The following is a 53,962-nucleotide window of genomic DNA, read 5'->3' as shown; positions in this document are numbered from 1 at the left end:
CCCCGACGACCCCCGCTCCCTCGTCGACTGGTCCGCGCTGGCCAGCCTGCGCGGCACGCTCGTCCTCCTGATGGCCGTCGAGAAGATCGGCGCCATCGCCGCCGCCCTCATACGCCACGGCCGGGGCGCGGACACCCCCGTCGCCGTCATCCAGGAGGGCACCACCGCCGCCCAGCGCCGCGTCGACGCGACCCTGGCCACGGTGGCCGACACGGTCGCCGCCGAGGGCGTACGTCCCCCCGCGGTCATCGTCATCGGCGACGTGGTCGCCGTCGGCTCCCGCTGACGTAACCACCGGTAACTTCCTCACGTCGCCGCATTGGCACGGCATCCAGGACAAGGCAGTATCACTCAAGTGGCTGATCTCATCACCGTCGATGATCCCGACGACCCGCGGCTGCGCGACTACACGGGTCTGACCGATGTGGAGCTACGACGCAAGCGCGAGCCCGCCGAAGGGCTGTTCATCGCCGAGGGCGAGAAGGTGATCCGGCGGGCCCGCCTCGCCGGTTACGAGATGCGCTCGATGCTGCTGTCGTCCAAGTGGGTCGACGTCATGCGCGACGTCATCGAGGACGTCCCCGCCCCCGTCTACGCGGTCAGCCCCGAACTGGCCGAACGCGTCACGGGCTACCACGTCCACCGCGGCGCCCTCGCCTCCATGCAGCGCAAACCGCTGCCCGAGGCCGAGGAACTCCTCGCGGGCGCCCGACGCGTCGTGATCATGGAGTCCGTCAACGACCACACCAACATCGGCGCCATCTTCCGCAGCGCCGCCGCCCTCGGCATGGACGCCGTCCTCCTCTCCCCGGACTGCGCCGACCCCCTCTACCGCCGCTCCGTCAAGGTCTCCATGGGCGCCGTCTTCTCCGTTCCGTACGCCCGCCTGGAAACCTGGCCGCGCGGCCTCGAAGCGGTCCGGCACGCGGGCTTCAAGATCCTCGCCCTCACTCCCGACGAAAAGGCCACCTCCCTCGACGACGCGGCCCCTCACCGTCTCGACCGCGTCGCCCTGATGCTCGGCGCCGAGGGCGACGGCCTCTCCACCCAGGCCCTGATGGCCGCGGACGAATGGGTCCGCATCCCCATGGCCCACGGCGTCGACTCCCTCAACGTGGGCGCGGCCGCGGCCGTAGCCTTCTACGCGGTCACCACGGGCCGCCCCGAGGCGTAGCGCCGGGGCCACCGGCAGGTAGCCGTCCTGCGGAGGGAGGCAACGCGGCCGCCCCCGGAGGCCCACCGGTCTCCTCTCCCCAACCCCACCCCTCCCCGAAACCGGGGACACCCCGGCCCTCGGCCTGACGGGCGGAGCCACCAGCCGCTAGTCGGCGGGAGGGGGAGGGGCGCCGTTGGGCGGGCCGGGTTCTCGGGGGCCGGTGCTGTCAGCCGGTGGTCGTTAGTCGGCGGGGGTGACGCCGGGTGGGCCGGTTCGAATCGAGGCCGGAGCCACCAGCCGGTACCGCTGGTCGGCGGGTAGGGCCGGGGCGGGCCCAGCCTCGTCCGGTAGTGCGCCGCCGGGTGGGCCGGGTTTGAACGGGGGCTGGGGCCGTCAGCCGGTAGCCGCTGGTCGGGGATAGGGCCGGGGGCGGACCCACCCACCTTGCCCGTACTGCGCCGCTCGGCGGGCTGGGTTGATTCGGGGCCCCGCACCCGGCACCCACCACCCGCACCCGCAGCCGGGTCAGAGCCCGCTCTCGGGGCCTGCCTCCGGCGCCCCCGGCGCCGTAGGCGCCGTCGGTACGCCCAGCCCGCGCGACGGCCCCTGGCAGCCCTGGGCCGCCGCGATGCCCAGCGCCACCAGCAGCGTCACCACAACGAAGACCGTCAGCCGCTGACGCATCAGCCGGAGACGGTCCGTGGTGGCCGGGCGGCGGCCGTTCGGGGAGGTGCGGACCGTACGAGCCGGAGGCCGCTGGCCCTGACCCTGGCCCTGACCCTGGCCGCGGCGCGGCGCCGGGGGCCGCGACGCCGGGGTGTTGCGCCCCGCCGTACGCGCCGCCCCCGCACCGGACGCCCCCGCACCAGGCGCCCCCGACCGCGGCGCGGACGCCCGGGGCGCCGCCGCGCCCCGGGGCGGCGTACCCGCACCCGGTCGGCGCTCCGTGTGCTGGTCCGCGTACGCGTCGGCCCGGCGCCCCACCGGCCGCCCGTCCGAACTATGCCCGTGCGGCCCAGGCGCCCCATGGGCCTCCCGCGCCGCGATCTCCTTGAGCCGCAGCGAGAGCTGCAGCGTCGTCGGCCGGTCCTCCGGGTCCTTCGCGAGGCACGCGTGCAGCAGCGGAGCCAGCGCGTCCGGCACCCCGAGCAGCTGCGGCTCCTCGTGCACCACGCGGTACAGCATCACCTCGGAACTCCCGTGCCCGAACGGCGAATCCGCCGTAGAGGCGTACGCGAGCGTCGCGCCCAGCGCGAAGACGTCGGTCGCCGGGGTGACGGCCGCACCCCGCACCTGCTCGGGTGCGAGGAAGCCGGGGGAGCCGACGGCCGTGCCGACGTGGGTCAGCGTGCTGGCCCCGGTGGCCCAGGCGATGCCGAAGTCGATGATGCGGGGGCCCTTGGGGGAGAGCAGGATGTTCGACGGCTTGAGGTCACGGTGGACGACCCCCGCCTCGTGCACCGCCAACAGCCCCTCGGCCAGCGCGGACCCGACGGACGCGACGTGCGCGGCCGGCAGCGGGCCCTCTTCGTTGACCTTGTCGTGCAGGGAGGGACCGGGCACGTACTGGGTGGCGAACCACGGCCGGTCGGCCTCCAGGTCCGCGGCCACCAGCCGCGCCGTACAGCCGCCGCGGATCCGCCGCGCGGCGGACACCTCGCGGGCGAACCGCGACCGGAACTCCCGGTCCTCCGCCAGATCCGGCCGGATGACCTTGAGCGCCACCCGCTGTCCGCGCCGGTCGGACCCCAGGTAGACGACCCCCATACCGCCCGCACCGAGCCGCCGGTGAAGCCGGAAGGAGCCGACGACACGCGGGTCCTCGCGCCGGAGCCGCATCATCGCCATGTCCGTCCCCTACCTCCGGTGGGGAGCCCTTCCCTCACCCCTTGGTGGGGAGCCCCATCCGCTGCCGTCTGCTGCCGGTCCACTGCCGTCCGTCTGACGTGCACAGCTTACGGATTGACGGCCCCGCGCGCTGAGAGGCCGCGCATGCGTCGGCCTACGGATTGTCAGTGGTGCCTGGGATCCTGGAGAAGTGGGCCGGAATCGTGGCAATCCGTGCTCCGGTCCGCACGTGCGTGACCTCAAAAGACCGTCTCAGAAGGGGGATTGAGACCGTGAAGGGTGATCGTGTGGAGATAGTGGTGGACGCGGGCGACACGACGCGGACGTACGAAGTGGTGGCCGGGAGAGCGGGGCGGCGGGTCGAGACGGCGGTGCGGCGCGGGGTGGTGGAAGTGAGCGAAGTCACCCGAAACGGGTCCGTGGTGCGGACGGCCCGATTCATGGCGAACCGGGTCCTGGCCCTGGTGGAGCAGCCGGTTCCGCGCGGCGCGGACGGGGACCGCGAGTAGTCCCGGGGGAGCCCGCTCCACCCCCGGAAGGATGCGCTCCGGTGGACCCCTCCGGGAAGACCCCAAGTCCTGGGCGATTTTCTCCACCCAGGGGAGTACGAGGCCCGGTCCGGCGTCATCCTCCGGGAGGCCCGGCAATCGGTACGAGGGCATGACGCCGGGTACCGGGGCGCGCGCCTAATGTTGAGGTCAAGCGGCGGGCGCAGCACTCGTCCCCCGAGGTCAGACGCTCGCCGCTGCAGATGTGACGGAGGAAGGACGATGGCGGACACGGTGGGACGTACGGTCGTCAGGGCACGCGGGCACCGCGCCCTTGACGCGTTCGGCAGCCCGCAGACCGGCACCCGCCATCCGCTGGTCGCGGCGGCCATGGTGCTGCCGTTGGCCGTCCTGCTGAGCATCGCGTTCGGCGGCTGGGAAGCCGTCGTCACACAGGCGTCGTCCGTGGCGGGAATGCTGGGGCGCTGAGCGCCCCAGGTCCGGGAGAGCGGCCCGGGCCGGGGACTTCCTGGCCATCAACCCCGTGGGGACGGGGGTGCGGCGGACGGCACGAAGCCCGGACAGCTGGGCACCTGTTGCGGTGAAACATCCGTAACAGTGGCGGGCCCCGGACCTGCGTAAACAGGTCTGGGGATGGCGGTCAGGGCATCGAACGGGCCCCGTTCGACATCGCTGGGGAGCGATGGCGAGCGGGGCCCGGTGCGTTCCGCGGGCAAGGGAAGACCCCGGCCGCCCCCCGGGGGATTAGGGGCGACCGGGGTCGATATGGGGCTCTACCGGGTGCGTGCGGACACCGCGCCCATGAGGGCGCGCCCGTTCGCGATAGAGCGACTGATAAACGCCTCGGTACCATCCGGGCCCGCTCCGAACGGCACGGGGTCGAGGCAGAGGGTCATGCATGCCAGCTGGCCGCGGGCGACCAGCTCACGCCACCGCGCCGACGGGGACGGCACCCGGAAGAAGTAGGACGGGTGGCCGTAGTCGAGGGCCGTCACGCGCCCGCCGATCAGCAGGCGGGGGCCGATGTGGGGTACCCGGTCGGACGCCGGCGACAGCCGCATGGAATCCGCCATGCCTAACAGACCGCGCTCGACACTCTCGGTGGTCTCCCCCGGGTGCCGCGGGCCCGGATGCCCGATCAGCATGAACGGCACCGGCGCGTCGGAATCCCTCATCGGGTCTACCCACGACGACACGAGCAGGCGCGCCACGAATCCGGGGCCGGGTATCGGACGGATTTCGGTCATGTCCATTTCAGTTCCGCCCATACGATCTTTCCGAACGGCCGGTCGTCCACGCCCCACGAGGCCGCCAGCGCATCGACGATGAACAGGCCGCGCCCGCGTTGCCGTTCCTCGGACTCCGGTTTGAACTGCGGCCGACGGCGGCGGGTGTCGTGTACCTCGACCCGCGCCCGGTCGAGCGATACCTCGACGACGACGGCGACGCTGTCGCCCGGCTCGCCTCCGTATCGGAGCGCGTTGGTAACTAACTCGGAGACGATCAACTGCACGTCGCCGACGTGGTCGGCCGCGAGGTCTGGAGCGCTGCGCTGGATCACCTCGAGGGCGTAGTCGCGCGCATGTCCAGCGGTCTCCGGATCTCGGGAGAACAGCACGGCGGGCGGGGGGCCGGACGGAGCAGAAGAGCAGGGTGGATCGGGCGGGCGTTGTTGCATGGTCACCATGCAAATCCCCTCGTGAGGGCGCATATCGGCGTACGAAATACGTCACGCCAGTAGCGGCACGATTACTTTTCGTCGCACCAGAGTGCTCCTGATCACACGTCATGTGCAACCCTCGTACGGGTGGAATGAGAATTTGCATATGCCGTCGCGAGATCGCGGCAGACAGGAGGTTTGCGACGTGACATGGTCGGAGCGCACGCGGCAGACTGTCGACCAACACCACGAAGCGGAGGGGTACTACGTGAGCGCACCAACGGTCCGCCGGCGCAGGCTCGGCGCCAAGTTGCGCGCGCTTCGGGTTGCCCTCGACCTCACACTCGACGACGTCGCCGAGAAGTCATCTGGCCGCATCACGGTAGCCAAGTTGAGTCGGCTCGAGACTGCCCGCAGCGCGGCCAAGGCACCTGATGTCGAGATGCTGCTCGACCTGTACGGAGCGGATGACACGGAGCTACGAGCGGCCTTGCTCGCCCTTACGCGCGAGGGCTCGCGGCGCGGCTGGTGGCAGTCGTACCGAGGTGTGCTGTCGCCGGTCTATGAGGACTTGATCAGCCTGGAGGCTGAGGCAACGGACGTGCGTACGTGGCAGATGGGCGTCATCCCTGGGCTGCTCCAAACCGGGGAGTACGCCCGGGAGCTCATGACGAGTATCGACATGTCGGCCGCGGTCGAGGGGAAGCTCGATGCGCTGGTCGAGGTGCGCCTCGCCCGGCAAGCTGTGCTCACCTCGCGGGAACAACCGGTCGCCCTATCGGCCATCGTCGGTGAGGGAGCGCTACGCACGCGTTGCATTGGCGAAGGTGTGATGTACGGCCAGCTGTCCAGATTGCTGACGCTGAGCCGACGGTCGAACGTCAGTATTCAGGTGTTGCCGACGGATGCCCCGCTCCACGCTGGGCAGTTGGGAGCGTTCTCGGTACTCGGTTTCGAGGGACATGCAGACCTCGATGTCGTCCACACGGAAAGCCTGACCTCGGCCCTGTATGTCGAGGATCGGGAACAGGTGGGCGTCTACCGGGACGCGTTCGAACGGTTGCGTGCGGTCGCGCTTCCGGTCGATGCGTCCGCAGATCGCATCGCAGAGATAAGGGATCATGGATGACCAGGATTGATGACGCGTCGACCTTGCCGGTTGCCTGGTGGAAGTCGAGCGCGTCGGGCACTCAGTCGGACTGTGTCGAGGTGGGCATCGTCGACAGTGAGTCGGTCGCGGTGCGAGACAGCAAGCGGCCGGCGGGGCCTGCCCTGCTGGTGAGCCGTGAGCAGATGACGGCATTCGTGTCTGCGGTCCGCGAGGGCCGATTCGACGCGTAGGTGCACGGGAGCAGCTGAGCGGCCCGCCCCCGCGGGATTCGGGGGCGGGCCGTCCGCTGTGCCGGCGCGGTCGAGCCTACGGCCGGACTGTGCCCAACGCACACAACGCCCCCCACAACGGCCCATGAGGCCGCGTGGGGGGCGTAGTGCTACCTGGTGGCGAGCTGCCATGCGGACAGGATGAAGCCGCACAGGGCGACCAGTGCGGCGACAGATGGGAGCGGCCAGCGTGCGCGCTCGAGGGCGGCGAGGCGGTCCTCGGTGCGCTTCTGGCGGTCGGTCTCGCCGCGTTCGAGGGTGTCGAGGCGGCCGTCGGCGCTGTCGAGTCGGCGGGCGTGCTCCTTGAGCGCTTCGTCGCTGTGATCGTGCCGCTGCACCAGTAGGGCGAGGGCGCCGTCGGTGCGGGTGAAGCCCACCTCGATACTGCGGCGGATGCGCTCGAGCTCGAGCGTGACGGCGGCCGGGTCAGACGGCGAGGGGCCGGTCGTCACTGCCTACTGCCTCCCGCATCCGGCGCGGTACGGAGCCACGCGGGCAGGATGCGTTGCACGGTGGGCGAGGCCATGGCGCGCGTGACGGCGGCGGCGACGGCGAGCACGACGCCATAGCCGGCGGCCGTCGAGGGCACGCCGAGCGTGGGCAGCAGGATCGGGAGCGCGGCGGCGAGGCCGACGATGGTCTGTACGACGGTGCGCGCGGTGCGGCGGTTCTTGTCGGTCACGGCGGGGTGTCCGTTCGTTCGGGGGGTGATGCCCGCCGCGGCGCGGTGCCGGGGCGGGCCGGTCGAGGGGTGGCTACTCGGTCACCTTGAATCCGTGGCGGTGGGCGAGGACGTCGAGGCTCGCGCGGCCGGGGATGCCATCGGCGGCGGCTCCGACGTAGCCGCAACGGCGCTGCCATCGGGAGTAGGCGGTCACGGACGCGCTGCCGAAATGGCCGTCGACATACCGCCGCTCGAGCAGACCCTCGGCGGCGAGGGCGTCCTCGACGACGCGGGCGCCCGCGTACGACACAGGGGTGCCGGCCTTGGCGGGGTCCCTCTTGGCGGCGGCGATCAGCTTGGACAGGTCGACCGTCTTCGGCTTGCCCGGGGCCGGCGCGGTGCCGCCGGTGAGCTTCTTCGCTCGGCGCAGGATCTCGGGAAGCTGCCGGATGATGCGGGAACCGGGGCACGACGGATGGTCGCCCCATGCGGCGCCGCCCATGGCGTGGTAGCCGAGTCCGCGCCCGCTGGGGGACTTGGCGAGCTGGAGCGGTACGCCGTGCTTCTGGTGGGCCCATGCGAGTACCTGCGCGTTGCGGTCGAGCTGGTCGTCGGTGAGCTCGTCGCCGCCCTCGCCCTCGTTCTCGACGGAGAGCCAGCGGCGGTTGCCGTCGGCCTGGGCCCACGCCCGGTCGGCGGTGTCGACCCACTGCACCAGTCGGCCGCCCTTGCCGGTCCCGAAGTGGGATGACGCCCGAGCCTTGGGGTTGCGGAACCAACTGTCCGTACCGCTGAGCGTGCCGGCCATGATGTGCACGACGACACCGTGCACGGCCTCTTGCCCGCCGTTGGTGAAGTTGGTCGGGATGGGGTGCCACTCGGCGCCGGGCATGCGTGCCACTGGGGGTCTCCAGACATGAGAAAACGCCCGCGGCGCGGTGCCGGGGCGTGCGGTGTGAGGGCGGGGTAGCTGAGGTCAGCTGAGGTCGGTTGCGAGGGTCTGCGGGGACGGCGAGGCGTCGTTCATGCCGGTACCGCCCGTGAACTGGGAGCCCCGGAAATCATTCCCGTAGCGCGCAATGAAGCTGCATGCATTCGAGATTGACAGGCCGTGAATGGCTTCGTTCCCCGATCCGTTCGGGCGCGTTTTATTTCCGGTCAGGTGAACGCTTGATGCGTTCGTGCTGACGCGGATTCCGTACCACGTTGCGTTCGTCGCGCGCCCAGGACCCTTGATGTAATTGTTTTTAATCTGTAGGTCGCTGCCATCCTGAATCAGAATTCCGTTATTGCCGGCGTACATGATGTTGTTCGCGTTCAGGCTGGTGTGCGTACAGGTGACGGCGGTAATTCCGTGGGCACCGGGTGTGTAGATTTGATTCGTGCCCACGTTGCCGTTCGTGCAGTTCTCCAGTGATATGGCCGTGCCATCCACGTTGGAGATGGCGTTTCCGGTGACGCTGTACCGCTCGACGTACTGCAACCGGATGCCGTTCTGAGCGCTGGCCGAAGTGTCGATCGCATTGCCGGATATGGCCAGGTTGAGAATCTGCCCAGTGCTCTCACCTAGCGCGACGATTGGCTCGTCGTACCCGCCACCGAACCGGAATGTGTTTCCCGTGATGGCGAAATTCTTGATGGACTGGCTCGCCGACGTCTGCGTGCCGTTCGGGTCTTTCGTATCCTCAGTGTCGGAGCTGATGACCGATCGAATGCGCACGCCGGACCCGCAAGAGGAAAATGTATTTCCGCTCACGGTGGTGTCTTCCCAGTTGTAGGCGCTCACGCCGTACTGTAGGACGCTCTCGAAAGTGTTCCCGACGATGCGAATGCGTCGGTGAAACTTGCTGATCGTCGCACTGTGGGAGCCGATTCCCCGTGGCCACGCCGTGGTGCCGACCGTGCCCGAGGCGCCGAAATAGCACCCCTCAATGAGGATATCCTCGGTCGGCGTGTGGTCGTATGGGCCAAATCCGCCAAAAACTCCGACCGATTTTGCCAAGTCGAGCTGAATCGCTTCGGAAAAGTCGCGCGCCCCCGGGTCGATGTACCCGCGGAATTTGCAGTTCTGGATGATGCCGCGTTTGGTCGAGTTCAATTCGACCGCATGGAAGCCCGGAAGGTCCCTGACTTCGAGATCCCGAATGGTGATGTCCGAAGTGTGCCCGATGCTGATGCACATCGCCGAGCCGGTCAATCCGGCGACCGTGCCGCGCATATTCCAGAGGCCACCCTCGATGAGAATGTTCGATTCTCCTCCGTAGCCGCTGAAATTCTGCGCGGCATCGCCGTTGAGAATCATGGTCTCTGCCGCGTTCCGCTGGAATTCAGCCCCAGGCAGCAGGGTCAATCGCGTGTTCCGGTAGATGCGCAGCGGTAGCGTTGAGAGCAGGTATTTCCCGGGCGGGACTATCACCCAGCCGCCGCCCGCGGTGCGCGCCTGGTTCAACGCGTCCTGAATCGCCGGAGCGTCGTTGGTGACGCCGTCGCCGGTCGCGCCGTACGCGCTCACCGTGACGGATTCTGCGAGCCTTTCCAGCATGTATTGCAGTCGGCCGGCGGTGACGGCCATTCCCGGGTGCCACTGCTGCACGGGGGTGGACAAGGGGACCTCCTACAAAGCGGCGATAGCGGGGTGGGGGAGGCTCACGGCGGTGCCCGCCGGGTGCGCCTTGGTGATGCCGTTGACGGCCCTGGTGACGGTGAGGACCTGCGGCGAGGTGGTGCCGGTGACGGCGGTAACGGTGACCTGCTCGCCGCCGAGAACGGCCTCGACGGGCGCGAAGTCGGGGCCCGTCGGCCACGGCGGGCCGCTGGTCACCTCGACGGGCAACGCGGTGTCGGCCGGGCCTACCGCCGCGGCGAGCTCGCTCCCGTCGGTGTCCGCCACGGGCAGCGGGCCCGCGTCGGCCGGGGGCACGACGATGGCGAGGTCATCGATGTACGCCGCATCCTCGCCGGAGGCGGTCGAGTTGTCCTTCACGTACCGGAAGGTGACCGCGCCGGCGCCGGTGACGTCGAGGGTGTACGGCGTCCATCCGACCGCGCCCTGTGCGCGGAGCAGCTGCACACCATCGCGAAGCACGAGCAGCCGGTCGCCCTCGAATCCGGCCCCGGCGCCCTCGCTGCTGACGCGGTACCAGAACGACAGCGAGGTTGCCCCGGGCGGGACCGCCACGACCGCGTCACTGGTCTGGTTGTTGCTCACCGCGCCGGACCGCAACGACCACGTTCCCTCGTGCGCCTGTGTGCTGGTACGGGTCCACGGCAGGGTGCCGCCGCCCGCGATGCTCAGGGCATACGCGGTGTCCTCGAAGTCCTCACGAATCACCGCGCCGTCGCCGCCCGCCACCGCGACGTTCCACGGGCGCGCCGGCGAGCACTGGAACGTGATGTCCCACTTGTACGGTTGGAACACCTCCGTATACCCCTGCACCATCAGGTCGAGCGTCGATGGCGGGAGCCACGGCGGGGGGTTGGCGATGGTGATGCGGCTCCCCTCGACGACGGCTGCTGCATCCTCGAGAAGATGCGGCGCATCGGCGACGTTGACGTGCACACTCGGGTACCGGATCTCATCCTGCGTTCCCTGCCACAGGCGCCAATACGCGATGGGCTCGGCCTGTGTGTCGTCCGCGAGGGACAGGTCGACCGACTCGTCGTACGTCCCGACACCGTACGGCGGGGGCTGTACGGACAGCGGGCCGGACTCCGCCACCGCGCGCGCCGAGCTGCCACCGATCCGGTTGACCGTGACGTCGTTACGTACGCCCGAATCGTCGTCGAGGGGGTCAAGGGGCGGCGCCAACCCGGGAGCGGCGTAATCCAGCTGGAGCGCCGGCGGCTGGCTGTAGAGGCCAGCTCGCACGCGGTACCGCAGTGTGAGCCGGTCGCGTGCCTCGCCCAGTATTCCGCCGTCGGTGTCGGCTGCCTGCTGCAACAGGTCAAGCAGCGCGGCCGGCCGCTGCGCGCCCATGGTCGGGGTGTCCCGTGCGGCGCCACTGATGACGACCGGCACGGCCTCTTCCTGACACAGGCGCCGGACGCGGCCCGACGCGCTCTCACTCCGGAATCCGTGATCGGCATAGTTGTAGATCGGGGAGTCGAGCACGCTCATCACGGACAGGTGGCCCATATACAGGGTGAGCTGGTCCAGCGCCGCCCCGGGGGCGAAGGAGAGTGCAGTGACGTGCCCGGCGCTCACGCCGGCGACGGTGTTGGATAGGCCGCGCGCGTCGCTGCCGATGGTGACCCAGTCCAGGTGAAAGGTGGTCGATCCGCCGACTGTTTCGGCACGGATTTGCAGCCGGTTCCACGTGGTGAGGAAGTCAGTTGCGAGCACGCTGAGCAGCTGCGTTGGCGCCGCTTGCCCGCTCACGCCGTAGAGCCGGACGGCGAGGGGCGTCACGACGACCTGCATGCGGCTGTACGTGCCGCCGGCGGTGGAAATCTCCATCAGCGTGAACGTGGTGGCGGGCATCTTGTCGAGCTGGTAAACGCACTCGATCCGCCACGCCCCGTTAGGGCCTGCTGGCACCTGTCCGCCGAGCGTCGTGGCCGGCCCGATCTTCGGCAGCGGGGACGATCCGGCGAGGGTGTCGGTGGCGGCGAATTCCACACCGCTGACGATCAACGGCTGTACGCCCGGAATCGGGCTATACGCCTGAGTCGCGTCTCTGGATTCCTCCATCGGCCAGTAGGCCAAGAGATTGGGCTCAGAAGTGATGCGGCGGCGCAGCGTGGACGCCAGGGGTTTCACACCCTGCCCGAGACGGCGAGTGATCCCGGACGCCTCCAGCGGCACCCACACGTCTTGACCGGCCACGCCCCAACGGGACGGCCAAGACGAGACCTCGCCGACGAACCGGGTCAGCCTGTCACTGATCACGGCCGACCCCTGCAACGCCCACGTACAGCCGGCAGCATCCGTGAACGACCGCGCCCCGGGCGACTGAGAGGTGAAGTCGGGCGAGGCCACGACGGCACCATTGATGCCGTTGCGGACCTCGCACCGGTAGCCGGCGCCGGTGAACGGGACGTATGCCGGGGTGGTGGTGGGATCGGGCAGGCCGACACCGAGCGGCGCCGTACCCGAGAAGATGCTCGTGCCCCCGGCCTGTGTGATCGGGCTACCGATCTGTACCCACGGCCCGCCCAGCGACCGCGCCCAGTAGAACGTGACGGAGCAGCCGCCCGCCCCGTCGTCGACGTCCAGCACCGCGCGCACCGCGGCCCGGTCCGGCAGCGTCGGCAGCGTCACCGTGGCGGATCGGGTGGTGACGCCATCAGGCGCCCAGTCCAACAGCAGTTGCCCACCCAGCACGCGCAACGCGAATGAGCGCTGATTGGCCGCGCCGTCCCACTTCCCAAGTAGGACTTGAGCGAGGTCGGATGCGGTCCAGTCGAGCTCAGCCTCGCAGCGCAGGTCGAGGTCTCCCGTGATGTCCAGCGCCGGAGCGTCCGGGGTGGAGGCGTAACCGGTGGTCGAGCCGTCCAACACCAGCCGCGGCGTGGCACCACCCACGCTGACCCGTATCGGAGTGTTCCGGCCGATCAGTCCGAAATAGGGGCTCATCGGATTCTTCGGCGTGTATTGGCCGTCCCGATTGTTCAGGCCGAGCTGGCAATGGGCCGGATCGCTCCGCGCTCCCTCATCCGCCCGGCCCCGACTTATGGTCACCTGGGGTCGCGTGGTGTACGTGTCGGCAGTGACATCCGTCCAGGTACCGCCGGCCTGGATCTCCACGCGAAGATCAGGGAATACCATCAGCCACCTCCGAATGCGAGCTGCACATTTCCGCGGCCTTTCACGCGCACGGTCTTACGAATCCAGCGGGTGAGGTCGTCGCCGCCGTCGCCGGCGTCGATTTCGATACGCACAACCGCGGGCTGTTGCGGCGCAGTTGTTCCCGCCGGCGCGCCGGCCGCGCCCGCGCGCGGCGCGGTGAGAGCAGCTGTGCCGCCCTGGCCTACCGTCAGTGCCGGAGCGGAACCGGTGAGCGCGTCGTGTCCGGCCTGCGCCACCTGCGCCATAGCGGCCGTCACGGCGCCCTGCTGCTGAGTGATTCCCTGGGCGAATCCGTTGATCAGTGCGCGGCCGGAATAGGTGGTGTAGCCGCGCCCCGAGAATGGCCCCTCTTTGGCGGGAGAAAACGGGAACAGATTCCGGACCTTGGAAACCAATCCGGCGGCTTTGTTGTAGAGGTCGCCGGCGCGGCTGGTGATGCCGTTGATGAATCCGCCGACAAGCGATCGACCGGAGGCGTAGAGCTTGCTCCCCAGATCGCCGAGTGCTGCCCTTGCGCGGCCGGGCAAGCCACGAATCCAGCTGATCGCGCTGGATATCTTCGAGCTAATCGCGGACACCAGGCGCCCGCCCGCGGTCGCCGCTGTGTTCCCGAGTATGCCGGCCAGTGAGGAGAGCGCCCCGCCCGCGCGGCCGGGGAATCCTCTCAACCAGTTCAGCAGCCCGTTCCACTTCGTAACGGCCGAGTTCTTCGCGGCTCCGAACCATCCGGAGATCAGGCCCGGGAGCGTGCCGAACCATCCGACCGCGGCCATGATGCCGTCAACCGCGCCTGAGATCGTGGACTTCACCGCGCCCCACACCGCCATGACGACGTTGCGGAATGTCTCGGACTTCTGCCACGCGATGACGATGACCGCGATAAGGCCGACGATGGCGCCGATGACCAGGACGATCGGGTTTGCCGCCATCACAGCGTTGAATACGGCTTGGGCCGCGGTCCAAATGCCCATGGCTGCTGCGATACCGAGGATGACACCGGCCAATGGGCCGATCCACGAGATGTGTTGCTGTACGAATCCGCCGAACTGCATGAGCATCGGCATCACGTAGTTGCCGAGAACTCCGACCAGCTTTTCCTGTGCGGCCCGCTTGAACTGCTCCATCCGCGTAGCCGCATTGTCACGAAGGGAGTCGCCCATACGGTCCGCGGCGCCCTTGACTTGACCAAGGGCGTCTTTCGCCTTGGACGGGTCGAGCGCGAGCAACGCTTTCTGCATGTCCTCGCTCTTGGTGCCGAAGAGCGCCGTTGCAGCCGCGGCCCGGTCGGCCGGGTCCTTGATACCGCGCAGCCCGTCGAGAACCTGCTGTAGAGCGTCGCGGGCGCCCTTCCCGCCGCCGGCGATCTTCGCTTGAATATCGCTCGCCGACATGCCCATCGACTTCAGGGCGTCGGTGGCGCCATCGCCCATTTCCGTCATCAGCAAGGTGCCCTCTTTGAGGGAGTCCGCAACGACATCCGTATCGCGCGCGCCCGCTTTCATTCCCTGGGACAGCAGCCCCGTTGCGGTCTGCGCGTCGAGTCCGAGCTGTTGGAACTGGACCGAATACTCATTGAACGTATCGGCGAGGTCATCGGCGCGCGGACCCATTACCTGTAGACCGCGCGTCATGATGTCCAGCGCGGTTTGAGCGTTCGGCGCCAGACCGGTTTTCATGATCTGGCCGACGGCATTTGCGGCCTGCCCGAGGTCGAGCTCGAACGTTCCCGCGAGGTCGCTTACCTTCGTCGCGATGGACTGAATCTGTGCGTTCGTCGCGTCCGGCGGCACAAGACCAGCGCTCATGGTCGCCCGGATCGCGTCGGCCGCGCCTTGGAAATCCTCGGTGACGGCTCCCGCGTACATCTGCCCGGCAATGTGCCCGTACTGCTTGGCCACGGCCGGTGTTGCACCGAGCTGCGCGCCGAGCCGGCCGGTGATCTGCCCCTGCTCGAGGGCCGTTCCGATACCGGCCATCAGCACGCCACCGACCATGGCGCCCGCGCCCGCCGCGGCGAGCTTGAGACGGCCCATCATGCCCGTGGCCTCCTGCTCGGCATCGGCGGCGCCCTCGCGGGTGCCGTCGCCGAGCGCGTCGCCGAGTGCGGCGCCGGACTCCCGTCCGGCCCGTGCGAATCGGCCGTAGAGGTCGCGCAGCCGGCCGTCTGAGCCGCGGGTGATGCCCTGGCCGAGCGCGTCGCCGGCGGCCTTCCCGACCCGGTCGCCGACGGCCGTCATGTCGCCCTGCAACTGAGTCATGGCCTGCCCGGCCCGGGCGACACCGCGGTCTACCTCGCGAACGTCCAGACTCACGTAACCGGTCAGCTCACCGATGGTGAGGCTCATCGCGCACCTCCCTTGGGGGCCTTGGGGTCGGGGGGCGCGAAATGCCGGGCGAGGCGGCTATCAGCGCTGAGCAGGCCGAGAATGCGCAGCCGGAGCCACCGCCACGTTCGGGCCTGGAGGATGCCAGGGGCGCCGGCATCCACGCCGTACACCTCGTGTAGATCGCATTCGATCAGCGGCCACTGTTCGAGCAGGGCGGCCCATGTCAGGTCGTCCCGCCCTTGCGGGCGCTCCCGGTAGCCTTGCGGCCTCTCGTACCACTCGTAGAGCCCCGTTGCCTCGTCGAGCTCGCCGCACCCGATCCACTCTTCTTGGCTCGGCGAGTCTCCCGGTTCGGGGCCCATTGAGAAGGGTCGCCGGCCGTCCCCCAATACCGCTCAGCGGTCTCGGGGCCGGAGACGATCCAGAACATCGCGGTCAAACCCGCGTGCCGCATCTTGGACCAGGTGATGCCGTCGGCCTGCATCTCGTCGTAGACCGGCCCGAGACACATCCGCAGCAAGTCGCGCTCGTCGTCGTCGTCCAACAGGGTCGTGTCGACGGCCTCGCCGCCGGACACCAGCCGGGCGGCGAGGCTGGTGATCTGCTGCACCCGCAGACCGTCAGCAGCGGACGGCGAGGGGATCACATACGCCTTACTCCCGAAAGGGAGCGTCAAGGAGTCATCGAACAGCTCGTCGAGAGCCTGGAACTTGGCGCCCATATCAGGCCGTCGCAAGCGGGTTGGCGATCTGCGTCAACGGGCCGTTGCCCGTGAACGTGGCCTCGACCTGCTCCAAGTTGTTTTTCGGCCCGCCGGACGGCTTCCACTCCACCAGGGCCGTTCCCTCGTACGCCTCCGGCCCGCCGTCACGGTCCATCCAACGGATCTTGACCTCACTGTCGGCGCCCCACCCGAACGCGGTGGCCCGTACGCGCTCGTGCACGGCGTTGTACGCCTTGCTGTCCGCGGACTTCTTGCGGTTGAACGTCGCGGTCACGGTCCAGCCCTGGCCCGTCTTCGTGTTGCCGTCCCACCCTTCATCGTCATACGTGCTGCTGTCCTCGAGGTTGGGCGGGGCCTCCCAGCTGAAATCGGTGATCGCGGGGTGCAGCTGCCAATCGGGCGTGGTGGCGCCGGACGTGGCCATGTCGACCTCGAGTCGCCACCTGCGGGCGAGGGCGGTCACGGGCGTGGGTGTGCTCATGGCGGGTTCTCCCTATGTCTCGATCAGGTGCGGCGCGGTGCGGATCGTCCGCATGTAGTAGTTGGCGGTGATCTCCTGGCGGTCGGCGGTGTCGGGGCCGATCCATGCCTGTGACTGGCGCCAGATGACTCCGGCGTGCACACCGGATAGGTCGGTGTGCACGCGCATGTTCAGCAGGTCGTACACGGCGTCGGCGCGGTCGAGGGCGGCCCGCGGGTCGGCGCCGGCGCGGTACCGGACCTGTACGGCCTCGGTGACGTCTTCGGTACCGCTGGCGTCGTCGACGGCGTACGGCGTCAGAGCGATGACGTTGTCGGGCCGGTCGGGGACGGCGCCGATGATGATTGCCACCTCATCGGCCGCGTACAGACCGTCGGGCCGGTACACGGCGATACCGGCGTCGGCGATCAGCCGGGCGAGGCCGTCGAGCAGGTTCGAGGTGTGGCTCATCGCAGCGCCCTCCGGACCTGTGCGGCGATGATCTCTTGCACCGTGTCGGCCTCGGTGTTGAACGGCTGCTCGAGGTACTTGGCGGTGCGGCCGGCGTCGTGCCGTAGCGTCATGTCCTCGTGTTGGCGGACCGCGTACAACGTGTCGTAGCTGACGGCGGCCGTGAGCTCGTCCTCGTCGACGGTCGCCACGCCTGATCGCTCGAGGGTGGCCTCTTCGATCGGCACCAGCCGGCGCGACTCGGCGAGGATGTGCTCGGCGCCGATGCGTAGGCCGCGGGCGGCGGCCTCACGGACGGCGGCGCTGACGGCCTGGCCGTTCCATTGCAGACGGGCGCGCTGTGTCACTCGGCCTGCACCTCCAGATGATCGGGGGTTGCCAGTCCTCCGCCGTCGCGGGGTAGGGCGGCGATCACGGTGGTGGTCCGGCCGTCCGGCAGGGTGAGGCGTGATCCGGGCGGCGCGGTGGTGCCGGGCGGGCAATACGCGGTCGTGCTGCTGACGGTGTCGGCGCCGTCTGGGGCCCGCACCATGCGCGTCTGTTGGTCGAGCAGGCAGCGCACGGTGACGGGCGGCCCGTACACGGGCCCGTACGCGCCGGCGCCCTGGTACGGCTCCACGGTGATCCGGTGGCGCAGCAGCCATCCGGGCAGTGCGGTCACCAGATCACCCCCGGCAGCAGACCGGCCCGGGTGAGTGCGCGCTCGGCCCGCGGGGCGAGGTCGACGTCGCCGGCGGTCGCCGGCCCGGACTGACGGCCGGACAGAGAAACGGCGCCGATAGAGACGCTGTCCCATCTGCCAGCCGCCCCGGTGCCGTCGTCGCCGGCGGCCTGCTGGTACTCGACCTGTGCGCACGTGGCGTCGGCGAGTGCCTGCACGACGTCGGGATCGGTCGGCATGCCCGCGGCGTCCGTGGCGTACACGGCGGTGCGTAGCGCGTCCTCGACGTCCTCGGACGCGCGGGCGAGCAGCCGGTCGGCGTCCGGCGGGGCCGGGTCGCCGGTCCACGCCGTGAGCTCGTCAGGGGTGGCGTAGATCCGGCGCATCCGGTCATCCCCCCTTGCTGGTCTTGCTCCGGGATGACGAACGCCCCGCGGGCTTGGTGGCCTGCGGGGCGTCCGGCGCGGTGTCCGACGTTCTGTCGGACGGCGGCGAGCTGGTCGACTCGGTGTCGGTCTGCTCGCCGTGGTAGCGGCGCAGCATCATGCGGCGGCCCTCCCTTCGGGGCGTTAGGACGTGGCGAGGGTGCCGACAAGTACGCCCTTGTCGTCGAGGCGCTTCACGGCGTAGTGCACGTTCGTGGTGATCACGGTGGTGCGCTTGAGGATGTCGCGGTCGGTCTCGACGATGGGCCGGCGCTTGTAGAGGGCGCCAAGGGAGCCGTTCTTGAGAAGCAGGAACTTCCCCGCGGCGATTCGGTTCGTGACGAACACGGGTACGCCCGCGATGACACCGACCTGACCGGTACGCACGGCAGTGTCGGCGCCCAGCTTGGATGCGTCGATGAACTGCGGGTCGAGGGCGGCCTCGGCGTGCTGCGCGCTGTTCAGGTACATGCCGGCGAACTCGGACGGCTCCCACTCGTCGCCGAACTTCGCGAGGGCGGGAACGACCGCGTCAGCCCATGTGAACTTGGTCTTCCCCGCGGCCGTGGTGAAGGTGTACGGCGTGCCGCCACCCTGCGCGGTCTCGTCGGCCATGGCCTGAGCGATCAGGGCGGCGTCGACCTTCCGGGCGGCGAGAATGCCGAACTGCCGCTGCGCTTCGTCGCGCGGGTCGCCGAGTCCGGTCAACAGGGCCTTGTCGGTGATCTCGACGGCCTTACCGGCCTCCTTGATGGTGGCCTCACTGGAGCGCTGCCCCATCACGGTGGTGCTCATGGCGGTGCCCTCGGTGAGGTCGTCGAGGTCGCCGAGCATGTCCCACTTCGGGAAGTTGATCGTGTCGCCGGGCTGGCCAACGAGGGTGTCGTCGGTCGTGACGGCACCGGAGGTGAGCACGCGCACGGCACCGGTGAACCGGGCCTGTGCGAGGTCGGCCCAGACCTCGGGAACGATCAGATTTGCGGCGGTGGTGTCGGGCACGGGGGCCCCTCCTTACGGGGATGCCGGCGCGGCGGCCGGGCGGTCTTGGTGGATGCCCGGCGCGAGGGCCGGGCGTCATGCTCCGGCGAGGCGCCGGTAGGTGTCGGGGTCGGACTGCATGAGCTCGACCCGCTGCGCGTAGTTCATGGCGGCGAACTGCGCGGCGGTCGGTGCGCTGCTGGGCGGGCCGGTGAACTCGCTACCGCTGCGGGCCGGTCCGGCCGGCGCGGTCTGGGCGGCGAGCTTGGGGTTAGCCGTGACGGCGGCCTCAACGGCGGACTTCACGGCGGCCGTGTCGGTCGGGTCGAGGCCGGCGATGGAAGCGGCGAACTGGCGGGAGTCGAGCAGGGCGTCGGGGTCGCCCCCGGCCTCCCGCGCGGTGCGGTACACGGCGAGCTCGACCGCGGTTGCCTTGGCCTTGGACTGCTCGGCCTCGAGCTGCTGCGTCAGCTGCTCGGGGGTGGCCTGCTGGCCGGCGCGGCTCGGGTCGAGGATGCCGAGCAGCTGCTGTGTCAGCTCCTGGCGGGCGTCGTCGGCCGCGCGCTGCTTGGCCGTGACGCGGTTCTTTCCGGCCTCGGCCCGCGCGGCGGCGAGCTCCTGCTCGAGGCGGGCGATGGTCGCGGCGGGGTCCTGCCCGCCGTCGTCATTCCCCGCGGCCGGCTGGCCGGTCGGCGGCGCGGTGGGCTTCGGCGCGGTACCGGCGGGGTCCTGCCCGCCCTGCCCGCCCGGTGCGCCCTGTCCGCCCTCGCCGGTGCCCTGCTGTCCGCCCTGGTTGCCGTTGTCGTCGCTCATGGGTCGCCCTCCTGGGGCTGGTCGGCCCGCTCCTGGCGGGCGTTCGGGCATGCAAAAGGGGCCCGCTCCTGGCGGGCCCCGGGGTGGTGCTGTCGGTGGCGGGTGCTACGTGTCGCCGTTCTCGCTGGTGCGCGGGAGCGGGCGGGCGCGCGTGTATCCCTTGATCCACGCGGTACGCAGCGTGGACGTGCGCGGGTAGGGGCAGGTGGTCGGCTCGTCGCCGCGGCGTCCAGCCTCGGCGCCTTCCGTCATCGCTCGGGTGATGTCCTCGCGCGTCCCCACGCTGCCCCCTCTACCTCTTGGCCTGCTGGTCGGCTTCGTTCTTACGGGCACCGGCGGCCCAGCGCTGACGCTGACCGGTGGCCTTTTCGATGAACTCGGCCTGAGTCAGGCGGCCGTGCCGTGCCCACCACTCTTTCAGCTCGTCGGACGCGCGCGCATAGGCAATGCGTGCGGGGCCTGAGAACAGGCTGAGCGGGTGGTGTCCGGCGGCGGTGGCCTGCTGGTTGAGCAGGTAGCCGCGGCATTCCTCCTCGGCCTGCATGTACTGGCGATAGACGTACTCGTCGTACAGCTCGCGCGCTTCCCGGCGGGTGAGCCGCGGGCCTTCGTCCTCCTCGGCCGGCGGCGGGGCGTCGTCGAGGGCGCGCTCGGCGGTCGTCGCGTTCCACACGTCGTCGGCGTCGTCGGCGTGCGCTCCCCACCCGTCGGGGTCGGGGGCAGGGTCCATCGCTTCGGCCAGCGCGTTCCGGTCGGCGAGCAGGTCCTCGACGGCGTCGCCGGTGTCGGCCGGCTCCGGGAGGTCGACGGCGTCGCGGCGGTCCATCTCGCCGGCGATCCGGGCGAGCTCGTCGGCACGGGCGTACTCCATGCACCATGCGAGCTCGTCCTCGGACATGCCGGCGAGGTCGTCCGTCAGCTGCCCGCCGGGGAAGAATTGGGCGAGCAGGTCGCGCCGGTTCGCCTCGGCGGCGAGGTCGGCGAGCGTGTCCGGATCGGCGCCCTTGGCACGGGCGGCGAGGTCATGGTCGGACAGTCCCACCAGATCCCGCCGCACCTGCGGTAGCCGTGTGGCGAGGTCGCGGCGGTCCATCTCCGCCATGATGCGCAGCGCGTCGCCCTCGTCGAGGTGGACGAATGCGCGGGCGAGCTCGGTGTCGCTGAACGGCGTGAGATCGTCGCCGATGGTGCCGCCGGGCCGGATGCGGGCGAGCAGCTGCTCGACGTCGCGCCGGTCGGCCTCGGCCTCGACGCGGGCGCGCCCGCGGGCGTCGAGGGTGCCCGAACGCATGGCGGCGGCGAGCTGGTCGTCGCTCATCTCGCCCGGGGTGAGCTGGTCGCCGGATCGGATGCGGGCGGCCTCGATGTGCTCCGGCGCGGTAGCGCTCCGCGGTTCGGGGAGGTTGCTCGCCCCGGGCTGCTCGCGGTGGCGCAACCGTCGCAAGTCGGGGTGCGCGGCGAGGTGGTCACGCATTGCGCCCTGCCACTGCCGGACCTTGGCGGCCTCGGCCCGCTTGCCCTCCGGGGTGGTGGCGCCGGCCTCGCGTCGCTTGTACTTGCGGATGTGGCGTTCGATCGCGCGTTGCCGCTGCCCGGCCTCGTAGCCGGCCGGGTCGGGCTCGGCCTGCTCGGCCACTGTCAGACCTGGGGTGTAAGCGCTGACGCTGTGCCGGCAATTGGGGTGCTGCAACCCTGCGGCGCGGGCCTCGTCGAGACTGCCGGCGACGCGCACACGGACCATGCGGCCGTCCTCGACGGCGTGCTCGACCTCGACCGTACGGGCGCCCCCGGGCCCGCTGATGGCCAACACCTTGCCTTCCCAAGGGCGGCACAGCGGGCATTCGCGCGGGGCGTTGGAGACCATGACCAGCTCGATACCGGCCGTGGCGAGGGTGCGCATGTGCGCCTGTGTGGCGGCCCGCGCAACGCCCGTGCGTACGGCCATCTCGGCGTAGCTGGTCAGCTGCCAACGGCGGCCGGCGCGGTCGACGAACGCCCGGATGCCGCGGTCGGCGAAACGGCGCATGGCGTCTTGGGTGGCCTGCCGGCGGGTGCCGGTACCGAGCAGGGGCGTTGCGATGACCTCGGACACGACCGCCCGGAAACCGTCGACAACGGCCCGCAGGATGCTGCGGTGCGTCGAGGTGACGACGTCGACGGTTTCCTGTGCGAGGCGGTCGACGGCCTGCGCGTTAGGGGTGATCTCGTCGGCTAGCCGGCGCGCGTCGTCGGACAGGGCGCCGAGTTCGGCGACCGCGGCGCGGTGCCCGGTGTTGTACGACTCGGCGACGACGTCGAACACCTCGAGCTGCACGGCGCGGCCGAGCTCGTCAACGACGCTCTGAGAGGCGCGGCGCACCGCTTGTACGGCGGCGAGCTTCCGCTCGACCCATCCGGGCGCTTCGAGGCCGTCGGCGAGCTGCCGGGCGACGATGCCCAATAGCCGTTCCTCGGCCTGCGCGTACAGGTCACGCGTCCGCTCGGCCAGGGGTTCGACCATGCCCGGATGGATCGGCACCGGTCACCCCCTGCGCGATGATGGACCCATGGCCTACCGCCCATATCCCAACGCCGAACGCGCCCGCCGACACCTGTCCGGGGGGTACGACGCACCGGAACCGGGCCAGCCGCACGACTGGCAACGGCCGGCCGACGGGCTCGGCTTGGTCTGTGCACGCTGCGAACTGGCACACAAGCACTGGACGGGTGGCGCCTGCTCTGGTGCAGCACCGGGCCAATACGTCTACGCCTGACCGGTCACGCGGCAAGCGGGAAGTTACCAACGGGGTCGGCCGGCGCGCCTGCTCCGGTCTCGGCGAGGATCGCCGTCACCTCGGCCTGCACGGCAGTGTCGTCCCAATCGGGGTGAAGAATCTTCACCTTGGTTGCGGTACTGACGGCCCCGGCGCGGTTGAGCAGGTCAAGCGTTGCCGCCGTCTGCTGCTCCGACTCTGCGACTCCGTCGCCGAACTCCACTCGCGGGCGCTCGGGCGTGATGCGCTGCCCGAACTGGGCGGCGTCGAGCTGCAACATGACGTGCAGCATGTCGGCGAGCGCGTGCCGGGCATAGCCGGCCTTCTTCTTCCGGGTCACCATGGCGCGCTGGTCGCGGCTGTCGACTTCCGTTGCGGTGACGGCCTCGCCGCGGCCCTCCAGCCCGAACTGTTGGGCGTTGTAGCCGGCGGTCTGCACGGCCTGTCTCATGGTGGCTTCCGCGGTGGCTTGGTGCTCGGCGACCCGGATATCGAATTGGGCCAGCGTGATGCCGCTGCCTTCGTTCGGCGGCATCTTGAGGGAGTGCCACACCTCCCGATCGTCGTCGAACGACGCGCCCTGTCCGGGGCCATGGTCGCGTAGGTACCCGTCCGGGACGATCAGGCGGGCCCGGGCGAGGCGGATGTCGCGCATCCACGATGACCACACTTCGTCGAGGGCGTCGAACAGGCCATGCAACCCCTGGTAGTCGCTGCGTCCGATCGGGCTTGAGCGGTTCAACCGGTTGGGGAGCATGTTCGGGATGTACGCGGCGGTGAGGTCGCGTATCCCGGTGCTGATGCTGACTCCGTCGTCGTCGAGGCCGTCGACCAGCTCGGCCGTGTCGGGGTGCTCGGTAAGCGGAACGGCGCGGCCGATGTTGTCGCTCGTGCCCTCGTACAGGGCGTGCACGATGCGGCCGGACTCATGGCGCTCGATGTGCCGCCACACGGTGTGATCCGTGCCGCCCTCCAGCACGCGCCAGAAGTTGACGGCGCGCAGCATGCCGAATCGGAATTCCGGGATCGCCGCGTCGGGCTGCATGACGGTCAACAGGGGGCGGTCGGCAAGGTCGCGATCCCACATCACGCGCAAGAACACACCGCTGAGGGCGGCGGCCTGCTCGGCGGCGCCGAGCAGCGTCTGTTGTACGCGGCCCTCGTCGAGCAGCTGCTCGAGGCGGTCTTGCGTGGCCTTGTCCCCGACGGTGATCGTCGGCATGTCGGCGAACAACAGGTCGGCGGAAGTGCGGGCGATGTCGCCGGCGAGGGGGACGTGTAGGCGGTGCTCACGGCGGCCGGCGCGGTGCTCGACGCTGCGCCGGCCCCACAGGCGGCGACGCTCGGCCGGCCGCGGGTGGTGGCCGTAGACGCGGGCGAGGCGGGCAGCGTCGCCGCTGTACCACGCGTCGTCGACGCGCATCTCGGCGTAGAACTTCGACCAGCTCGGCGGCGGCCACGCGGCCCCGTTCTCAGGCAGTGCCATCGGGCGTCACCTCCAAGGGAGCGGCGTCGAACGCGTCGGCGACTGCGCGGAACAGGTCGGCGAGGGCGGGGCGGATGTCTTCGCCGAGCTCGAGCTCGAGCTCGCCGACTTCGGCCGTGTGCTCGCCGACGGTGAGGCGTACGGGCAGGGTGATCATGCGGCGGCGTCCTCCTCGTGGCGCGGTGCGGTGAGCAGGTGGCGCCACTCGTGCGCCGTGGAGTGCACGACGTACCGCAATGCGTCGGCTGAGTGGTCGTCGACTTTCAGCGGGGCGTCTTCGCCCCGTTCGGTGGCCTTGGGGTCCCAGCTATAACCGGGCATCTCGCCGAGCAGTCCCTCGGCCGATCGGTGCACCAACAGGCGGCCGGCGGCGAGCAGGCTCGACACGCTGCGGATACCGTCGGCAACCTCGTTCGAGGCGCGGGCGAGTCCGGGATACCCGTCAGCCCACATCTGCGTACTGAACGATGCGGCGCTCGGGTCAATGAACGTCCACTCGGCGGTCACGCCCGGGGGGCTGTCGCCGCTCGGGTGCTGCCACCCTGCAAGCCACGCCCGGACGGCGGCGCTGTACTGAGAGTCGGTCATGCTGCGGTGCGTGGTGCGGCTGTCGTGGCGCCACTCGCCAGCCACATACAGGCGGCCGTCGACGCCCTCGCCGAGCAGGATTGCCGAGAACGGGTTCGTGGTGCCGTAATCGATCCCGCACCAGTAACGGCGCATCTCGGGCAGGGTGTCGACGACGTGCCGGGCCTCGTCCCACATGTCGTAGATGGCTCCCTCAGCGACCACCCACGCACCATCGATCATCCGGCGGCGCCACAACCCGACATACTCGGCGGCGAGGTCGGCGACGTACTCGGGCGACAAACTCGGGTTGTCGGACAGGCGGAAATGCCACGCCCTGAGATTCAGCTCGCCGGCGCGGTCGAGGTATCCCGTCTTGAGCCAGTGTCGCGGCGAGTCAGGGTTCGTCGTCGAGAACAGGCGCGCCCCGGGCACGGACAGTCGGGCGAGTAGCTGCGTCCAAAACCCCTCGGGTACGAGGGTGGCCTCGTCGACATAGGCGAGCTGTGCGGTAAGGCCACGTAGCCGGCCCTCAGCGCGGGTGTCGGCGGCGCCGATCAGGTGGACGGTGCGGCCGAGAATGGTTGCCGTGGTGGCGCCGCGGGTGTGGCGGACGTGCCGAGCGAGGGGGCCGAACAGGGCCTCGTCGAGCAGGGGCTCGAACACGTTCCGCTCGATCGTCTGCAAGCTGCGGCCACAGATGATGATCAATCCGGACGGGCCCGCGGTGGCAACGGCGATGACGAAAGCCAGCAGCGAGGCAATCGTCTTCCCGCTGCGCACCGATCCGTGCCACAGGTTGATACGGGCCGTGGCGCGGCCGACGCTGCGCAGCTGCTTACGGGACAGGGGCAACGCGTCGAGGTCGAGCACGTCACCCCCCGGTGTCGGCGCCCCCGTCGTCGTCGGCGTCGTCGCCGGCTGCGCGGGTCAGCGCTTCGCCGAGCGCTCCGAGCATCGAACGCACCTGCTCGGCGCCCTCGCTGCCGGCCGCGGGGGCGAGCTTGAGCGACTTCTCAATCGCGGTTCCTGTGGCGGCGATGATCTGGCGCTGATCGCCGAACGTCGGCCGGTCGAGGTGCGTGTCGGTCCATACGTTGTCCTTGCCACCGAACGCCCCGATCGTGCACGGCTCCCACAGCTGGGCACGTAGGCGCTCGGCGTCGTCGTGCAGCTGCTCGGCGAGCTGGGCGCGGCGGGCGGCGAGGTCGGCGCGGCGTACCTCGGTGGCGACGGCCACCTCGCCGGCGCGATCGAATGTGAGGGGTGGCTCGAACGCGGCGGCGATCTTCGACACCGTCGAGGGCGACCGCTTGATGGCGCGCGCGATGTCGTTGCGTCCCTTGCCCTGGCCGTGCAGCCGTCGGACCTGCTCGCGGTCCTCGTCGGTGATGGGGCGGCCCATGGTCACCCCCCGGCGCGGTCGTGCGGGCATACAAAACGCCCCGCGGCGGTGAGCGGCGGGGCGTGGTGCGGCGGGCCTGATTCTGGGCACACCGAAGACAGGCCCAACGTTAGGTCACGGAAAGGTAACGGCGCAAGTTGTGTCCTGACCTGCGATGACCCGATACGCGCCGGCTCGGAAGGCGCCATTACTTACGTCTCAGTGCGGAGTGGTGTAAGTGGTTGGGTAGGCTGGCCTAGGCCGTAATTGCTTAATTGGGTTTATGGCAGTAGGGGTGGGGCCGCCTCTTCTCGGAAGGCGACCCCACGCATGGGAAGCGCTGCAACGCTTCCGGACCGCCTACGCGGTCATTTGGTGACAGGAACGGGCCCGTTTGGCGGTCCTCACAGGTGCCTGTACCAGTCGAGCGCGAGGCGCGCGAGGCTGGCTAGGAACGTGAGGGGCCCCCACGGGCCCTTTCCCTTGTGCGAGTTCTGCTTGTCTCTCACTGGCACCTCCGTTGATGCTCTGCAACTGGATGGCAGCTCAGGGAGGTTGAACCGTTGGTGACTTGCAGTCACTCGCGGGGATGAGCTTATAGAGGCTAAGCGAAGACTGCGATTCCACTGTGGACAACCTTCGCCTTGTGGATACTCCCGGCTTCCACAGCGTAAGAATCACCCCTTCGTGGGGATGAACCGGATAGGCGTGCGACCGCCGCGACGGCCGGTCGTACAGCAGTGCCCCGCTGTGTCATGCAGCGGGGCGCGGTCCGTCATACGGCCTGGTCAGCCTGTCGGACAGGCTGATATGGGTCGAGAGTCGCGGTGCGGATTACCGGCGCCACGCCCGCCGGGTAGGCACCGCTTGCCCATGCGCCGTAATACACGTTGGCGAGGACGAGCAGGGCTTGTCGGACGGCGGTGGACGCGTCGCATCCGGTGCGCATGATCACAGCGAGGTCGTCGTACATGCCCTCGTCGAGGATGCGCACGGACATGGACCGGCCGACCGCGGGCGGGAGGTTGCGGCGGGGCTCGGTAGGGTTGGGTTCAGCCATGGTCGGGGGTTGCTCCCGTCTGTGGTGAGTCGGGCCCGTACGGCGGTGAGGTCGCCGGAACGGGCCCGCGCTGCTGACTGGGCTACTGCTCGGGGTCGGTGGGCGGCTGCTCGCCGTCCTCGGTGGCGAGCTCGCGCAACACCTGATAGACGCGCGACGGCGTGAGGCCGAGTTCGTCGGCGATCTGCGGCGGCTTCGTGCCGCGGTCGCGCGCTGCTCGGATCGCCCGCGAGGTGACGGCGACGGCGGCCTCGCCCGCGAGGCGTAGGGCGCGAACGTCGGCGAGGTCGAGGTCGTCGGCGAGGTTGTCGAGGAACTGCTCGAGGTCGGCGGGGTCGGCGGTGTTGGTGCGCGCCTGGTCGTACTGCTCGGCGAGGTCGTGTACGTCGGCGTACGGGTCGAGGTCGTACGGGTTGGTGTCGCCTGCTTGGGCGCGGCGGGCGGCGCTGTCGCGTTCGTGCTGGATCAGCTCGGCGAGCGCCTGCTCGGCGAAGCGGCGGGCCGCGTCGGTGGGCTGGAGGCGGCGCCGCTTGACGCGGCGGCTGATCTCGACCGGCGAATACGACCGGCCGGCCTGGTAGTCGTCGGCGTGCTGCTCGGGGTGGTCCTCGCTCGGGTCAGTGGTGTCGGGGCCGTCGTCCTCGACCTGCTGCAACCCCTTGGCAGCGGCCATGCCTTCGAACGCGGCCTGTTGGCCGAGCAGGCTACGCGGTCCCTTGCTGGGGTCGGTGCGCCGGTAGTGCGCGACGGTCGGCTCGTCGCCCTGCTCGGCGGGCTGCTGGTCGTTCACGTGCTGCTCCTGTCGGTGTGGGATAGGGCCCGCCCCCGGGGCGAGGGCGGGCCGGTCGGGTGAGTTAGAACGGGGGCTCGCCGTCGAGGTCGGCGGCGACGGCGTCGGACGCGTCGAGGGCGCGGGCGTACCTGGCGTCGCGCTCGGCGGCGAGGCGGGCGCGCTCGAGCGGGGTCAAGCGAGGGCGGGGGCGGCATGCGTCGTGCCACTGCTCGCCGGTGGGGATCGGGTACCCGCATCCCTCGCAGCGTGCGGCGAGGCGGGCGTCACGGTGGGAGTGGGGGCCGTGCTCGCACAGCACCACCTGTACGTCCCTGCTGCCCGTGTAGCGCAACACGCTGGCGCGGTCTTCGGCCTCGCGGCGGCCGAGTCCGCACATGATCAGCCCTTGCCATTCGCCGCGGATCACGACGCGCTGCGTCACGGCCCACATGAGCGCGGGCTCGAGCTCGAGGGGGCGCGGCTGCTCGGGGGCGAACAGGGCGGGGTACTCGCGGGCGAGGTGGATGTCGATACGGGCCTGTACGGCGGGCGGGACGGGCACGCCGTGCGCGCGGTGCTCGGCTGCAATGCGCCCGTCCATCTCGGCGCGGTGCGCGGCGCGCTCGGCGTCGGCCTTGGCCTTGATGCGGGCGAGGGCGGCGCGGCGCTGCTCGCGATCGGTGGCGCGGTCGTCGAACAAGGCGCCCTGCTCGGCGTCGAGCTCGACCGCGAACAGGGCGTCGTCGGCCTGCTGGCCGATCCACTCGCCCCGCCACGTGCCGTCGGTGGCGTCGGCCTCGGTGACCAATTGCGCGGCGTACAGTGCTTCGGCTTCGGCGACGGTGTCGACGGCGGCCTCGACCTGCTCGGCGTGCTCGACGGCGTCGGCGGCGCGCGCAGCGGCGTCGAACTGCTCGACGGCCTCGGCCTCGACGGCGTCGACGTGCTGCTCGGCGAGGGCGAACCCGTGCTCGGTGGCGATGCGCTCGGCGCGAATGGCGCTGTCGGCGTATCGGCCGTCGTCGAGGATGCGCGGGTCGCCCGTGATGCGATGCAGCTTGCCGTGTGCCACGGTCACGGCGACCGGCCACGCGCTACGGAGGAAACCGACGACGCCCTCGCGCTCGATGATCAGTACGTCGCCGTCGCGGATGTCGTCGCCGCACTGGGTGCGGTTGTACGCGTCCTCGGTGCTGTCGTACTTGTGGACCATGAGGGCGGGCGAGTAGCCAGCGCGGGCGATCCACAGGCGGGCGGCGTCGCGCGTCGCGCGGGTGTAGGCGCGGGGGACGCTGAGGATGTGTTCGGCGTGCCGGCTGATGACGTGCAGCACGCGCGTGCTGGTCGGCTCGATAACCAGCGTTCGACCTCGACCGCGGCGGGCGGCGTCGAGGGCGGCGGCGGTCTCTTCGTCGCCGATGTACTGCGCGGCGAGGTGGTCGGCGAGTGCTCCGGGAATCGTGACGCTCATAGGGGGTTGCTCCCTTGGCTGATGAGTGCCGGGTGAGGTCCGGCGCCCGCCGAGTGAGGTTCGGCGGGAGCCTTACTGTAGCGGCTTCACAAGTGGCTACACAAGCGGGTTCACAAGTTGCTACACAGCGGGGGTGTCGGGCAACTGCCCAACACCCCCCGTGACTTGGCCGGACGCTGCCCCTGGGTCCGCCCTACTCCTCCCGCCGGCGCGCCTCGAGGGCGACGTACAGACCGACCAGATCAGCGCCCCGCCACGCCCGCCGGCCGCGGTCGTCGAGCAGGACAGGCGCCCCGCACGCGTAGCCCGTCGAGCAGGTGACCACAGGTTCGCCCCCCGACTTGGTGCGGCCGAGCAGGCGCCCGCCGCACCATGGGCACGGGCTGTCGAGGGTGGTCGTGCGGCCGTCGCGACCGAGCGCGTGCTCGACGGCGGCACGGGCGTGGCGCGCGACGCGTGCGGCCTCCTCGAGCTGCAACGTCCGTACGGGGGTGAACAGGTCGCCGTCGGTGCCCTCGCCGAGTAGCCGGCCCTCGATCCACACCGCGGCCCAGTGCAGCCCGTACGCGCGTGATCCGGGCGAGGCGACGGCGGCTGGCCCGGTGTCGCGGTTGGTGGGGAGGTGCCACCGTGCCGGGTCGTCGCGGTCGTCGGGGTCAAGGATGGTGTCGGCGGGGGCGCCGTAGGTGGGGGTCTCGATGTGCCGGATGGGGCGCTGTACCTGCTCGGCGAGGTAGTCGGCGAGGTCGAACAGGGCGCGCTCGACCTCGAGGGCGGCGTCGAGCGCGGACAGGTTTACGGGGGCGGGGTGCTCGCGCAGCGTTAGCGGCGTTCGGCCGATGCGGGCGACTTGCTGCTCGTCGAGGTCGTCCTCGGCGCGGTCGTCCGTGGCGAGCTGGTCGAGGAATCCGCGGGCCTCACGCGGGGGCCATTCGGCGGCCGGCGGGCGGGATATGGCGGCGAGCAGGTCGCCCCACTGCTCACGGACGGCGGCGAGGTCGTCAGCTGCGCCGCGGGCGGTGGTCGCGGCGTCGAGGGTGCTCGGCATTGGGGGGTTGCTCCTGGTGCTCGAGGGCGCCCTCGCGGTTGTGCGGGGTGCCCGGGGCCGGCTTATGGGTGGGCGAGGGTGTACGGGATCGGCTCGTCGGCGACGGCCTCGAGGTCGTCCTCGGCGAGTTGGGCGAGGTCGGCTTCGGCGGCGGGCCCGGGCCGGGGGGCGTCGTGCTCGAGCGGGCAGCAGACGGCGTGTACCGCGTCGTAGTACCGGCGGATGAGCTGGCCGGCGTCGAGGTGGTCGAGGGCGCGGCCGGCGGTGAGCGCTTCGGTGAGGGCGTGTATGGGATGGTCCGGCCCGGCAACGGCGGGCACGCATCGGGCCGGCCTTGGCTGCTCTGCCTCGTGGGCGAGGTCGGCCTCGAGGTCGGCGACGCGCTGCTCGAGCTCGGCCCGGCCATGCTCGGCGACGCGGGCGGCGGTCTCCAACTTGCTCGCCCGGTGGCGCTGGGCGGCGAGCTGGTGCCACAGCTTTTCGGAGTGCAGACGGTAGCGGTCGGCGCGCTCCTCGGCGTCGACGCGGGCGGCGCGGTCGTACTCGGCGACGTGCGCTGAGGTGGGCCCGGTGGCGTCGTGCACGCGGGCGAGGGCGCCCTCGGCACGGCTGGCGCGGGCGAGGGCGTGCGCGTGGGCGTCGAGGGCGTTCTCGCCGAACACTGCCCGGTACTGGCGCAGCTGCTCGGACGCGTCGGCGGCGGCCTGGCGCTGCTCGGCGAGCTCGGCCTCGAGGCTGCGTATCGCCTCGTCGGCGCCGGCCCGGGTGCGCTCGAGGGCGCGTGTGGTGCCGGCGTTGACGCTGCGGGATTCGTCGGCGGTGCGCTGTTCCTCGGTGACGTAAGCGCGCAACATGACTGCCTCGGCCCGGGAGAGGCGGCCACGCTGCGCGCGGGCGAGCAGCACGTCGAGGGCGGCGCGGCGGTCGCGGCGCTCGTGTTCACGCGGCTTGGTACGTGAGTGGCGGGTCACTTGGGTTCCTTACGGGCGAGGCGGGCGAGGTCGAGGTCGGCGCGGCGGCGGGCGGCGCGGGCGCGCCATGCGGCGAGCAGGCGGGCGGCGAGGCGCTTCACTCGGTGTTCCGCTGGGCCTTGTGGATGTAGTGCGAGGGGCGCAGCGCGCAGCGTCGGCACCGGCGCATGTCGCGCTTCGCCCACGACGGCCGGACAGTGACGGGGTCGGCCTCGTGCGGGGTGTCCTGCTCGTGGTCGCATCCGGGGCAGCTGTCGCGCAGCAGGCCGTATCCATGGGCGCAACCGACGACGGTCGGTGTGGCCGGCTGCTCCTCGACGGGCTCGGGCTCGGCCGGCTGCTCGAGGTCGACCTCGATACGCGGGCGCGGGTCGTCGTCGGCCTGCTCGGTGTCGGCCGGCGCGGTGTTGTTGCGCTCGGTGTCGGCCTGCTCCATGGCGGTTCGCAGGTTGCGGCTGAACTCGGCGAACGCGGCGGCGAGTGTCGATGGCGGGGCGGCCTGCTGCTCGATGTCGGCCCGGTCGGTGTCGTCGTCGGGGATGCGGTCGGCGAGGTGGTCGAGCAGGTCGTCGAGGCCGCGGGGGCGGCGCGTGGCGGGCCGGTCGTGTACGGGGCAGGGGCGGCCGGTGGCGAGGCTGAATCCGCAGTTCCCCGTATCGCCCTCAAGGCTGTCGGCGATCTGGCGCAGCACGTCGGCGGCGACCGTGCGGGGAACGCTGGTCGATATCTCGGCCGGGCCGTGGTTGGGCACGGTGACGATGAGGCAGTGGGTGTCGAGGCTGGCGACGTTGACAGCGTCGGGGATGCGGTTCATGGGGCCGGGCTCCTGCTTCTCGTGTTCTTCGTTCGGAAGTTGATGAACGTCGTATTCGCGCAGGGCTCGCGCGCGCGGCGCGGGCTGCGACCGGACGTGGCGCGCGGTCGCAGCGGGGTTAGAACGGGGGCTCGTCGCTGTATCCCTGCTGCCGTGTGGCCCATGAGTCGGGCTGTTGGGCGTAGCCGTTGCCCTGCTGGCCGTATCCGCCCTGTTGCGGCTGCTGGGTGCCGTTCCTGCCGTTGGCCTTGGTTACGGCGGCTGTGGCGGTCTTGAGGCTCGGGCCGATTTCCTCGACGTTGAGCTCATAGACGGTGCGCTTGATGCCCTCGCGGTCCTCGTAGCTGCGTTGCGTGAGGCGGCCTTGGGCGATGACGCGCATGCCACGGGCGAGGGATTCGGCGACGTGCTCGGCCTGCTGGCGCCACACGGACGACCGGAGGAAAAGCGTTTCGCCGTCCTTCCATTCGTTGGCCTGCTTGTCGAAGTGGCGGGGCGTGCTGGCGATGGTGAAGTTTGCGACGGGGGCACCGGACGGGGTGAACCTGAGTTCGGGGTCGTCGGTGAGGTTGCCGATTACGGTGATGACGGTGTCGCCGGCCATGGGTTAGGCGGCCTGCCTTTCGGGGGTGGTGGCGCTGGGGGTGATGGGCGCGACGGGGGCGAGCTGGTGCTCGCGTGCGGCGGCGCGGCGTTCGCGGGCGGCCTTGCGCTTGCATGCGCGGCATTTCCGGGTGCCGTTGGGTGCGCGGTAGGTGTTGGCCTCGTCGTAGGCGTGGCCGGCCGGGCAGTGCGTGACGGCGGCGCGGGTGGCGACGTGGTTCGTCGAACGGAGGATGTTCACGCGGTGCGTGACGGGGTCGAGGTGTGATCGGCGCACGCATGCGCGGTTCCGGCACCGGTGGTCGACCTCGAGGCCGTCGGGTATGGGCTGGCCGTCGGCGAGCTCGACGGCGGCGCGGTGGGCCTTGACGGTGCGTCCGTCGAGCCAAAAGGTGCCGTAGCCCTTCCCGTTGCTGCTGCCTGTCCAGAGGTGGCAGGGGCCGAGCACTCCGCGGATGAGTGGCAGGGGGCCGGCGGTGTTGACCTTGGCTGCGAATCGCTCGGCGGCGGCGAGGGTGTGGGCCATGGCGTCTATCTCCGTTACGTATCTGTCGTTCTGAATGTTCTTTCTCGGTAGACATGTTTTCTGTCTGAACAGAAAGTTAGCGGAGAGGGGGGCGCGCCGAATACGGGGACGGCCCCCTGGGTGGCTCTACGCTGCCGGCCGTGGACAGGTGAGGATCGGGTCAATGACCGTCCACCCCTGTGCCTCGAGCTCGCCGACGACGTGCTCGGCTACGTCCTCGGGCTGGTCGAGGTCGCGGCGGTGGGCGTCCTCGACGGCGGCCCGGATCGCGGCGACGGCGGCGGCGGGCATCATCGCTGGGCACCGGTGATGTGCCGGGCGCGCTGCCGGTTTTCGGGCCGGACGATGGCGGGCGGCGCCATGAGGGCGCGGGCGTGCGTGGTGGCCTCGGCGGCGAGGCGGCGCCGGCGGCGCTCGGCTTCGGCCTGGCGCTCGGCGCGCTCGGCCGCGGCCTGCTCGGCGAGTTGCTGCTCGGCGACCAGCGCGGGCCCGTCGACCTCGTACAGGGTCCGCCACGCGTCATACCCGCGGTGCTCCTCGACGGTCACCCATGCGCCCTGCGCGGCCATGTCGCGGGCGATCCGGTCGCGGGCGCGTCGGTCCTGCGTGGTCTTGACGGCGGGCCGGTCGGGGCGCTGCGGCCACGCACCGGTGATGCGGTAGCCGCTGGTGTTCTTCGTGCGGTCGCTCGCGGTGGACTTGCGGCGGTGCGCGGGGCGGTCGGGGTGCTTGCGGTTGCGGTTCATGCGGCGGCTCCCTGGGCGTTGTGGCGGGCGCTGGCGTCGTCGAGGCGGGACGGGTGCGGGGTGCTGCGCGGGGCGCGGTGCCGGTTACGGCACGGCTGGCCGGCGGGGGAGCGGCACGGCGGGTGCGTGCACGGCACGTCGAGCGGGTCGGGCTGGCCGTGCTGGGCGAGAGATTCGCGCTCGGCGCGCACGGGCCGGTACGGGCGCAGCTCCTCGGCGGCGGCGTCGGGGATGCGGCGGCCGACTCCCTTGAGGCGGTCGGCGACTTCGGGTGCGGGCCCGCCGGTGAGGGCCCGCGGCGCGGTCGAGGGGGCGAGGCCGACGGCCTGCGTCGCGGTCTGGGCCTCGAGGCGGCCGTCGGCCACGGCGGCGGTGAGGGCGCGGCGGCGCGCGAGGAACTGCCTCGGCGTCTCGTCGGGCCGGCCGTCGTCCAGCACGTTGGCGCGGTCGATGCGCTCGGCTCGAATGCGGGCTCGCTGGGCCCGGACGTGGGCGGGCGTGAGCCACTTCTCGGTTTCGGCGTAGTGGCGGGCGACGGCCTCGCGGGCGTCCTCGTCCAGCGGCATGGCGTTGAGGGCGGCGGCCCATGCGCGGGCGTCGGCCTCGCCGACGGTGCGGCGGTCGAACGCGGCGGCGAGGGTCAGCAACTCGGATGCGTCGGCGGGGGTCACTGTGCGGCCTCCTGGGCGCGCAGACGGGCGGTCAGGCTCATGCCTTCGGCGACGCGCTGATCGGTGGTGGAGGGCCGGGCGGCGGCGAGCGAAACGACGTTGCCGGCCGGGCGGGCGGCCTGGAGGCGCAACGTGTCGTACTTCTCGCGCAGCTTCGGCATGCTGAGCACGTTGGAACGCCAGAAGTCCGAGTTCTGGCACCAGTCGATTGCGCCGTGTACCTGCTCCTCGGTCCGGCCGTCCTTGTCGAGTAGCAGGCGTGCGGCGGTGCGCCACGTTTTCGTGATCGTCGGCCGCTTGCTGCCGTTGCCTTCGATCCGGTCCGCAAGGTGGTTGCAGACGCGTTCGACGTCCTCGCGCAGCTGCGCCGTGTCGGGTAGCTGCGGAGCGGCGACCGACGTTCCCTGTTCCCTGTTCCCTGTTCCCTGTTCCCTGTTCCTTTCCGGGCGTGAGTCCTCACTGAGTTGCGAGTGAGGGGCCGGTGAGTCGTCATCACTGCTGGTCGGCGGGGGTGGCGGGGTCGTTTCGCCCTGCTCGGGGGCGGGGAGCCTGCTCGGGGTCGGCCGATTGATGCGCTGGTGCTCGCGCCACCCGTTGACGGCCAAATACGGCTTCCGGCTGAGGGTGTAACGACTGATCAGTGAGCACTCAGTGAGGGCTCGCAAGTCGTCCTCGACGTCCGCGGCGGTGCGGTCGTCGAGCGGCCAGACGGCGGCCTTGATGAGCCGTGCGTCGTCGACGGCGCGGCCCTCGTCGTCGCAGTGCGTCCACAGGCCAATGAACGTCAGCCGCTGCTCGGGGGTGAGGTCGGCCACCGTGAGACTGGTGAAAAACTCCGGCTTGATAGTGCGTATGCGGGGCACGGACGTGGCTCCTATCGGTGGTGTGGGGACAGGGCGCCCGGGGCGAGGGCGGGGGAGCCCTCGCCCCGGAGCAGGTCACTGCGTGGCGGGGAGGTGGTACGGGTGCGTCTTAGACGGCTGGTGCTGTTCGCACCGGGGCCCGCACGAGTAGGGGTGGACGGGCTCGCCGCCGCATCTCGGGTTGCCGTGGCCACAGCCGGTCGGCTTGGGGTTGTTGCACGCGTCGCAGTACCGGCGGCCGTCGCCGCGGTGTCGGCCGTGTACGGCCTGGTCGTGATCGCATGACGGCGATCGATGCCGAACGCCGGTGACAGCGGCGAGGGCGGCGCGGTCGCGCTGTCGGGTCTGCTGGTCGTCGACGTGCGCGGGATCGCAGCAGTGCGGCATGCCGCAAGTTGGCTGGACGGTGCCTACCGGCGCGCGGCCGGTGCGCAGGATGAACGCGGCCTGTGCGGCCGTGTAGTCCTTGCCGCGGTAGCGAAAGCGTCCGGCACCGGATGCGGTGCGGTTGGCCGTGGTCCACTCGCGGTGGCCGTCGGCGGTGGCGCGGGAGCGGCGGGCGAACTGCTCGGCGAGGCCGTCGGGGATGCCCGGCGAAGTGGCGGTCGTCACGCGGCTACCCCTTGGCGGGCGGCGGCCCGGTCGAGCAGGAAGCGCAACGCAGTTGCCGCCTGGAGCGGGACCACTCCGTTACCGGCGGCCCGCATCTGCGCGGAGCGCGACAGTCCGGGGACCGCGGATATGTGACCATCGGGGAGGCCCATTAGCCACTCAAGGAAAAGAGGGTTGGGGCGTCCTTGGCCGTTGAGCGGCGGCGGCGCCGGTCGGCCGATGACCTGTTCCCATCGGTGGAGGGCGGGGGCGTACTTGCCCCAAGGTGCTCGACCACATCCGCAATCGACGGCTGATGCCCTCCGGCCCGCCGCTTCTCCGGGTGCTGCGCTCCGCCGTTGTCCCCGAGATTGGCGGTAGGGGTCGGCAGCATGGCCAGGACGGTCGGAAGCTGCCCTTTCTGCCCGCCACCCTTGTAGTCCCTCGCGGCGGGTGTCGGCAGGCCAGGCGAGGATGAACAGGCGTTCCCGCTGGTGAGCGGCGCCAACGCCGGACGCGCGTGCAGTTGTCCACTCCGCATCGAACCCGAGCGCGGCAAGATCCCTGAGAACGTCTCGGAATCCGATCCGAAGGTGATTTGCGACGTTCTCAAAGAAGCAGAGTCGGGGTCGTAGTACGCGAATGGCGGTGGCAATGTAAGGCCAGAGGTGTCGATCATCTGCGGTGCCTTTCTGCTCGCCGGCGATGCTGAACGGCTGGCACGGGTAGCCGCCGGTCAGTAGGTCGACGGGCTCAACCTCCGCCCACTCAACGCCGGTTATGTCGCCGAGATTGGGCGTGTTGGGGTGGTGGTGGGCGAGAATTCGAGTCGCGCCGGGGTCGGGGTCGGCTACCCAAGTGAGCGATCCGCCCAGTACGTCCATAACGGCCGCGTCGAGTCCGCCGTATCCGGTGCACACAGAGCCGATACGGGGGTCGTCGTCGACGGCGAGCTGTCCCTCGACGGGGGCCGGGGCCGGGGTGCCGAGGATGCGCGAGGCATGGTCAAGAGTGATGCTCAACGGGGTTGCTCCGTTATGGGGCCCGCCCCGTGGTGTGGGGCGGGACGGGGGCTACGGGCGGCGGTTGCGCTGGGTGGCGCGGTACAGGGCGGCGAGGCGGGCCTCGATGGCCCACGCGCCAACGGCGAGGGCAGCGAGGCAGGCGAGGTCACAGACGGCGGCGAGCATCACGCGGCGGCTCCCTCGTCGCCCGGGCCCGGGGCCGGTGCGAGGGCGGGCAGGATGATCGGGGCGAGCTGCCCGGACCGCCACGCCGAGGCGACCAGCTCGCGGCCGTCTTGCGGGCGTGCCTTGGTCTTCCGTAGGAAGTTCATCGAGTGCGTGCGCTTGCGGCTCGGCTTGATCTCCACACCGGGCACCTCGTGCACTTCGCCCGTTTCCGGGTCGACGATCCGGGCGGCGCCCGCCGCGGTCATCTCGGCGAGCAGGCGAGCGGTGAACGCGGCCTGCACGCTCTTGACGATGCGGGTTACGGCCTCGGCGGGGTACGTCGTGCGTACCCACGCGGTGAACGCGTCCTCGTCGACGATCTGCGCGGCCTTTTCGCCGACGCTGAGGGAGGCGGACCCCACCTTTGTGCCGTCGGGCAAGATCGCATCGAACTTCGTTCCGCCGGTGGCGAGCTGCTGCTCGTCGAGGAGGTGCTGAACTTCGGTCCGGGCGGTCTCGTACTCAGCGTCGATGTGGTCACGAAGCGCCTTGAGAACAGCCTCGCGGGTGACGGCGGCGCGCACGGCGGTCGTGGTGGGTGGCTGCTCGGCGGTCACGCGGCGGCTCCCTGGACGGCCTCGAGCAGGTCGTCGCGCTGCGATCGCAGCTGCTCGACGGTGGCCTCGCTCGGCTTGCACTGGTGCGCCGCGGTGAACGCGTCGTCGGCTTCGGCGCGGTTGAGACCGGCCGCGGTGGCGGCGTCGTACATGGCGGTGAGCTCGGCGGCGTGCTCCGGGGCCTGCTCGCCGGTCGGGGCGGTGCTCTCCGGCTGCTGCTCGGCCTGCTGCTGGGGCTGCTTGGCACCGGGCTTGGTGGCACCGACGGCGGCGAGCTGGGCGAGGTACGTCTCGGGGGCGCCGGCGGTCTTGGCGGCCTTCCATACGACTCCGGCGGCGGCGGCGTCCGGCGCGGCGTGCACGGCCCGGATCGCCTCCAGTTGCGCGAGGTAGTGCTCGGGGGCGCCCGCGGCGGTGGCGTCGCTGCTGATGGCGGCGAGCTGGTCGGCGTCGGCGGTGGCGACGGCCTCGGCGAGGTAGTCGCGGGCCGGCCGCGGCTGCTCGGTGTGCGGAATCGTCTCCGGGACCGCGGTGCCGGCGGGCACCTCGACGGCGTTCCCCTCTTGGTCGACGACGGCGCCCAGTTCCTCGGGCGTGTAGATGGCGCCGTGCAGCACTTCGGGGCAGGCGATACGGACGGCCTCGGCAATCGCCCTGCTCCGGAGCATGGCGCGCGGGTACTTTTCCCAACTCGTGGGCCGGTTCTTGTCGTCGCGGGCGTACGGGCGACCGTTACGCAGCTCGCACAGGCAGGCGGTCACGGCGTCGTCGAGAGTCCACTCGACGACCGTTTCATCGTCGGGATCGTCGTGCCGGACGATCCGCACCACACAGCTGGTGCGCTCGGCCTTGATGCGCACGCGGTGCCCAGCCTCGCGGGCGCGGGACAACATGAGGTCGGCACTCTGCGTCGGCTTGCCCTTGATGACGTGGATGGTGGTGATGGTGGTCACCACGTCGAGGCCGAGCGCGCGGCCGTACTCCATCGCCCACAGCACCGATGCCGGGTTCTTGCGGTACGGGTCCGGCAACAGCGGGGTGTTCGCGAGGCTTTCGCAGAAGAGCCACGCTTCGCGCGGGGTCATGTGGGCGAGGGAGAGGGCGCCCCCGCGCTGGGGGACGGCGGGGACAGCGGCCGGCGCCGGCCGGCGCTCAACGGCGGTGCTCGTCATGCGGTGTGCTCCTGGGTGCGGTTGCGGGCGGGGCGGGCGCCGAGCATGTTGAGCAGGGCGGCGCGGGTGCCGGCGGCCGTCGCAGCGCGTATGCCGCACTCGTAGTGCGGCGCGGTCTCGTCGACGGCGGCGAGGTCGAGGGCGATCACGTTTGCCGCGTGGAGCGTGAGCAGGCGGGCGACATCTCGCGGGTTCTGCGCGAACGTGAAGGCGAGCTCGTCGAGGTTGAGCTCGACCAGCTCGGCGGCGCGGTCGTCAGCAGGCGGCGACTGATCGCCAGGGATAACAGCGAGGTTCACGGCAGGGCCTTTCTGTGCTGTCGTGCTGGGCCGTTCCGGGCGCATCCGGGGGGCCCGCTGTGCGTTATGCGGCGGCGCGGTGCGCGGGGGCCGCGGTGCGCTGCTGGCGCTCGAGGCGGCGGCATATGAGCTCGACCTCGGGGGCGAGACGGCCGGCGGCGCGGTCGGCGTCGCGGCGGGCGCGGGCCCGGTCGAGTACGGCGCGGGCGTTGGCGTACGCCTGCTCGCGGGTGATGGGGGCGCTCATGCCGCGGCCTCGAGCGGCTGCTCGACGCGCTCAGCGTCGGCGAGCTTGAGCAGCCGTGACGCGGGGATGCCGTACACCAGTTCGACAGCGGCGGCGACACGCGCGGACGGCGCGGTTTTGCCGGTCCACAGGCGCCATGCGGTCGCGGGGGCAACTTTCAGACGGGCGGCGAGGGCGGTGTAGTGCTCATCGCCCTTGTCCGTGGCGACGGCCTGCAAGAGGGCACGGTCGTACATGAGACCGATCCTTTCTGGTCAGACAGAGTGTCTGTCTGGGCAGAAAGTAACACCTATCTTTCAGGAGTGAAAGTTAGCGCCGGTCGCGACGGGTACTAGGTCGTTGACACTGGGCAAGGAACCGCGCAGAATCGGGCAAACGTTCTACGAAACGACGCAGGTCAGACGGCCCATGCGCACACGAGGGGGTACGCCATGGATCAGCTGGTCATGTCTGAAAGGCGGTCTGTCAGGGGAGGCAGTACCGCGCTACATTTCACCCATGAAAAACAACAAGGATGGCGCGTCCGACCACCGCGCCGCCACGCTCGCCAGCTGGCTGCAACAACAGCTGACGACCCGTGGCTATGACATCTCCGGACCGCGCAGCGGGGGCAAGAGCGCGTTTGCGACGGATTCGGGCATTAGCCCGTCCACTGTCGGCCGCCTGCTCCGCGGCGACAGCGTCACTGACACTCGCGTGCTCGCCCTGCTCGCCGCGGCGCTACGCGTGCCGCTGGGCGAGGTGCTGGTACGTGCCGGAGTCCTCAACGAGAGCGAACTCAGGGCCGTACAGCATCCGACGACAAGCTCACGCCGCATTACACCCGAGCAGGCCGCCGACGAACTCGGCATCACTGACAGTCAGGCACGCCGTCTGTTCGTTTCCATGGCCGAGACTCTGCAACGCCAGCCACCCCCCGATACAGGCGAGGGGAACCTCGCAGAGAACTAGCACCCGCACGGAGGAACACCGTGATCAGCCGGTACCTGCCCGCTCTCGTCGTTGTCCTGCTGGTTACGGGCCTCACCATGGGGATAGTTGGCCTGTTCGCAGACTGGGATGACGTGGTGCGCGCCGGAATCCTGATCGCCCTGGCCGCGGTCCCCCCGGTCGTCGTCTGGCAGTCCGACCGGGCCCACCAGGTAGAGACGGACCAAATCACCGCGGCGCACACGGCCGGCTACCGCCTCGCCCTCGAGCACGTCGCCCGGGGTCTGCTCGACCAACCGCCGCCGTCGGGCGGCGACCGCACAGACGGCGTCACCGACGACCGCGCCGCGCGCGTCCAACCCGCCACGTGCCCCCTGGACAACGTCCGCCACCTTGACGATGCCCGGCACGTCCGACCGGAACAGAAAGCCGAATGACCATCACCGACGTACCCGCTACGTTCCAGAGCTCGGAGGCTGACGGCGAGCCCTGGCTCGGATACATCAGAGTCAGCACATGGAAAGAGGAACAGATCAGCCCCGAGCTGCAAGAGGGCGTCCTACGAGAATGGGCAGCCCGCACCGGGCGCCGCCTACTCGAGCCGCTGATCGTCGACCTTGACGCCACCGGCCGGAACTTCAAACGCAAGATCATGGGCGCCATCGAGCGCGTAGAACAGGGCGAGGCCCGAGGCATCGCCGTATGGCGATACTCCCGATTCGGCCGCAGCCGCACAGGCAACGTGACCAACCTCGCTCGCCTCGAAGCAGCCGGCGGACAACTCGAGTCAGCCACCGAACACGTTGACGCGAGGACCGCGATCGGCAGGTTCCAGCGAGACATGATCTTCGCTTTCGGCAACTACGAAAGCGACCGCGCCGGCGAGCAATGGATCGAGACCCACGACCACCGCCGTAACAAGCTCCACCTACCCTCATCCGGCCGGCCACGCTGGGGGTATATATGGCACCCCCGCCGCCTGCCCGACGGCCAAGGCGGCTGGACCACCCAAAAAGAGTGGTACGAGATCCACCCCGAGCGGGGCCCGATCCTCGCCGACCTCTACCGCAACTATGCCGACGGTCGTCACGGATTCGAGGCGCTGGCCGCATGGCTCAACCGCCACGGCCACCGCACCACGACGAACCGCCTGTGGGCCGAGTCGACCATTAAGCACTACATGGACAGCGGATTCCCGGCGGGGTTACTCCGCGTCCACGACCGAGAGTGCACGTGCGAACGGAACAAGCAGGGTCTTCGGTGCCCGAACTACCTGATGATCTCAGGGGCCCACGAGGAATGCGTCGCACCGGACCTGTGGGAGGCGTACCAGGCTCGCCGCAAGGCAGTACGCGCCACGCCGCCCCGTGCCCGACAAGCGCTGTATCGCCTTACCGGGCTGATGCGGTGCGCAGGATGCCGCGGCAGCGCAACGATCGTCAGCAGTGGGGGATTCGCCTACCGGTGCAGCGTGCGGGCGAAGACTGGCACAACAGGCTGTGAGGGCGTACGAGAGCGCCGGGACCACGTCGAACGCGAGGTGTTGAACTGGGTACTCAGGGAGGCCGCAGCAGGCGTGGACGCGGCGCCGTCGTTGCCGCAGCAGCGCGCCCTCGTTCTCGACGAGCGGACCCAAGCCGCACGCGAACGGGCGCGACTGCAAGCCGAGCTCGACAAGTTCGCTGACGGCCTCGCGCGGCTGCAAGCGGACCGCGCTGTTAACCCGGACGACTACCCGCCCGGGGCATACGAGAAGGCACGCGACCGCATCAAGCAGCAGCAGGCCACCACACAGGCCGCCCTCGAGAAGTGCGTCGAGGTCGAGCAGACGCCAGACCGCACAGACTATGAGCCCCTGATCATCAGCCTCGCCGCTGAGTGGGAGACGCTGAAAGTCGGGGAACAGAACGCATTGCTCAAGCAGCTCATCCGACGCGTGGTGCTGGAACGGATCGATCCCGACGAGGAGGTCGAGGGTGGCGAGGAGAGCCGGGCGACGGCGAAGGTGCACATCCATCCCGTGTGGGAGCCGGACCCCTGGGAGGACGAGAAGCAGGCCAAGGAGTAGAGCGATCTACGTCACACTCTTCGATGTTTTACAGCAACAGCTGGGGAGCTGTCCGGGCTCGCGCCGTTTCGAGCGCCGACGAACCTGAACAGGGCATACGACGGCAGGACATACGACAAAGGGCCGGAGCATCCGCTCCGGCCCTGCGTCGTTCGGTGTGGACGATACTGGGATTGAACCAGTGACCTCTTCCGTGTCAGGGAAGCGCTCTCCCGCTGAGCTAATCGTCCCGGGAACTGCGTGCGCGATACTGGGATTGAACCAGTGACCTCTTCCGTGTCAGGGAAGCGCTCTCCCGCTGAGCTAATCGCGCGGGTGTGGGGCCACCAGGACCCCGGGGGTGGGGCCGCCAGGGCCCCGAGTGGACGATACTGGGATTGAACCAGTGACCTCTTCCGTGTCAGGGAAGCGCTCTCCCGCTGAGCTAATCGTCCGAGGTGGAGACGGGATTTGAACCCGTGTAGACGGCTTTGCAGGCCGTTGCCTCGCCTCTCGGCCACTCCACCAGGCGCAGGGGTCGGGAAACCCCCACTTCGAGCGGACGACGAGATTCGAACTCGCGACCCTCACCTTGGCAAGGTGATGCTCTACCAACTGAGCCACGTCCGCAGGTGTCGTTTCCCGGGGCGCTTCCGCGTCCCGGCGACGTGTTGAACTCTAGCGGATTCCGGAGCCAGCTCAAATTCCGTTTCCGCAGCGTGCTGCCCTGCTCGCCCGCCGCGATCCCTCCCACCACCCCCGTGACCAGGCGCCATAGACTCGCAAGCGTGCACGACCTGCCCCCTCTCGCCCGCTTCGGCGGCCTGCTCGCCACCGATCTTCGCGATGTGACCAGCGATCCTTCGGCTCTGGACACCGAGGGTTTCTGGGCCGTTGTCGCGGACTTCGAGGGCCGTGTGGTCTGTGCCCGCTTCGCTGACGTACGCCGCCACCCCCACCCCGGCCGCGCACCCGCCCCGGCACAGAACCCCGCACCCACCCCCGCGCAGGGCGCCTGGCGCGGCCCGCGGCCCACCGACTGGACCTCCTCGCTCGACCGGGCCGGGTACACCGAGGGCGTCCGCCGCGTCCGCCGCCACATCGCGGCGGGCGAGGTCTACCAGGCCAATCTGTGCCGCGTACTCTCCGCGCCGCTGCCCGACCCGGCCGCGGCGGACGTGGACGCCCTGACCGCCCTGCTGGCGCACGGCAACCCGGCCCCGTACGCGGGCACCGTGCGGCTGCCGGAGCACGGGGTGGAGGTCGCCACGGCCTCGCCCGAGCTGTTCCTGCGCCGCTCCGGCCGGACCGTCGAGTCCGGGCCGATCAAGGGCACCGGCCGCCGGGCGGAGGACCTGCTGGAGAAGGACCACACCGAGAACGTGATGATCGTGGACCTGGTCCGCAACGACCTGGGGCGGGTCTGCGCCACCGGATCGGTGACCGTCCCCGCGCTCTGCGCGGTCGAGCCGCACCCGGGTCTGGTGCACCTCGTCTCCACGGTCCGCGGCGAGCTGGCCCCGGAAACAGGCTGGGCGGAGCTGTTCGCGGCCGCCTTTCCGCCCGGGTCGGTGACGGGGGCGCCCAAGTCCAGCGCGCTGCGCGTCATCGGCGAGTTGGAGACCGCGCCCCGCGGCCCGTACTGCGGCGGCATCGGCTGGGTCGACGCGGACCGCGGCACCGGCGAGCTGGCCGTGGGGATACGCACCTTCTGGATCGACCGGCCGTCCCCCGGCAGCGCCGTGCTGCGGTTCGGCACCGGAGCCGGGATCACCTGGGGCTCCGATCCGGACCGGGAATGGGACGAGACCGAACTCAAGGCGGCGCGACTGCTCGCGGTAGCGTCGGAAGTACAGCAGCCGACGGGAAGGACCATGCGGTGACGATCTGGCTCGACGGATCCCTGCGCGAAACCGACAGCGCCCAGGTGTCGGTTTTTGACCACGGGCTGACGGTCGGCGACGGCGTCTTCGAGACGGTCAAGGCGCTGGACGGCCGCGCCTTCGCGCTCACCCGCCATCTCCACCGGCTGGCCCGCTCCGCGCACGGCCTGGGCCTGCCCGAACCGGACCTCGACGAGGTGCGGCGGGCCTGCGAGGCGGTCCTCGCCGACAACCCCATGCCGCTCGGGCGGCTGCGGATCACCTACACCGGAGGGCTCTCGCCGCTCGGCTCCGACCGGGGCACGGCGGGCCCCACGCTCGTCGTCGCGCTCGTCGAGACGCACCGCCGGGCGGACAGCACGTCGGTGGTCACCGTCCCCTGGACCCGCAACGAGCGCGGCGCGCTGGCCGGTCTCAAGACCACCTCGTACGGCGAGAACGTGATCGCGCTCGCCCGCGCCCGGGAACACGACGCCACCGAGGCCCTGTTCGCGAACACCGTCGGCGGGCTCTGCGAGGGCACCGGATCCAACGTCTTCGTCGTCCTCGACGGCGAACTCCACACCCCGCCGCTCACCTCCGGCTGCCTCGCGGGCATCACCCGCGCCCTCGTCCTGGAGTGGGTCGGGGCCCGGGAGACCGAGCTGCCGTTCGACGTTCTGGAACGGGCCGACGAGGTGTTCCTGACCTCGACGACCCGTGACGTACAGGCCGTACGGCAGGTGGACGACCGGACCGTGCCCGGCACGCCAGGACCGGTCACCGCCAAGGCCATGCGGATCTTCACCGAGCGGGCGGCCGCCGACCTCGACCCGTGACCGCGCTCGGGGATACCGCGCTCAGGGACGACGGGAACGAACCGTCGTAAAAACGAACCGCCGCAAACCTGATGACGCGCGCCCCGGGCCCGGGTAGAACACCTTCGTGACCACCACCCTGCGGCCCACCACGCCCGAGCGGCACACCGACGACGGCGGGCGCGCGCGCTCGTACGAGGTGTGCGTCAACAGCCGCCCCGTCGGCAGCGTCCGGCTCACCACCGACGCCCGGCTGGGCCCGTCCGCCGGGCGGATCGAGCACCTCCACATCGACACCGCGGACCGGCACCGCGGCCGCGCCACGGTCGCCGCGCTCGCCGCCGAGGAGGTGCTGCGCGGCTGGCGCTGCACCCGGCTGGTGGTGAGCGTCCCCGCGCAGGCGGCGACCGCCCTCGGGCTCGCGGCCGCGCTCGGTTATCGCGAACGCGGCCGCAACATGGTCAAACCGCTGACGGAGCCGCCCGAGCTGCCCGGGGGCAGCGCGATACGGGCCATGGCGGAGGCGGACTACCCGGCCTGGCACGCCCATGAGCGCACCCGCTACATCAGCAAGGTGCTGGAGAGCGGGCTCACCCGCGAAGAGGCCGAGGCCAAGGCGGACACGGACTACGCGGCGCTGCTGCCGCACGGCCCCGCCACCCCCGGCACCGTGCTGCGGGTCCTCGCCCACGGCGGCACGGACGTCGGCACCCTCTGGGTCGCGCTGCGCGCCGGGGAGCCGGACGCCGAGGAGTGGGGCGAGGCGTACGTCTTCTCCGTCGAGGTCGGCGAGGAGCACCGCGGAAACGGCCACGGCCGCACCCTGATGCTGGCCGCCGAGCGCGACAGCCTGGCCGCCGGGGCGCGCAGCCTCGGTCTGTACGTCGTCGGCGGGAACACCCCGGCGCTGCGGCTGTACGAGTCGCTGGGCTACGAGGCGGTCGAGTACCACCTCATCAAGCCGCTGCTCTAGCTCAAGCAGCTGCTCTGGATCAGGGAACCAGCCGGATCAGGGAACCAGCCGGATCGGGAAACTAGCCGCGCTCGGCCAGCAGCCGGGCCGCGATCTCCTCGATCCGCTCCCGCAGCCCCTCCTGGCTCTTCCCGCCGTCCAGCCGCTCCCCGCCGATGACGTACGTGGGGGTGCCGGTCACCCCGATCGCCTTGCCCTCGGCCTGGTCCGCGTCGACGATCAGGATGTGCCGCCCGTCGATCAGCGCGGTGTCCATCTCCTCGGCGTCCAGGCCCAGTTCCCGCGCCACGTCGACGAGCAGCAGCTCACCCCGGGCGCCCAGCTTCTCGGCGCGCTCCAGGACGGCTTCGACGTACGGCCAGCCCTGCCCCTGCGCGACGGCCTCCTCGGCGGCCTGCGCCGCCGCGTGGGCGTGCTTGTGGCGCTCCAGCGGGAAGTGCCGCAGCCGGATGTCCAGGGCGTCGCCGAAGCGCTCGCGCAGGGCACGCACGTCCGTCAGGGCGGTACGGCAGTCGGGGCACTGGAGTTCGCACCACACGTCGAGTACGGGTCGGGCGGGATCGGTGTCGCTCATGGGGCCAGTCTTCCAGCCCCCACGGGCTCCTCCGAACCCGGAGATGACCCTGATCCCGCGCCTCGGCTGTGGCTCGTGCCGCCCCGTGGGGTGCAGGATGGACATACTGCGCAACCCATCGGCGGGAGGAACCGATGCTGACCGACACGATTTGCGTCGCGCTGTCCGCGGCCGGTCTGGGCATCGCGGGTCTGACCGCGTACCGCAAGCGCTTCCGTGCCGCGGCCCGGATCGCGGCCTACGCGCTGCTGCCGGTGGGCCTGGCGATGACCGGCGTCCTGGACTGGCTGACCGATCTGGTCTTCAAGCCGAGCGTCTGGGCGGGCTTCGGCGTGCTCGGGATCTCCTGGCTGCTGTTCATGGTGAGCCGGGCGGCCGAGCGCCGGGTCGGTGGCACCCGCAAGGAGCGGCGCGCGGCGGCCGCCGCGGAGCGGGGCGGAGCGCTGGCCCCGGGTGCCTCGGAACCCGCCCTGGGGGCCGGTCGCGGGGCCGGTGGAGCGACGAAGAAGGCGGGTCAGCAGAAACCCACTGCGGGAAGCAGCTCTGGCAGCTCCGGAACAGAAGATTTCTCAGACATCGAGGCCATTCTCAAAAAGCACGGGATCTGACAAGCTCCCGATCAAAAATCGCTCCTTGACCGCAGCGTGGGTCCGCGCTGGGCCATGATCTCCCGCGAGATGCTGCAAACACCCGGGGAGCAATCCCCTATCGAAGGACCCCCTGTACCACCGAGCGACGAGCCACGCGGCTGCCTGTTCGCCCTGTCCCAGCCGCCGCTGATGCTTTTCCTCGCCTTCATAGGCATGCTGCTCTTCGGCACCGCGCTCCACGACCTCTACCGATGGTGACGAACCGGCGGCGGCGCGGCGCTCCGGCGCGCGCCCGCTCGGCTCAGCTCGCGGCCTCCTTGCGCCGCGCGCGATACGCGGCGACATGCAGCCGGTTCCCGCAGGTGCGGCTGTCGCAGTAGCGCCGGGAGCGGTTGCGCGACAGGTCCACGAACGCGAACCGGCAGTCCGGGGCCTCACAGCGCCGCAGCCGCTCGTGTTCGCCCGCCACCACGAGGAACGCCAGCGCCATGCCGCCGTCGGCCGCGAGATGGTCGGCCAGGGACGCTCCCGGGGCGAAGTAGTGCACGTGCCAGTCGTAGCCGTCGTGGTCGGTCAGCCGCGGAGTGGTCCCGGCCGCCGCGATCATCGTGTTGAGCAGTTCGGCGGTGTGCCGGGTGCGGCTGCCCGCCGTGGCGAAGACCTCGGCGAACCGGCTCCGTACGGTCCGTACGGCGGTCAGATCGCGCTCACCGAGCGTGCCGATGTCGCTGAAGGCGTTGCGCTCGACGAACCGGCGCAGCGCGGCGACGTCCGCGAGGCCGTCCTCGGTCCCGTCGCCGGGCGTGGTGTTCACCAGGTCGATGACCGCGTCGAGCGCGTACCGGGTGTCGTGGTTGATCAGCACGGTTGGCTCCCTGGCCCCTGGGATCGGAGGTACTCCTCGACTGCTCCCCCGATGGGCTCGACTCTAGCGGCGCCGGGGCCGGGGTGTGACACGGCGTGCCACACAACGATGCCGCCGCCGCGGACGGAACCGCGGCGGCGGCACCGCCGCCTGCCTCTGCCAATTTTCGGGATGTCACCGCCGGGATGTCACTGCCGGGATGTTCACTGCCGGAATCTCGCGTACCGGCTCGCGCCGTCTCCCCGAGTCGGACGGCCGCGCTCAGCTCTCGTCGGGTCTCAGCTCTCCGCCAGGATGTGGGAGAGCTCTGTGTCGAGGTCGAAATGGCGGTGTTCGGTGCCGGGTGGCACAGCGGCGTCGGTCCGCTTCAGGAACGACTCCAGGGCCCGCGCCGGGGCCTCGAGCAGAGCCTCCCCCTCCGGGGAGCTCAGGGCGATGCAGACGACCCCCTGGCCGTGACTGCGGGATGGCCACACTCTGACGTCGCCGGTGCCCGTGGGCCGGTGCAGGCCCTCGGCGAGAAGGTCGCGGGCGAATACCCATTCGACCGTCTCTTCGGCTCCGGTGTGGAAGGTGGCGTGCACGGCGTAAGGGTCGGCCGTGTCATACCGCAGTCCCGCGGGTACAGGCAGTGAGGACTCGCTCGACACAACGAGGCGCAGGTGCAGCTCGCAGCTGACCGTGGTGTTCATAAGCGCCATGGCCTTTCGCTCAGTGTGCGCTCGGGGATTCGCACGTCGGCGAAATCGACATGCCACCTACGGTGCCGTTGTAAACCCCTCTGACCGTTTTGCGGGTCTTCCGATAGCTCAAGCGGCGGAGCCGCCGACCCGCCGGTGCCGCCATTACGGTGACTTCAGCGGATCAGGTAGGTTGGGTCACATGAATGCGGAGAGTGACGAGCGACAGACGGGTGCCGTGCCGCCGGCGCCCGAGGTCGCGACGGGGGACGGTGTGTCGGAGGAGCCGGTTTTCGGCTCCCGGGCGCCGCAGTTCATCAAGCGGTCGCGGACGCTGCACCTGAGCTGGCAGGTCGGGGTCTTCGTCGTGGGACTCGCGGTCGTGGTGGCGGGCATCATCATGCTGCCGCTGCCCGGCCCGGGATGGCTGGTGATCTTCGGTGGTATGGCGATCTGGGCGACCGAGTTCGTCTGGGCGCAGCTGGTGCTGCGCTGGACCAAGCGCAAGGTGACCGAGGCCGCCCATCGCGCCCTGGATCCGAGGGTGCGCAAGCGGAACATCATCCTGACCACGATCGGGGTGGTGATCTGTGCGGTGGCACTGACGGTGTACGTGTGGAAGTTCGGCCTCGTCATGCCCTGGAAGATCGAGGAGTGACGGCCGGTGGCCATCGGCCGGTCCGGGTCCCGGGCTGGTCGGATGGTCATGAGCACGGTCCGGCATGCGCTAATGTTGGCCGTGCGCCCGGGCGATTAGCTCAGCGGGAGAGCGCTTCGTTCACACCGAAGAGGTCACTGGTTCGAACCCAGTATCGCCCACCCCGGACCGAGGGCCCGGAGGCTTCAAGCCTCCGGGCCCTCGGTGTTTCCGCATGTCCCGAGCGTGTCCCGCGTCGTGTCCCGAGTGCCGTGGGCGCCGCCGCGGTTGAAGCGCTTCCGCATCGATCCTGTCCGAACCGTTGACGTACCCGGCGCTGATCTCTAGCTTAGCCCGGCAAGCGCTTACCTAAAACGTTTCAAGCTTGGTTTCGGGGGCAGTCGGACAGACCTGCCCGGGGAGGGGCACGTCATGAGTACTCGGCGATGGACGGCCAGGGCGAGAGGGCTCCGCGGGGCCGCGGCCGGTCTGGTCGCGCTGGGGCTGCTGGCCACCGGCTGTGGCGGCGACGGCGGCAGCTCGTCCGGCGGGAAGGTGACCATCCGTTACGCCTGGTGGGGCGCCAAGGACCGGTCCGTCATGATCCAGAAGACGGTGAAGCTCTTCGAGGAGCAGCACCCGAACATCACCGTGAAGACGGACTACGCCGAATACGCCGACTTCTGGAGCAAGTTCAATACCCAGGCCGCGGGCGGAAACGCACCGGATGTCTTCCAGAACTCGTACGCATTCCTTCGCAAGTACGGTGAAAAGAATCTGCTGCTCGATCTCAACAAGCAGGTCAAGGAAGGAAATCTCAGTCTGAAGGGTTTCCGGAACGGCCTGGAGAAATCAGGGGACATCGACGGAAAGCTCTACGGCGTGCCGGTCGGCGCCAATACCTTCGGCTTCTTCTACAACCCGGCCGCCTTCAAGAAGGCGGGGGTCACCGTCAAGGACGGATGGACCTGGGACGACTTCTTCGCCGCCGCCAAGAAGGTGCGGAAGTCCGACGGCACGCTCTACGGCGCCAGCGACAACGCCGGTGTGATGTACCTGTACGACCTGTACCTGCGCCAGCACGGCAAGGCGTTCTTCACCGAGGACAAGAAGCTCGGCTTCACCAAGGGCGACCTCAAGCAGTGGTGGAACACCTGGCAGCAGCACTCCAAGGCCGGTGAGCTGGTACCGGGCAAGAAGGGCGAACAGGCCAAGCCCAAGGCGACGATCAGCGCCGACCTGTCGGCCGCCGAGTTCACCTGGGACAACTTCCTGGTCCGCTTCGCGGCCGAGACCAAGACGCCCCTCGAACTCGGGCCGCTCCCGACCACGGACGGCAAGCGGACCGCCCAGTACCTCTCCTCACTGATGCTCAGCGGCTCCGCCCGCACCCAGCACCCCAAGGAAGTCGCCCAGCTCATCGACTTCATGACGCACGACCCCGAGGTCGGCAAGATCATGGGCTACAACCGCGGCATCCCGGCCACCACCGCCCAGTACGAGGCGTACAAGCCGACCGGCGTCAACGCCAAGATCGCCGCGTACGAGAAGAGCGTGACCGAGAAGCTGGAGCCGATCACGCCGCACCCGGCGGGCACCGATGTCGCCGAGGCCGCCTTCCTGCGCACCTACACCAGCGTCACGGTGGGTCAGAGCTCGGTGGACAAGGCCGTGGACCAGTTCTTCGACGAGGCGGAATCCGCGCTCGGCTCGTGAGGAGAGCTTCCGTGACACGAACCACGACGCGCGCGGCGGCCAAGGGGGCGGCGGAGCGCTCGGCCGCCGCGTCCCGGCCCGGGGCGCGCAAGGGCGCCGCGCCGGACGCCCCGTACGCTGCCGACCCGGCGGCCGTGCGGCGGTCCGGCCGCCGGGAGACCCTGGCGGGCTACCTCTTCCTGACGCCCTGGTGCGTCGGGATCCTGCTGCTCACGCTCGGCCCGATGCTGGTCTCGCTCTATCTGGCGTTCACCGACTACAACCTCTTCGACTCGCCCCGCTGGGTCGGGTTCAAGAACTTCCAGGACATGTTCCAGGACGACCGGTGGTGGACATCGGTCGAGGTGACGCTGAAGTACGTCCTGATCGGCACCCCGCTGAAGCTGCTGGTCGCGCTCGGTGTGGCGCTGCTGCTGGTCAAGCCCCGCAAGGGGCAGGGCTTCTACCGCTCGGCGTTCTACGCGCCCTCGCTCATCGGCGCGAGCGTGAGCATCGGCATCGTCTGGCGGGCGATCTTCAACGACGACGCGATCGTCGACAAGTCGATGAGTCTGTTCGGCTGGGACGTCGGCGGCTGGATCGGGGACCCGGACTGGGCCCTGCCCACGCTGATCACCCTGACCGTCTGGCAGTTCGGCGCCCCGATGGTGATCTTCCTGGCCGGGCTGAAGCAGGTGCCGCGCGAGCTGTACGAGGCGGCCGAGATGGACGGCGCGGGGGCGTGGCGGCGGTTCCGTTCCATCACCCTGCCGATGATCTCCCCGGTGCTCTTCTTCAACCTGCTGCTGGAACTCATCCACTCCTTCCAGGTCTTCACCTCGGCCGTCGTGCTCGCCGGCTCCGGCACCAACACCGGCGGCCCGGGCGACTCGCTGCTGGTCTACGGCTGGTACCTGTACGAACAGGGCTTCCGGAACCTGCGCATGGGCTACGCCGCCGCCATGGCCTGGATGCTGATGCTCGGCATCGGCCTGGTCACCGCGGTGCTGTTCAAGACCCAGCGCGGCTGGGTGCACTACGAGGAGGACGCCCGGTGACCACTCCCTCGACCTCCCTGAAGGGCTCGAACTCCCTGATCGGCAGCGGGCGGGGCCGGTTCCGCTCCGTCGCCTGGCACGTGGGCGCGCTCGCCGTGCTGGCCGTGATCCTCTATCCCGTGGTGTGGGTGATCGGCGGGTCGTTCAAGCCCGGTGACCAGATCATCGGCAGCCTTGAGCTGCTGCCCACCGATCCGATCACCGAGAACTACCGCAGGCTCTCCGACGGCATCGCGGACGTCCCCGTCTCGACCTTCTTCAGCAACTCGCTGTTCCTGGCGGTCGGTTCGGTGATCGGGGTGCTGTTCTCCTGCTCGCTGGCGGCGTACGCGTTCGCCAGGATCCGGTTCGCCGGGCGGAACGTGCTGTTCACGCTCATGATCTCCACCCTGCTGCTGCCCTTCCAGATCTTGATCATCCCGCAGTACATCCTGTTCCAGAAGATGGAACTGATCAACACCTACGTTCCGCTGCTGCTCGGCAAGTACCTGGCGGCGGACGCCTTCTTCGTCTTCCTGATGGTGCAGTTCATGCGGGGCCTGCCCCGCGAGCTGGACGAGGCGGCGCGGCTGGACGGCTGTGGTCATCTGCGCATCTACTGGAACATCGTGCTGCCGCTGTGCCGCCCGGCCCTGATCACCAGCGCCATCTTCACCTTCATCTGGTCCTGGAACGACTTCGTCGGCCCGCTGCTGTATCTCAACGAGCCCGACAAGTACACGGTCTCGATGGGGCTGAAGCTCTTCATCGACCAGGACAGCGTGGCCGACTACGGAGGCATGGTCGCCATGTCGCTGGTGGCCCTGCTGCCGGTGCTGCTGTTCTTCCTCGCCTTCCAGCGCTATCTGGTCGAGGGCGCCTCGACCTCCGGGCTGAAGGGCTGAGGGGCCGTCATGGAGCGAGCGGTACGGAGGTCCGAGCGGTCCTCGCGGCGGCTGGTCCGCTTCTCGCTGTTCGCCGAGTGCCTGCTGACCGGCGTCTGGGTGGTGCTGGCCGCGCTGCCGCTCGTCACCCTGCTCCCGTCGTTCGCCGCCGGATGCGCGCATCTGCGCCGCCATCTGGACGGGGAGCGCTCCACGCTGCGGGACTTCGGCGCCGGGGTGCGGGAGGCGACCCGGAGCGGCTGGCGGTTCTCCCTGCTGTGGTGGGCGGCGCTCGCGCTGCTCGCCTTCGATCTGCGGGTGGCCCGCACCGGCGCCCTGCCGGGCGGGCCCGCCCTGATCGCCGTGAGCGTGGCGGGCACGCTCGCGGTGATCGTCCTGGGGCTGCGGACGGCCGCCGCGTGGCGGCCGGGCGCCGACTGGGCCGCGGTGGCCGGTACCGCCGTACGCCGTGGCCTGGCCGCCGACCCGGGCGGATCGCTGCTGCTGGCCGGGGGGCTGGCGGTGGTCACCGTCGCCGCCTGGCAGATGCTGCCGCTGACCGCCCCGGCGGTGGGCGCCCTCGCGGCCTGTGCGGTCGCGGTCGAGCGCCGCGCCCGCGTCTGACCGGGCGGCGCCCGTTCCCGCGCCGCCATCCCCGTCAGCCCATGTCATG

The 53,962-nt window shown here is 70.3% G+C and carries 64 protein-coding genes and 6 tRNA genes (1 of these 70 cut by a window edge); 19 read left to right on the top strand and 51 right to left on the bottom strand.

Going from position 1 to position 53,962, the window contains the following annotated elements:
• Together cobA and ACZ6CL_RS36375 are read left to right on the top strand one after the other, a co-directional pair.
• Positions 1-286, top strand: the end of a protein-coding gene (gene cobA, locus ACZ6CL_RS36380; protein ID WP_468944129.1) for a uroporphyrinogen-III C-methyltransferase. The gene continues 926 nt to the left of window position 1, outside the view; the window shows 286 of its 1,212 coding nt (coding positions 927-1,212); its start codon lies off the left edge, out of view; the stop codon is at positions 284-286.
• A 69-nt stretch (positions 287-355) separates the two neighbouring features.
• Positions 356-1,174 carry a TrmH family RNA methyltransferase gene (locus ACZ6CL_RS36375; RefSeq protein ID WP_468944126.1) on the top strand — a complete coding sequence of 273 codons (819 nt, stop codon included), beginning with the start codon at positions 356-358 and terminating at the stop codon, positions 1,172-1,174.
• Positions 1,175-1,681: 507 nt separating this feature from the next.
• Here the strand turns inward: ACZ6CL_RS36375 and ACZ6CL_RS36370 are convergent.
• Positions 1,682-3,004, bottom strand: coding sequence for a serine/threonine-protein kinase (locus ACZ6CL_RS36370; protein ID WP_468944124.1), 1,323 nt, complete (start codon positions 3,002-3,004; stop codon positions 1,682-1,684).
• Positions 3,005-3,276: 272 nt separating this feature from the next.
• On the opposite strand from ACZ6CL_RS36370, the gene ACZ6CL_RS36365 reads away from it, so the two are divergent.
• Both ACZ6CL_RS36365 and ACZ6CL_RS36360 read left to right on the top strand, forming a co-directional pair.
• Entirely contained in the window at positions 3,277-3,513 is a 237-nt protein-coding gene (locus ACZ6CL_RS36365) for a hypothetical protein (RefSeq protein ID WP_055557600.1), read from the top strand.
• A 261-nt stretch (positions 3,514-3,774) separates the two neighbouring features.
• Positions 3,775-3,981 (top strand): hypothetical protein, encoded by a 207-nt coding sequence (locus ACZ6CL_RS36360; protein ID WP_468944122.1) that lies wholly within the window; start codon positions 3,775-3,777, stop codon positions 3,979-3,981.
• A gap of 305 nt (positions 3,982-4,286) precedes the next feature.
• Here the strand turns inward: ACZ6CL_RS36360 and ACZ6CL_RS36355 are convergent, their stop codons facing one another.
• The gene (locus ACZ6CL_RS36355; protein ID WP_468944120.1) at positions 4,287-4,766 is read right to left on the bottom strand and encodes a hypothetical protein; all 480 of its coding nucleotides are present in this window, start codon (positions 4,764-4,766) and stop codon (positions 4,287-4,289) included.
• Complete coding sequence (locus tag ACZ6CL_RS36350) at positions 4,757-5,200, bottom strand: ATP-binding protein (protein WP_468944118.1); 444 nt, start codon at positions 5,198-5,200, stop codon at positions 4,757-4,759. The genes ACZ6CL_RS36355 and ACZ6CL_RS36350 overlap by 10 nt, the downstream gene beginning before the upstream one ends.
• Positions 5,201-5,441: 241 nt before the next feature.
• On the opposite strand from ACZ6CL_RS36350, the gene ACZ6CL_RS36345 reads away from it, so the two are divergent.
• Together ACZ6CL_RS36345 and ACZ6CL_RS36340 are read left to right on the top strand one after the other, a co-directional pair.
• Entirely contained in the window at positions 5,442-6,302 is an 861-nt protein-coding gene (locus tag ACZ6CL_RS36345) for a helix-turn-helix domain-containing protein (protein ID WP_468944190.1), read from the top strand.
• The gene (locus ACZ6CL_RS36340; RefSeq protein WP_468944116.1) at positions 6,299-6,514 is read left to right on the top strand and encodes a DUF397 domain-containing protein; all 216 of its coding nucleotides are present in this window, start codon (positions 6,299-6,301) and stop codon (positions 6,512-6,514) included. Before ACZ6CL_RS36345 ends, ACZ6CL_RS36340 begins: the two co-directional genes overlap by 4 nt.
• Before the next feature lie 149 nt (positions 6,515-6,663).
• Here ACZ6CL_RS36340 and ACZ6CL_RS36335 read toward each other — a convergent pair whose 3' ends face one another.
• The 40 genes from ACZ6CL_RS36335 to ACZ6CL_RS36140 form a co-directional block, all read right to left on the bottom strand.
• Positions 6,664-7,005, bottom strand: coding sequence for a hypothetical protein (locus ACZ6CL_RS36335; protein WP_468944115.1), 342 nt, complete (start codon positions 7,003-7,005; stop codon positions 6,664-6,666).
• Positions 7,002-7,235 carry a hypothetical protein gene (locus tag ACZ6CL_RS36330; protein WP_468944112.1) on the bottom strand — a complete coding sequence of 78 codons (234 nt, stop codon included), beginning with the start codon at positions 7,233-7,235 and terminating at the stop codon, positions 7,002-7,004. Before ACZ6CL_RS36330 ends, ACZ6CL_RS36335 begins: the two co-directional genes overlap by 4 nt.
• Before the next feature lie 73 nt (positions 7,236-7,308).
• Positions 7,309-8,109: an N-acetylmuramoyl-L-alanine amidase gene (locus tag ACZ6CL_RS36325; protein ID WP_468944187.1), complete on the bottom strand. Its 801-nt coding sequence runs from the start codon at positions 8,107-8,109 to the stop codon at positions 7,309-7,311.
• Between the two features lie 84 nt (positions 8,110-8,193).
• Positions 8,194-9,822, bottom strand: a complete 1,629-nt coding sequence (locus tag ACZ6CL_RS36320; RefSeq protein ID WP_468944109.1) for a right-handed parallel beta-helix repeat-containing protein — start codon at positions 9,820-9,822, stop codon at positions 8,194-8,196.
• A 9-nt stretch (positions 9,823-9,831) separates the two neighbouring features.
• Positions 9,832-12,963, bottom strand: coding sequence for a hypothetical protein (locus ACZ6CL_RS36315; protein WP_468944107.1), 3,132 nt, complete (start codon positions 12,961-12,963; stop codon positions 9,832-9,834).
• A gap of 20 nt (positions 12,964-12,983) precedes the next feature.
• Positions 12,984-15,350 (bottom strand): phage tail tape measure protein, encoded by a 2,367-nt coding sequence (locus ACZ6CL_RS36310; protein WP_468944104.1) that lies wholly within the window; start codon positions 15,348-15,350, stop codon positions 12,984-12,986.
• 205 nt (positions 15,351-15,555) lie between these two features.
• On the bottom strand, positions 15,556-16,053 hold the full coding sequence (locus ACZ6CL_RS36305; RefSeq protein ID WP_468944102.1) for a DUF7426 family protein: 498 nt from the start codon (positions 16,051-16,053) through the stop codon (positions 15,556-15,558).
• 1 nt (position 16,054) lies between these two features.
• The gene (locus ACZ6CL_RS36300; RefSeq protein WP_468944100.1) at positions 16,055-16,537 is read right to left on the bottom strand and encodes a phage tail tube protein; all 483 of its coding nucleotides are present in this window, start codon (positions 16,535-16,537) and stop codon (positions 16,055-16,057) included.
• Between the two features lie 12 nt (positions 16,538-16,549).
• On the bottom strand, positions 16,550-16,987 hold the full coding sequence (locus ACZ6CL_RS36295; RefSeq protein WP_468944097.1) for a minor capsid protein: 438 nt from the start codon (positions 16,985-16,987) through the stop codon (positions 16,550-16,552).
• On the bottom strand, positions 16,984-17,334 hold the full coding sequence (locus ACZ6CL_RS36290; protein ID WP_468944094.1) for a hypothetical protein: 351 nt from the start codon (positions 17,332-17,334) through the stop codon (positions 16,984-16,986). The genes ACZ6CL_RS36295 and ACZ6CL_RS36290 overlap by 4 nt, the downstream gene beginning before the upstream one ends.
• Positions 17,331-17,648, bottom strand: a complete 318-nt coding sequence (locus ACZ6CL_RS36285) for a hypothetical protein (RefSeq protein ID WP_468944092.1) — start codon at positions 17,646-17,648, stop codon at positions 17,331-17,333. Before ACZ6CL_RS36285 ends, ACZ6CL_RS36290 begins: the two co-directional genes overlap by 4 nt.
• Entirely contained in the window at positions 17,645-18,034 is a 390-nt protein-coding gene (locus tag ACZ6CL_RS36280) for a head-tail connector protein (protein ID WP_468944090.1), read from the bottom strand. Before ACZ6CL_RS36280 ends, ACZ6CL_RS36285 begins: the two co-directional genes overlap by 4 nt.
• 4 nt (positions 18,035-18,038) lie before the next feature.
• On the bottom strand, positions 18,039-18,194 hold the full coding sequence (locus ACZ6CL_RS36275) for a hypothetical protein (RefSeq protein ID WP_468944088.1): 156 nt from the start codon (positions 18,192-18,194) through the stop codon (positions 18,039-18,041).
• A 23-nt stretch (positions 18,195-18,217) separates the two neighbouring features.
• Positions 18,218-19,072, bottom strand: a complete 855-nt coding sequence (locus ACZ6CL_RS36270) for a N4-gp56 family major capsid protein (RefSeq protein WP_468944085.1) — start codon at positions 19,070-19,072, stop codon at positions 18,218-18,220.
• Positions 19,073-19,147: 75 nt separating this feature from the next.
• Positions 19,148-19,864 (bottom strand): hypothetical protein, encoded by a 717-nt coding sequence (locus ACZ6CL_RS36265; protein ID WP_468944083.1) that lies wholly within the window; start codon positions 19,862-19,864, stop codon positions 19,148-19,150.
• Between the two features lie 105 nt (positions 19,865-19,969).
• On the bottom strand, positions 19,970-20,146 hold the full coding sequence (locus tag ACZ6CL_RS36260) for an Rmf/CrpP fold protein (protein ID WP_468944080.1): 177 nt from the start codon (positions 20,144-20,146) through the stop codon (positions 19,970-19,972).
• A gap of 10 nt (positions 20,147-20,156) precedes the next feature.
• The gene (locus ACZ6CL_RS36255) at positions 20,157-22,364 is read right to left on the bottom strand and encodes a phage minor capsid protein (RefSeq protein ID WP_468944078.1); all 2,208 of its coding nucleotides are present in this window, start codon (positions 22,362-22,364) and stop codon (positions 20,157-20,159) included.
• 257 nt (positions 22,365-22,621) lie between these two features.
• Positions 22,622-24,103, bottom strand: coding sequence for a phage portal protein (locus ACZ6CL_RS36250; protein WP_468944075.1), 1,482 nt, complete (start codon positions 24,101-24,103; stop codon positions 22,622-22,624).
• Entirely contained in the window at positions 24,090-24,260 is a 171-nt protein-coding gene (locus ACZ6CL_RS36245) for a hypothetical protein (RefSeq protein WP_468944073.1), read from the bottom strand. The genes ACZ6CL_RS36250 and ACZ6CL_RS36245 overlap by 14 nt, the downstream gene beginning before the upstream one ends.
• Entirely contained in the window at positions 24,257-25,543 is a 1,287-nt protein-coding gene (locus tag ACZ6CL_RS36240) for a PBSX family phage terminase large subunit (RefSeq protein WP_468944070.1), read from the bottom strand. The genes ACZ6CL_RS36245 and ACZ6CL_RS36240 overlap by 4 nt, the downstream gene beginning before the upstream one ends.
• Position 25,544: 1 nt before the next feature.
• Positions 25,545-26,105: a helix-turn-helix domain-containing protein gene (locus ACZ6CL_RS36235; protein ID WP_468944067.1), complete on the bottom strand. Its 561-nt coding sequence runs from the start codon at positions 26,103-26,105 to the stop codon at positions 25,545-25,547.
• 724 nt (positions 26,106-26,829) lie between these two features.
• Positions 26,830-27,114 (bottom strand): hypothetical protein, encoded by a 285-nt coding sequence (locus ACZ6CL_RS36230; protein ID WP_468944064.1) that lies wholly within the window; start codon positions 27,112-27,114, stop codon positions 26,830-26,832.
• Between the two features lie 82 nt (positions 27,115-27,196).
• Positions 27,197-27,904 carry a hypothetical protein gene (locus tag ACZ6CL_RS36225; protein WP_468944062.1) on the bottom strand — a complete coding sequence of 236 codons (708 nt, stop codon included), beginning with the start codon at positions 27,902-27,904 and terminating at the stop codon, positions 27,197-27,199.
• A 64-nt stretch (positions 27,905-27,968) separates the two neighbouring features.
• On the bottom strand, positions 27,969-29,357 hold the full coding sequence (locus ACZ6CL_RS36220; RefSeq protein WP_468944059.1) for a hypothetical protein: 1,389 nt from the start codon (positions 29,355-29,357) through the stop codon (positions 27,969-27,971).
• Positions 29,358-29,550: 193 nt separating this feature from the next.
• On the bottom strand, positions 29,551-30,405 hold the full coding sequence (locus tag ACZ6CL_RS36215; RefSeq protein WP_468944057.1) for a hypothetical protein: 855 nt from the start codon (positions 30,403-30,405) through the stop codon (positions 29,551-29,553).
• Positions 30,406-30,467: 62 nt separating this feature from the next.
• Entirely contained in the window at positions 30,468-31,376 is a 909-nt protein-coding gene (locus tag ACZ6CL_RS36210; RefSeq protein ID WP_468944055.1) for a hypothetical protein, read from the bottom strand.
• A 97-nt stretch (positions 31,377-31,473) separates the two neighbouring features.
• On the bottom strand, positions 31,474-32,190 hold the full coding sequence (locus ACZ6CL_RS36205) for a hypothetical protein (RefSeq protein WP_468944053.1): 717 nt from the start codon (positions 32,188-32,190) through the stop codon (positions 31,474-31,476).
• Positions 32,191-32,308: 118 nt separating this feature from the next.
• The gene (locus ACZ6CL_RS36200) at positions 32,309-32,794 is read right to left on the bottom strand and encodes a single-stranded DNA-binding protein (RefSeq protein WP_468944051.1); all 486 of its coding nucleotides are present in this window, start codon (positions 32,792-32,794) and stop codon (positions 32,309-32,311) included.
• A gap of 3 nt (positions 32,795-32,797) precedes the next feature.
• Positions 32,798-33,319, bottom strand: a complete 522-nt coding sequence (locus tag ACZ6CL_RS36195) for an HNH endonuclease signature motif containing protein (RefSeq protein WP_468944050.1) — start codon at positions 33,317-33,319, stop codon at positions 32,798-32,800.
• A gap of 126 nt (positions 33,320-33,445) precedes the next feature.
• The gene (locus ACZ6CL_RS36190; RefSeq protein WP_468944048.1) at positions 33,446-33,613 is read right to left on the bottom strand and encodes a hypothetical protein; all 168 of its coding nucleotides are present in this window, start codon (positions 33,611-33,613) and stop codon (positions 33,446-33,448) included.
• On the bottom strand, positions 33,610-34,065 hold the full coding sequence (locus tag ACZ6CL_RS36185) for a hypothetical protein (RefSeq protein WP_468944045.1): 456 nt from the start codon (positions 34,063-34,065) through the stop codon (positions 33,610-33,612). Before ACZ6CL_RS36185 ends, ACZ6CL_RS36190 begins: the two co-directional genes overlap by 4 nt.
• Positions 34,062-34,736, bottom strand: a complete 675-nt coding sequence (locus tag ACZ6CL_RS36180) for a zinc finger domain-containing protein (protein WP_468944043.1) — start codon at positions 34,734-34,736, stop codon at positions 34,062-34,064. The genes ACZ6CL_RS36185 and ACZ6CL_RS36180 overlap by 4 nt, the downstream gene beginning before the upstream one ends.
• Entirely contained in the window at positions 34,733-35,599 is an 867-nt protein-coding gene (locus ACZ6CL_RS36175) for a hypothetical protein (RefSeq protein ID WP_468944040.1), read from the bottom strand. The genes ACZ6CL_RS36180 and ACZ6CL_RS36175 overlap by 4 nt, the downstream gene beginning before the upstream one ends.
• A 75-nt stretch (positions 35,600-35,674) precedes the next feature.
• Entirely contained in the window at positions 35,675-36,211 is a 537-nt protein-coding gene (locus ACZ6CL_RS36170; protein ID WP_468944037.1) for a hypothetical protein, read from the bottom strand.
• The gene (locus tag ACZ6CL_RS36165) at positions 36,208-37,110 is read right to left on the bottom strand and encodes a DNA cytosine methyltransferase (RefSeq protein WP_468944185.1); all 903 of its coding nucleotides are present in this window, start codon (positions 37,108-37,110) and stop codon (positions 36,208-36,210) included. The genes ACZ6CL_RS36170 and ACZ6CL_RS36165 overlap by 4 nt, the downstream gene beginning before the upstream one ends.
• Positions 37,111-37,379: 269 nt before the next feature.
• Positions 37,380-37,979, bottom strand: a complete 600-nt coding sequence (locus ACZ6CL_RS36160) for a hypothetical protein (protein WP_468944035.1) — start codon at positions 37,977-37,979, stop codon at positions 37,380-37,382.
• Positions 37,976-39,151, bottom strand: coding sequence for a recombinase RecT (locus tag ACZ6CL_RS36155; RefSeq protein WP_468944032.1), 1,176 nt, complete (start codon positions 39,149-39,151; stop codon positions 37,976-37,978). Before ACZ6CL_RS36155 ends, ACZ6CL_RS36160 begins: the two co-directional genes overlap by 4 nt.
• Positions 39,148-39,450, bottom strand: coding sequence for a hypothetical protein (locus ACZ6CL_RS36150; RefSeq protein ID WP_468944029.1), 303 nt, complete (start codon positions 39,448-39,450; stop codon positions 39,148-39,150). Before ACZ6CL_RS36150 ends, ACZ6CL_RS36155 begins: the two co-directional genes overlap by 4 nt.
• 64 nt (positions 39,451-39,514) lie before the next feature.
• Positions 39,515-39,697 carry a hypothetical protein gene (locus ACZ6CL_RS36145; RefSeq protein WP_468944026.1) on the bottom strand — a complete coding sequence of 61 codons (183 nt, stop codon included), beginning with the start codon at positions 39,695-39,697 and terminating at the stop codon, positions 39,515-39,517.
• Positions 39,694-39,933, bottom strand: coding sequence for an XRE family transcriptional regulator (locus ACZ6CL_RS36140; RefSeq protein WP_468944023.1), 240 nt, complete (start codon positions 39,931-39,933; stop codon positions 39,694-39,696). The genes ACZ6CL_RS36145 and ACZ6CL_RS36140 overlap by 4 nt, the downstream gene beginning before the upstream one ends.
• 262 nt (positions 39,934-40,195) lie before the next feature.
• Here ACZ6CL_RS36140 and ACZ6CL_RS36135 point away from each other — a divergent pair, with 262 nt between their 5' ends.
• Genes ACZ6CL_RS36135 through ACZ6CL_RS36125 form a run of 3 tightly spaced genes read left to right on the top strand, consistent with a single transcriptional unit; the run spans position 40,196 to position 42,695 of the window.
• Positions 40,196-40,648 carry a helix-turn-helix domain-containing protein gene (locus tag ACZ6CL_RS36135; RefSeq protein WP_468944021.1) on the top strand — a complete coding sequence of 151 codons (453 nt, stop codon included), beginning with the start codon at positions 40,196-40,198 and terminating at the stop codon, positions 40,646-40,648.
• Positions 40,649-40,668: 20 nt separating this feature from the next.
• Complete coding sequence (locus ACZ6CL_RS36130) at positions 40,669-41,064, top strand: hypothetical protein (RefSeq protein ID WP_468944019.1); 396 nt, start codon at positions 40,669-40,671, stop codon at positions 41,062-41,064.
• The gene (locus ACZ6CL_RS36125) at positions 41,061-42,695 is read left to right on the top strand and encodes a recombinase family protein (protein ID WP_468944016.1); all 1,635 of its coding nucleotides are present in this window, start codon (positions 41,061-41,063) and stop codon (positions 42,693-42,695) included. Before ACZ6CL_RS36130 ends, ACZ6CL_RS36125 begins: the two co-directional genes overlap by 4 nt.
• A 158-nt stretch (positions 42,696-42,853) precedes the next feature.
• Here ACZ6CL_RS36125 and ACZ6CL_RS36120 read toward each other — a convergent pair.
• From ACZ6CL_RS36120 to ACZ6CL_RS36100, 5 genes are all read right to left on the bottom strand, one after another.
• Positions 42,854-42,925, bottom strand: a tRNA-Val gene (locus ACZ6CL_RS36120).
• Positions 42,926-42,936: 11 nt separating this feature from the next.
• Positions 42,937-43,008 (bottom strand) — tRNA-Val (locus ACZ6CL_RS36115).
• A gap of 49 nt (positions 43,009-43,057) precedes the next feature.
• A tRNA-Val gene (locus ACZ6CL_RS36110) sits at positions 43,058-43,129 on the bottom strand.
• A gap of 1 nt (position 43,130) precedes the next feature.
• Positions 43,131-43,201: transfer RNA gene (locus tag ACZ6CL_RS36105), tRNA-Cys, on the bottom strand.
• Between the two features lie 30 nt (positions 43,202-43,231).
• Positions 43,232-43,304, bottom strand: a tRNA-Gly gene (locus tag ACZ6CL_RS36100).
• A gap of 158 nt (positions 43,305-43,462) precedes the next feature.
• On the opposite strand from ACZ6CL_RS36100, the gene ACZ6CL_RS36095 reads away from it, so the two are divergent.
• The 3 genes from ACZ6CL_RS36095 to ACZ6CL_RS36085 all read left to right on the top strand — a co-directional run bounded on the left by ACZ6CL_RS36095 (position 43,463) and on the right by ACZ6CL_RS36085 (position 46,327).
• Positions 43,463-44,557, top strand: a complete 1,095-nt coding sequence (locus ACZ6CL_RS36095) for a chorismate-binding protein (protein ID WP_468944013.1) — start codon at positions 43,463-43,465, stop codon at positions 44,555-44,557.
• Positions 44,554-45,375, top strand: coding sequence for an aminotransferase class IV (locus tag ACZ6CL_RS36090; RefSeq protein ID WP_468944010.1), 822 nt, complete (start codon positions 44,554-44,556; stop codon positions 45,373-45,375). Before ACZ6CL_RS36095 ends, ACZ6CL_RS36090 begins: the two co-directional genes overlap by 4 nt.
• Before the next feature lie 106 nt (positions 45,376-45,481).
• Positions 45,482-46,327, top strand: coding sequence for a GNAT family N-acetyltransferase (locus tag ACZ6CL_RS36085; protein ID WP_468944008.1), 846 nt, complete (start codon positions 45,482-45,484; stop codon positions 46,325-46,327).
• 61 nt (positions 46,328-46,388) lie between these two features.
• On the opposite strand, the gene ACZ6CL_RS36080 is transcribed toward ACZ6CL_RS36085, so the two are convergent.
• A complete protein-coding gene (locus ACZ6CL_RS36080; RefSeq protein ID WP_468944005.1) occupies positions 46,389-46,901 on the bottom strand; it encodes a DsbA family protein in 513 nt (170 codons plus the stop codon).
• 134 nt (positions 46,902-47,035) lie between these two features.
• On the opposite strand from ACZ6CL_RS36080, the gene ACZ6CL_RS36075 reads away from it, so the two are divergent.
• A complete protein-coding gene (locus ACZ6CL_RS36075) occupies positions 47,036-47,509 on the top strand; it encodes a hypothetical protein (protein WP_468944003.1) in 474 nt (157 codons plus the stop codon).
• Positions 47,510-47,792: 283 nt separating this feature from the next.
• Here the strand turns inward: ACZ6CL_RS36075 and ACZ6CL_RS36070 are convergent, their stop codons facing one another.
• Together ACZ6CL_RS36070 and ACZ6CL_RS36065 are read right to left on the bottom strand one after the other, a co-directional pair.
• A complete protein-coding gene (locus tag ACZ6CL_RS36070; protein WP_468944000.1) occupies positions 47,793-48,356 on the bottom strand; it encodes a CGNR zinc finger domain-containing protein in 564 nt (187 codons plus the stop codon).
• A gap of 278 nt (positions 48,357-48,634) precedes the next feature.
• Positions 48,635-49,048, bottom strand: a complete 414-nt coding sequence (locus ACZ6CL_RS36065; RefSeq protein ID WP_003959770.1) for an SsgA family sporulation/cell division regulator — start codon at positions 49,046-49,048, stop codon at positions 48,635-48,637.
• A 190-nt stretch (positions 49,049-49,238) separates the two neighbouring features.
• Here ACZ6CL_RS36065 and ACZ6CL_RS36060 point away from each other — a divergent pair, with 190 nt between their 5' ends.
• From ACZ6CL_RS36060 to ACZ6CL_RS36035, 6 genes are all read left to right on the top strand, one after another.
• Positions 49,239-49,694 carry a TIGR02611 family protein gene (locus ACZ6CL_RS36060; RefSeq protein WP_468943998.1) on the top strand — a complete coding sequence of 152 codons (456 nt, stop codon included), beginning with the start codon at positions 49,239-49,241 and terminating at the stop codon, positions 49,692-49,694.
• Between the two features lie 89 nt (positions 49,695-49,783).
• A tRNA-Val gene (locus tag ACZ6CL_RS36055) sits at positions 49,784-49,855 on the top strand.
• Between the two features lie 250 nt (positions 49,856-50,105).
• The gene (locus ACZ6CL_RS36050) at positions 50,106-51,389 is read left to right on the top strand and encodes an ABC transporter substrate-binding protein (RefSeq protein ID WP_468943995.1); all 1,284 of its coding nucleotides are present in this window, start codon (positions 50,106-50,108) and stop codon (positions 51,387-51,389) included.
• An 11-nt stretch (positions 51,390-51,400) separates the two neighbouring features.
• Positions 51,401-52,426 carry a carbohydrate ABC transporter permease gene (locus ACZ6CL_RS36045; RefSeq protein ID WP_468943992.1) on the top strand — a complete coding sequence of 342 codons (1,026 nt, stop codon included), beginning with the start codon at positions 51,401-51,403 and terminating at the stop codon, positions 52,424-52,426.
• A gap of 17 nt (positions 52,427-52,443) precedes the next feature.
• Positions 52,444-53,310, top strand: a complete 867-nt coding sequence (locus ACZ6CL_RS36040) for a carbohydrate ABC transporter permease (RefSeq protein WP_468944182.1) — start codon at positions 52,444-52,446, stop codon at positions 53,308-53,310.
• 9 nt (positions 53,311-53,319) lie between these two features.
• Positions 53,320-53,913, top strand: a complete 594-nt coding sequence (locus ACZ6CL_RS36035) for a DUF624 domain-containing protein (protein WP_468943989.1) — start codon at positions 53,320-53,322, stop codon at positions 53,911-53,913.
• Positions 53,914-53,962: the final 49 nt, after the last annotated feature.

This window comes from Streptomyces sp. NPDC041200, assembly GCF_055591805.1.
The sequence above is the reverse complement of the archived record's forward strand: the minus strand, read 5'-3'. Positions and strand labels throughout refer to the sequence as shown.

What these genes read in the sequence shown, in the direction of transcription:
- ACZ6CL_RS36235 (WP_468944067.1), bottom strand. Translation starts at nt 26,105, where the DNA reads ATGCCCGCACGACCGCGCCGGGGGGTGACCATGGGCCGCCCCATCACC.
- ACZ6CL_RS36200 (WP_468944051.1), bottom strand. Translation starts at nt 32,794, where the DNA reads ATGGCCGGCGACACCGTCATCACCGTAATCGGCAACCTCACCGACGAC.
- ACZ6CL_RS36075 (WP_468944003.1), top strand. Translation starts at nt 47,036, where the DNA reads ATGCTGACCGACACGATTTGCGTCGCGCTGTCCGCGGCCGGTCTGGGC.
- ACZ6CL_RS36230 (WP_468944064.1), bottom strand. Translation starts at nt 27,114, where the DNA reads ATGGCTGAACCCAACCCTACCGAGCCCCGCCGCAACCTCCCGCCCGCG.
- ACZ6CL_RS36250 (WP_468944075.1), bottom strand. Translation starts at nt 24,103, where the DNA reads ATGGCACTGCCTGAGAACGGGGCCGCGTGGCCGCCGCCGAGCTGGTCG.
- ACZ6CL_RS36305 (WP_468944102.1), bottom strand. Translation starts at nt 16,053, where the DNA reads ATGGGCGCCAAGTTCCAGGCTCTCGACGAGCTGTTCGATGACTCCTTG.
- ACZ6CL_RS36275 (WP_468944088.1), bottom strand. Translation starts at nt 18,194, where the DNA reads ATGATGCTGCGCCGCTACCACGGCGAGCAGACCGACACCGAGTCGACC.
- ACZ6CL_RS36205 (WP_468944053.1), bottom strand. Translation starts at nt 32,190, where the DNA reads ATGAACCGCATCCCCGACGCTGTCAACGTCGCCAGCCTCGACACCCAC.
- ACZ6CL_RS36370 (WP_468944124.1), bottom strand. Translation starts at nt 3,004, where the DNA reads ATGGCGATGATGCGGCTCCGGCGCGAGGACCCGCGTGTCGTCGGCTCC.
- ACZ6CL_RS36065 (WP_003959770.1), bottom strand. Translation starts at nt 49,048, where the DNA reads ATGAACACCACGGTCAGCTGCGAGCTGCACCTGCGCCTCGTTGTGTCG.
- ACZ6CL_RS36245 (WP_468944073.1), bottom strand. Translation starts at nt 24,260, where the DNA reads ATGATCACCCTGCCCGTACGCCTCACCGTCGGCGAGCACACGGCCGAA.
- ACZ6CL_RS36220 (WP_468944059.1), bottom strand. Translation starts at nt 29,357, where the DNA reads ATGAGCGTCACGATTCCCGGAGCACTCGCCGACCACCTCGCCGCGCAG.
- ACZ6CL_RS36265 (WP_468944083.1), bottom strand. Translation starts at nt 19,864, where the DNA reads ATGAGCGACGACAACGGCAACCAGGGCGGACAGCAGGGCACCGGCGAG.
- ACZ6CL_RS36340 (WP_468944116.1), top strand. Translation starts at nt 6,299, where the DNA reads ATGACCAGGATTGATGACGCGTCGACCTTGCCGGTTGCCTGGTGGAAG.
- ACZ6CL_RS36080 (WP_468944005.1), bottom strand. Translation starts at nt 46,901, where the DNA reads ATGAGCGACACCGATCCCGCCCGACCCGTACTCGACGTGTGGTGCGAA.
- ACZ6CL_RS36140 (WP_468944023.1), bottom strand. Translation starts at nt 39,933, where the DNA reads ATGTACGACCGTGCCCTCTTGCAGGCCGTCGCCACGGACAAGGGCGAT.
- ACZ6CL_RS36125 (WP_468944016.1), top strand. Translation starts at nt 41,061, where the DNA reads ATGACCATCACCGACGTACCCGCTACGTTCCAGAGCTCGGAGGCTGAC.
- ACZ6CL_RS36190 (WP_468944048.1), bottom strand. Translation starts at nt 33,613, where the DNA reads ATGATGCCCGCCGCCGCCGTCGCCGCGATCCGGGCCGCCGTCGAGGAC.
- ACZ6CL_RS36215 (WP_468944057.1), bottom strand. Translation starts at nt 30,405, where the DNA reads ATGCCGAGCACCCTCGACGCCGCGACCACCGCCCGCGGCGCAGCTGAC.
- ACZ6CL_RS36300 (WP_468944100.1), bottom strand. Translation starts at nt 16,537, where the DNA reads ATGAGCACACCCACGCCCGTGACCGCCCTCGCCCGCAGGTGGCGACTC.
- ACZ6CL_RS36325 (WP_468944187.1), bottom strand. Translation starts at nt 8,109, where the DNA reads ATGCCCGGCGCCGAGTGGCACCCCATCCCGACCAACTTCACCAACGGC.
- ACZ6CL_RS36155 (WP_468944032.1), bottom strand. Translation starts at nt 39,151, where the DNA reads ATGACGAGCACCGCCGTTGAGCGCCGGCCGGCGCCGGCCGCTGTCCCC.
- ACZ6CL_RS36035 (WP_468943989.1), top strand. Translation starts at nt 53,320, where the DNA reads ATGGAGCGAGCGGTACGGAGGTCCGAGCGGTCCTCGCGGCGGCTGGTC.
- ACZ6CL_RS36135 (WP_468944021.1), top strand. Translation starts at nt 40,196, where the DNA reads ATGAAAAACAACAAGGATGGCGCGTCCGACCACCGCGCCGCCACGCTC.
- ACZ6CL_RS36360 (WP_468944122.1), top strand. Translation starts at nt 3,775, where the DNA reads ATGGCGGACACGGTGGGACGTACGGTCGTCAGGGCACGCGGGCACCGC.
- ACZ6CL_RS36145 (WP_468944026.1), bottom strand. Translation starts at nt 39,697, where the DNA reads ATGAGCGCCCCCATCACCCGCGAGCAGGCGTACGCCAACGCCCGCGCC.
- ACZ6CL_RS36295 (WP_468944097.1), bottom strand. Translation starts at nt 16,987, where the DNA reads ATGAGCCACACCTCGAACCTGCTCGACGGCCTCGCCCGGCTGATCGCC.
- ACZ6CL_RS36280 (WP_468944090.1), bottom strand. Translation starts at nt 18,034, where the DNA reads ATGCGCCGGATCTACGCCACCCCTGACGAGCTCACGGCGTGGACCGGC.
- ACZ6CL_RS36050 (WP_468943995.1), top strand. Translation starts at nt 50,106, where the DNA reads ATGAGTACTCGGCGATGGACGGCCAGGGCGAGAGGGCTCCGCGGGGCC.
- ACZ6CL_RS36355 (WP_468944120.1), bottom strand. Translation starts at nt 4,766, where the DNA reads ATGGACATGACCGAAATCCGTCCGATACCCGGCCCCGGATTCGTGGCG.
- ACZ6CL_RS36060 (WP_468943998.1), top strand. Translation starts at nt 49,239, where the DNA reads ATGAATGCGGAGAGTGACGAGCGACAGACGGGTGCCGTGCCGCCGGCG.
- ACZ6CL_RS36350 (WP_468944118.1), bottom strand. Translation starts at nt 5,200, where the DNA reads ATGGTGACCATGCAACAACGCCCGCCCGATCCACCCTGCTCTTCTGCT.
- ACZ6CL_RS36310 (WP_468944104.1), bottom strand. Translation starts at nt 15,350, where the DNA reads ATGAGCCTCACCATCGGTGAGCTGACCGGTTACGTGAGTCTGGACGTT.
- ACZ6CL_RS36185 (WP_468944045.1), bottom strand. Translation starts at nt 34,065, where the DNA reads ATGAACCGCAACCGCAAGCACCCCGACCGCCCCGCGCACCGCCGCAAG.
- ACZ6CL_RS36195 (WP_468944050.1), bottom strand. Translation starts at nt 33,319, where the DNA reads ATGGCCCACACCCTCGCCGCCGCCGAGCGATTCGCAGCCAAGGTCAAC.
- ACZ6CL_RS36255 (WP_468944078.1), bottom strand. Translation starts at nt 22,364, where the DNA reads ATGGTCGAACCCCTGGCCGAGCGGACGCGTGACCTGTACGCGCAGGCC.